Below are 57,671 nucleotides of genomic sequence, written 5' to 3' on the forward strand. Positions count from 1 at the left end.
GAAACTCCCCGTCATCAACGCAGTAAGCCATATTCAACGCGACGGCGACAAAATCATCGTTGAACGCACACTGGAAGAAGACGTTGAAATTATCGAGCTCACGCTGCCCGCGGTGCTTTGCGTGACCTCAGATATTAACGTTCCACGCATCCCGTCAATGGAAGCCATTCTCGGCGCCGGGAAAAAAGCCGTTACGTCGTGGCTGGCGAGCGATATCCACTGGACCCCAACCACGCCACTGGCGGAACTGGTCGCCATCTCGGTACCGCCGCAGACAGAACGCAAGCATATCATTCTCGATAACGATTCGCCGGAAGCCATTACCGCACTGGCCGACCATTTGAAAAAATCCCTGAACTAAACCCAACGGAGAAAAATTATCATGAATCATTTAGCTAACGTATGGGTATTTAGCGATAACGTAGAGCGTTATGCCGAATTAATGACCGGCGCGCGGCAGTGGGGAGAAAAAGTTTACGCCATCGTGCAAGGAAACACGGAGATCGACTACGTGAAAGCGCTTGGCGCTGATGAGATAGTCGTTCTTGAATCGCATACGGATTTGCAGCGCGTGGAAAACTATGCCGAAACGCTGGCCTCATTATTAGGCGACCAAAATGGGCTGCTGCTCATGGCGGCGACCAAGCGCTGTAAAGCGCTTGGCGCCCGGCTGAGCATCCAGCTTGACGCCATGATGGTGAACGACGCGACGTCTATTGACCTCCTCGACGGGACGCTACACGCAGAGCATCGCATGTACGGCGGACTTGCTTTCGGCAAAGAGAAATTAAACAGTCCGCAGGCGATTATTACGCTGGCACCCGGCGTGCTGGAACCCGCCGCCCCTCTCCCCGGTCATACTTGCCCGCAGACCACGCTGGCATATATTGCCCCACGCCACGAGGTATTGTGCCAGCAGCGGCGCGCGAAATCGCTAAGCAGCGTCGATTTGAGCAAAGCCAAACGGGTCATCGGCGTAGGACGAGGCCTGGCGGCGCAAAGCGATCTGGATATGGTGCATAAACTGGCGACCGTCCTCGGCGCAGAAGTGGGCTGTTCCCGCCCCATTGCGGAAGGTGAAAACTGGATGGAACGCGAGCGTTATATTGGCGTATCCGGCGTTCTGTTGAAATCCGATCTCTATCTGACGCTGGGCATTTCCGGCCAAATTCAACATATGGTGGGTGGAAACGGCGCAAAAATTATTGTCGCAATTAACAAAGATAAAAACGCGCCCATTTTCAATTATGCCGATTATGGTCTGGTGGGCGATATCTATAAGGTTGTTCCTGCCCTCATCGACCAGTTAAGCCGCTAATTCCTTTTTCAACGCACATCTCCCGTCGTCGATACGGCGGGAAAGGAGCATAAAGCATGTCGGATGATAAATTTGACGCTATTGTGGTGGGCGCAGGCGTAGCAGGAACGGTCGCCGCGTATGTGATGGCAAAAGCGGGACTGGATGTACTGGTTATTGAACGCGGAAACAGCGCGGGCAGCAAAAATATGACCGGTGGCCGGCTCTACGCTCACAGTATCGAAAGTATTATGCCGGGATTCGCAACGTCCGCCCCCATCGAACGCGTCGTTACCCGTGAAAAAATCTCCTTTTTAACCGAAGAAAGCGCCGTCACACTTGATTTTCACCGCGCGCCCCCTACTCCGCCCCTTACGTCATATACCGTACTGCGCAACAAACTGGACCCGTGGTTAATGGCGCAGGCGGAGCAGGCTGGCGCGCAGTTTATCCCAGGTGTACGGGTCGACGCTCTGGTACGTGAAGGCAATCGCGTCACTGGCGTTCAGGCCGGGGATGATATTCTTGATGCGAATATTGTGATTCTCGCGGACGGCGTGAATTCCATGCTGGGCCGTTCACTGGACATGGTGCCTGCCTCGTCTGCGCATCACTATGCCGTCGGCGTAAAAGAGTTGATTGGGCTCTCTCCGGCACTTATTGAAGAGCGCTTTAATCTGGCGTCCCATGAAGGCGCCGCCTGGTTATTCGCTGGCGCGCCCTCCAACGGGCTCATGGGCGGCGGGTTTCTTTATACCAACCGCGATTCGGTTTCTCTGGGGCTGGTATGTGGCCTGGGCGACATTGCTCACGCGACCAAAAGCGTACCGCAAATGCTGGAAGATTTTAAACAGCATCCGGCGATACGCCCTTTGATTCAGGGGGGAACGCTGCTTGAATACTCCGCTCATATGGTGCCCGAAGGCGGCATAGCAATGATGCCGGAGCTGGCAAATGACGGTGTGATGATTGTCGGCGACGCCGCCGGTCTTTGTCTGAATCTCGGCTATACCGTCCGCGGCATGGATTTAGCCATCGCGTCCGCGCAAGCGGCCGCTCAAACCGCCATTGACGCTAAAGCGCGGCAAGATTTTTCCGCCGCGAGTCTTGCCGGTTACAAACGCGCGCTGGAGAAAAACGGCGTGTTACGCGATATGCGGCATTTCCGCAAACTCCCCGGATTAATGGAAAACCCACGGCTTTTTACCGAGTACCCGCGTATGGCGGCAAACATTGTGGGCGATCTGTTCACCGTTGATGGCGGTCCAGTCCCACCGTTGCGTAAAACTATCCTGTCACATGCGAAAAAAATTGGACTGGTGAATCTATTAAAAGACGGCATAAAAGGGGCTACGGCATTATGAGTTCGGACAATAAGGTGAATGTTGACGTCAAATTGGGCGTAAATAAATTTTACGTAGATGAAGGACACCCACATATCATTTTGCGCTCCTCGCCTGACATGCAGGAGTTTAATAAATTAATAAAAGCCTGCCCTGCCGGACTCTATAAGCTGGACGATGCGGGAAATATTCATTTTGACTCCGCGGGCTGCCTGGAATGCGGGACCTGCAGGGTTCTCTGCGGCAATACTCTTCTCGAAAAATGGGAATACCCGGCGGGAGCGTTCGGCGTTGAGTTTCGCTACGGCTGACGCTCTGAAACACCGGATAACGACGCTACGGCGTCTTATTCGGCTTGCCCCCGGAGATTACGTCATTTGTATTAATAGAGAACAAGTCAATGAGTGTTACATTAACGTTTGACGCCGCGCGGCGGAAAACCTATCGCGAGTCCGGCTACTGGGGCGATGCTTCACTGGGCGACTACTGGCGGCAAACCGCACGCGCCGTACCCGATAAAATCGCCGTGGTCGATAATCATGGCGCGTCCTGGACCTACGCTGCGCTCGACTGCGCGGCAAGCCGCCTGGCAAACTGGTTACTGTCTCAGGGGATTCAACCGGGCGATCGCGTGGCCTTTCAGCTTCCGGGCTGGTGTGAGTTTACCCTCATTTATCTGGCCTGCCTGAAAACAGGCGCGGTATCTGTCCCGCTACTTCCCGCCTGGCGAGAAGCAGAGCTGGTTTGGGTGCTGAACAAATGTCAGGCTAAAATATTCTTCGCCCCCACCGTATTCAAACAGAATCGTCCGGTCGATCTTATCCTTCCTCTACAAAATCAACTGCGCCATCTGACGCATATTGTCGGCGTGGATAAACTGGCGCCTGCCACCACAGCGCTTGCGCTTAGTCAAATCATCGACCGCAGCGAACCGTTGCAGTCAGACATTAACATTCACGGTGATGAGCTGGCGGCAGTGCTGTTTACCTCCGGCACAGAAGGAATGCCGAAAGGGGTGATGTTGACCCACAATAATATTCTTGCCAGCGAACGGGCGTATTGCGCGCGGTTGAATTTAACCTGGCAAGATGTGTTCCTGATGCCTGCGCCACTGGGCCACGCCACCGGATTTTTACACGGCGTCACCGCGCCCTTTTTAATCGGGGCGCGTAGCGTATTGCTGGACATCTTTACCCCAGAAGCCTGCCTTACCTTATTAGCGCAGCAACGCTGTACCTGTATGTCAGGCGCGACGCCGTTTATTTACGATCTGCTTTGTGCCGTTGAGCAACAGCCTGCCGACCTCTCCTCACTGCGATTCTTCTTATGCGGCGGCACGACTATTCCCAAAAAGGTTGCCCGCGACTGCCAGCAGCGCGGTATCAAATTATTGAGTATTTACGGTTCTACAGAAAGTTCTCCACACTCGATGGTTAATCTGGGTGATTCGACTTCACGCATGATGAACACCGATGGTTATGCCGCCACCGGTGTAGAAATTAAAATCGTGGATGAAGATCGCAATACGCTTCCAGCAGGCCACGAAGGCGAAGAAGCCTCGCGCGGGCCGAACGTTTTTATGGGATACCTGGACGAGCCGGAACTTACCGCCCGCGCACTGGATAATGAGGGCTGGTATTACAGCGGCGACCTCTGCCGCATGGATGAAGACGGTTATATCAAAATTACCGGGCGCAAAAAGGATATTATTATACGTGGAGGTGAAAATATCAGCAGTCGCGAGGTGGAGGATATTTTATTGCAACACCCCCGCATACACGATGCTTGCGTCGTTGCTATGCCTGATGAACGCTTAGGCGAACGTTCATGCGCGTATGTAGTCTTAAAACCACCGCACCTTTCGCTGACGCTGGAAGAGGTGATCGCTTTTTTCAGTCGAAAACGGGTAGCGAAGTATAAATATCCGGAACGGATCGTCATCGTAGAAAAACTGCCCAGAACCGCCTCTGGCAAAGTGCAGAAGTTTCTGTTGCGGCAGGATATTATTGAGCGGCTGCGCCAGGAGCACACTGCGGTATAAATTGCCGGATGGCGACGTTAACGCCGCCATCCGGTATTACACTACTTCTTCAGTTCCGCCAGACTCAGCCAGGTCTGAACCACGGTGTCCGGGTTCAGCGACAGGCTGTCGATCCCCTCTTCCATCAGCCAGGCGGCAAAGTCTTCATGGTCGGACGGACCCTGACCACAAATTCCAACATATTTGCCCTGTTTTTTCGCCGCGCGGATCGCCATCGACAGCAGCGCTTTCACCGCGTCGTTACGCTCGTCAAACAGTTCAGACACCACGCCGGAATCGCGATCCAGCCCCAGCGCCAGCTGCGTCATGTCGTTAGAACCAATCGAGAAGCCATCAAAATACTCGAGGAACTGTTCAGCCAGCAAGGCATTGGACGGGATCTCGCACATCATGATGATCTTCAGCCCGTTCTCGCCGCGTTTAAGCCCCTGGCGCGCCAGCTCTTCGATGACCGCTTTCGCCTGGTCGACCGTCCGCACGAACGGGATCATGATTTCGACGTTGGTAAGGCCCATATCGTTGCGCACGCGTTTCACCGCTTCGCATTCCAGCGCAAAACAATCGCGGAAACTTTCTGCGACGTAACGACCCGCGCCGCGGAAGCCCAGCATCGGGTTTTCTTCATGCGGCTCATAACGTTCGCCGCCGACCAGGTTGGCGTATTCGTTGGACTTAAAGTCAGACAGGCGAACGATGACGCGTTTCGGGTAGAAGGCGGCGCCTAACGTCGCGATCCCTTCCGTCAGTCGACCAACGTAAAATTCACGCGGCGAGTCAAACCCTTTCATCATCTCACGAATGTCGTTTTGCAGCGCGGCATCCTGGTCGTCAAACTCCAGCAGCGCGCGCGGGTGAACGCCAATCATACGGTTAATGATGAATTCCAGTCGCGCCAGACCTACGCCTTCATTCGGCAGGCAGGCAAAGTCAAATGCCCTGTCCGGGTTGCCGACGTTCATCATGACCTTCAGCGGTAGCTCTGGCATGGTATCTACGCTGGAGCTTTTTACGCTGAAATCCAGCATGTCGGCATACACATAACCGGTATCACCTTCCGCACAGGAGACGGTTACTTTTTCGCCATCTTTCATGCGTTCGGTGGCGTCGCCGCAGCCGACTACCGCCGGAATGCCCAATTCGCGGGCGATAATCGCCGCGTGACAGGTGCGCCCGCCACGGTTAGTGACAATCGCCGCCGCTTTTTTCATGATCGGTTCCCAGTCCGGGTCGGTCATATCGGTGACAAGCACATCGCCAGGCTCAATACGGTTCATTTCGCCGATATCGTGAATAACTTTTACCGTACCTGCGCCGATACGATGACCAATGGCGCGACCTTCGGCAATGATTTTCCCCTGCGCATGTAGCGTATAACGCTCCATCACCTGGCCACGAGAGCGCACGGTTTCCGGACGTGCCTGCACAATAAAGAGCTTACCGGTATGACCGTCTTTCGCCCATTCGATATCCATCGGACGACCATAGTGCTGCTCAATCTGCACCGCTTGTTTCGCCAGTTCCTGCACTTCTTCGTTGGTGAGCGAGAAAATGTCGCGCTGTTCCTGCGGCACATCTTCAATCTTCACTTGCTTGCCGTGCTCCTGGGTGGCGGCGTAAACCATGCGGATTTTTTTCGACCCCATGGTGCGGCGTACGATGGCCGGACGGCCTGCCGCCAGGGTTGGCTTATGGACATAAAATTCATCCGGGTTAACCGCGCCCTGCACCACCATTTCACCCAGTCCCCATGCCGAGGTGATAAAGACCACCTGGTCAAAGCCGGATTCGGTATCGATAGAGAACATCACCCCTGACGAGGCGAGATCGGAGCGAACCATCCGCTGCACGCCAGCGGAAAGCGCTACGCCGCGATGATCATATCCCTGGTGAACGCGATAAGAGATGGCGCGATCGTTAAACAGAGAAGCAAATACGTGTTTCACTGCCACCAGCACCGCGTCGAAGCCCTGAACGTTAAGAAACGTTTCCTGTTGGCCCGCAAACGAAGCATCTGGCATATCTTCCGCCGTGGCGGAGGAACGCACGGCAAAAGAGGCATTTTCATCATCCGACGAAAGCTGCGCATAGGCATCGCGGATGGCGTTTCCCAGCTCCGGCTGGAAAGGAGTGTCGATAATCCACTGGCGGATCTGCGCGCCCGCTTTCGCCAGCTGGGAGACATCATCAATATCTGTCTTATCCAGCAGCTCATAAATGCGCTGGTTTACGCCGCTTTGATCCAAAAACTGGTTAAACGCATCGGCAGTGGTTGCAAAACCATTCGGAACGGATACGCCCATGCCGGAAAGGTTAGTAATCATTTCACCCAGGGAGGCATTTTTGCCCCCAACTCTGTCTACATCATTCATGCCGAGTTGGTTATACCAAAGCACCAGCGGTGACGAGCCATTGTTGGACATCGAACAATCCTTTTGTGATAAATGAACGAGTTTAAGAAACACATAGTTGCGTATTTATCCTGGCATACTTAAACCCGCGAAAAAAACGGTGAATCGTTCAAGCAAATTTATTTTTTCATTTTTTCAGATTGTTTACGCAGTTGCGCAAACCCGCGCATATCACGGCATTCCCTGAATAACCCCCGGTATAAACTGCGTTTCCAGGAAATGAAACACACTTTTCATTAATTATAAAAAGCGCCTGTCATTTTATAAAATAAGCGACAAGTTATACGTTTCCCGTTACTTTTAATTTATGCTTTCAGATAATTATGTTTACTCTTCAGGATGAACAGAATGGATAATGTTGTTGATCGCCATGTTTTCTATATTTCTGATGGTACCGCCATCACCGCCGAGGTCCTGGGTCACGCAGTTATGTCGCAGTTTCCGGTGACGATCAGCAGCATCACGCTGCCATTCGTGGAAAACGAAAGTCGCGCCCGCGCCGTCAAAGACCAAATTGACGCCATTTATCAGCAAACCGGCGTTCGCCCGCTGGTGTTTTACTCGATTGTTTTACCTGAAATTCGCGCCATCATCTTACAGAGCGAAGGTTTCTGCCAGGATATCGTCCAGGCGCTGGTGGCGCCGCTTCAGCAGGAGATGAAACTGGATCCGACGCCGATCGCTCATCGTACTCATGGGCTTAATCCGGGTAACCTGAACAAGTATGACGCGCGTATTGCCGCTATCGATTATACCCTGGCGCATGATGATGGCATTTCATTGCGCAACCTCGATCAGGCCCAGGTCATTTTACTTGGCGTTTCGCGCTGTGGAAAAACGCCCACCAGCCTCTATCTGGCAATGCAATTCGGTATTCGTGCGGCTAACTACCCTTTCATCGCCGATGATATGGATAATTTGACGCTGCCCACATCGTTAAAACCGCTACAACATAAACTGTTCGGCCTGACAATTGACCCTGAACGCTTGGCGGCTATTCGCGAAGAACGCCGTGAAAACAGTCGCTATGCCTCGTTGCGTCAGTGCCGCATGGAAGTGGCAGAGGTCGAAGCGCTGTATCGTAAAAATCAGATCCCCTGCCTGAACAGCACCAATTATTCCGTTGAAGAGATAGCCACCAAGATTCTCGATATTATGGGGCTTAACCGCAGGATGTACTAGCAAACTAGTTTAATGGGTTGGTTTTTGTTATCATGCCGTTCTGCCTGCGAGGTGTGACACGCCTCGCACTTGAAATCAGCAGGGATTGGTTTATCGTGATGCCCATCACTTCCCGATAGTCCTGCCGTTGAAGCAACAAATTTCTGAGACTTGTAATGAACAGAACCGACGAACTCCGTACTGCGCGTATCGACAGCCTGGTAACACCGACCGAACTCGCGCAGCGGTATCCTGTATCGTCCTCCGTCGCCAGTCACGTTACCGACTCCCGACGCCGGATAGAAAAGATTTTAAATGGTGAAGATCCACGGCTACTGGTCGTCATTGGCCCCTGTTCGATTCACGATCTGAATGCTGCCATGGAATACGCGACGCAGCTCCAGGCACAACGCCAAAAGCATCAGGCGCGTCTGGAAATCGTCATGCGCACCTATTTTGAAAAACCGCGCACCGTCGTGGGATGGAAAGGCCTGATTTCCGATCCCGACTTGAATGGCAGTTACCGCGTCAATTATGGGCTTGAACTGGCGCGTCGCTTGCTATTGCAGGTGAACGAACTGGGAGTACCGACCGCCACAGAATTTCTTGATATGGTCACCGGCCAGTTTATTGCCGATCTGATCAGTTGGGGAGCGATTGGCGCGCGTACCACCGAAAGCCAAATCCATCGGGAAATGGCTTCCGCACTCTCTTGTCCGGTCGGCTTTAAAAATGGTACGGATGGCAATACTCGCATTGCCGTTGACGCTATTCGCGCCTCCCGCGCCAGCCATATGTTTCTCTCGCCGGATAAAGACGGACAGATGACCATCTACCAGACGAGTGGCAACCCGTATGGGCACATCATCATGCGCGGCGGTAAAAAACCGAACTACCACGCTGAAGATATTGCCGCCGCCTGCGACACGTTGCATGAATTTGATCTGCCGGAGCATCTGGTCGTCGACTTCAGCCACGGCAACTGTCAAAAACAGCATCGCCGCCAGTTGGACGTATGTGATGATATTTGCCAGCAGATTCGTAATGGCTCCACGGCAATTGCCGGGATTATGGCAGAGAGTTTTTTACGGGAAGGCACGCAAAAAATTATCAGCGGTCAACCGTTAATCTATGGTCAATCCATTACCGATCCCTGCCTGAACTGGGAAGATACGGAAGTTCTGTTGGAAAAACTTGCCGCGGCGGTAGACAGCCGCTTTTAATAGCTCGCCCATCCTGCCGGGATGGGCGTTTCTTCGATGCGTTACCCACCCTTTTCTCTACGCGCGCGTATATCACTCCACAGAATTAGCACTTGCTGTTATCGCATTAATTATTGATAATAATAATCATTGTGAGTTTGATTATTAATAAATAACATGTCGCGTATGGATAACACCGAGCTGCCTCACCCTAAGGAAATAGACAATGAAACGCTTCTCCCTGCCGCTGAACGGCGCGTCAACAGTCAGGCGCTATTAGGTCCGGACGGCAAAGTCATTATCGATCACAACGGTCAGGAGTATCTGTTGCGTAAAACTCAGGCTGGTAAGCTACTGTTAACCAAATAACGCTCCGCCAGCAGACGATGCTGCTGGCATCAGGCTAACTTGAACAACTGACCTCCAGCCGCTTTCCCCACTCCGGCGGTCGGCTGGCATAGTCATCATCTCGATCGGTAAAAGGTTGACGTAAAACTTCATGCAACCGATGCAGTTCCGCCATGTCTCCTTGTTCAGCCGCATCTATCGCGCGTTGCGCCAGCCAGTTGCGCAACACAATCGCAGGATTCACGCGTTGCATCTGCTGTTGGCGCAGCGCGTCATCCACCGCCTCTGTGCGCAATCGCGCCCGGTAGTGGTCGAACCAGGCATCGAACGCCGCGCGATCGATAAACGTATCCCGCAACGGCGAGGAAGCGCTCTGTTGCTCCGTATGGCTTAACATCCGAAATGTACGGGTATAATCACTCCCTTCGCGCGCCATCAGACTAAACAATTCATTCAGTAAAGCGTTATCGTCTTTTTGCTCGGTAAAGAAACCCAGCTTCTGGCGCATTCGCTGCCCATAGTGCGTTAACAACGCGTCCTGGTAACGATCCAGCGCTCTGTTTAACGCGTCGATCTCAATAAAAGGGGTTAACGTCTGCGCCAGACGTTGTAAATTCCACAGCGCCACCGACGGTTGATTATCGAAGCGGTAACGTCCCTGATGATCGGAATGGTTACCAATGAAGCCGGGATCGTAGTCGTCGAGAAAACCAAAGGGGCCATAGTCGATGGTCAGCCCCAGAATCGACATGTTATCCGTATTCATAACGCCGTGCGCAAAACCGACAGTTTGCCACTCGGCGATGAGTCTTCCGGTACGCGCCGCCACCTCTTCAAACCACAAAGCATATTTTTCCGCTACATCCTGCCATTGCGGCCAGTAATGACGAATAGCGAAATCAGCCAGTTGCTGAACTTTTTCCGGCTCACGGCGGTAGTAGAAATGTTCGAAATGACCAAAACGCATATGACTTTGCGCCAGACGCATTAACATCGCGCCCGTTTCCTGCGTCTCTCGCTGAACCGGCGTATCGCTGGCTACGATAGATAACGCGCGCGTAGTGGGAATACCCAGATAATGCATGGCTTCGCTGGCAAGGCTTTCTCGTATGGTTGAACGCAGGACGGCGCGTCCATCCCCCATTCGCGAATAGGGTGTTAATCCGGCGCCTTTCAGATGCCAGTCGAGGGTCGAGCCATCCGCCAGGAGCTGTTCGCCCAGCAAAATACCGCGTCCGTCGCCGAGTTGTCCCGCCCAGACGCCGAACTGATGCCCGCTATATACCTGCGCGACAGGCGACATACCGGGTAATAAGGTTTCGCCGCCCCAAACGCCAGCGCCATTGGTAGCGTCAAATAACGACGCGGGAATGGCTAACTGCTGCGCCAGTTTGTCGTTATACCAAATCAGTCGCGCATTTTTTAACGGTGTGGGTAAAAGCGCGGTATACGTTGCTGGCAGTTCATCGCGCCAACGGGCAGTAAAAGACAGGGTCATAGGGCCTCCTGTCTTCAGTGTAGACGGTTAATCACCGGTTAAACACCGGCAAACAGAAAGGTTATCGCTGAACGAGTTTAATGAGCTGGCTTACCGGCACCGGAGGCCATAGTCCGCCCTGGAATGCGCTAAATCCCAATGGCGCTGCGCGCGAAAACATCGCCTCATTATCAATACCGGCAATCATCAGCGACTCGCAGCTGGAGGAGATCTGGGCAACAATAGCGTGCATGAATGGTTCGAATGAGATCATTTCAGCTCGCTGCTGAATAAAATTTTTATCCAACATGACTCGTTTGAAAAGCCCATCGAAAATAGCTTTAGTCGACGCCTCGCCTGCCCCAAAATTTGCCAGCATTAATGGGAAATGCATTGCCAGATTAGCTAACGTTTCATTGTTTTTGCCCTGGTTTAACCCAGGATAGTTCTCATTTATAGCTAATTCAAGAAACGGAAAGCGCGCTGCCCGGGAAAAAAGTTCGCTATCTAATAATAATAAGTCACTAATTGCGGGCGGTAAATTAAGCCATGCAATAAGTTTATGCTGAATAAAAAAGTGCTGACAGGTTTCTAACAACGCCAGTTTTTCAACAAACAGACAGTATTGTTCCTCCACCGAAAGGCGAGGCGCTACCAACTCAGTCGGCATCCGCACGGCGCCGTCTTCAGCGGCAAATGTTGCAATAATCTCCAAACCAACAAGCCGAGCGTTTTCATCCATGACGGGAAGGAAAAAGAGTTCGGAATGGTAAAGCTCATCAAGTGAAGCAATCATTACGCCAGTCCCATGGTTAGGGCGCTATTCGCCATCCAGTCACTACGGACGGAAACAGACGTAACTTCAGATACTAATTGAAGCGTCATCATTTTTCTTGTTTACCGGTAAACCGGTTCCTTTTTTTAACTTACTCTGATTATAAACCAATATCCAATGTTGTACTTTTCACAGGGCGTGAACACGCCCGTTTTTAATAAAAGTACGTTTGTAAATGCTACGGTTATATCATTATATATGATGACAACAGATGTCATAAGTTCAACCGGCGATATGTTAAAAATAGACTATAAAATTTATATCGTCTGCGAGGTTAAATTCGCCGTGCCTGCCAGAAGTTTTTTCGCCAGTACACATTATCCAGCGATGAACGCATCACGCCACGACTGGTAGAGGCATGAATAAACTCATTATTTGTATCGTAAATACCAACATGTAAACCACTTTCGCCCGAACCGGTTTTAAAGAAAACCAAATCCCCGGGCAGCAATTCATCTTTATCGATTCTGGTGCCGATTTTTGATTGTTCACGCGTATCACGAGGCAACTGCAAATCAAACTTGTCGCGCATAGTGACCACCACAAAGCCGGAACAGTCCACGCCTCTGCGACTCATGCCGCCGTAACGGTATGGCGTACCGCGCCAGGACTGCAACTGATCGTTCAGACCCGCAATGACGGTAATGGAGTCTGATAATCTGGCATTTGGCGCCGGTGCCCGATGAGTACTGCATCCTGCCAGGAACAATGCTGTGATAACAAGAAGCCAAAAACGCATGCCGCAACAATCCTCTGTTTTTATTTTGGTATTAATTTAGCGTCGAAATTACCTGCTTTTCAAGAAACGATTTTACTTAAGTGGCCGAAATGAGCATTGGATGCCCCTCGACGTCGAGTCGTCGAAAGCGCAGACCGTAGGCTTGCGCCAGATAAGAGGGGGTGAGCACCTCTTCCCGGCGGCCGCAAGCAATGAGTTTACCGCGCTTTAATAACCACGCTTTATGCGCATGGCGCAGCGTGTGGTTCAGATCGTGGCTACTCATCACAATCGCAATTCCTGCCTGACACAAATGATGTAATACCCGATCCAGAGCGTTTTGTTGCGCAACATCGAGACTGTTCATCGGCTCATCAAGCAGCAATAATTGACCGACCGGATTAGCGTCGGGATGAATTTGTAGTACAACGGCAGCAAGGCGAACACGCTGCCACTCGCCACCGGAAAGCTGATTCACGCTTCGCCCCAGTTTGTCGCCCAATCCAAGCATATCGGCCACCTCGTTAAGCTGCCCGGTTCGCGTTTTATCAGGTTGATGCAATGTCAGGTAATGCCAGACCGGCATGGCGAACGGCGGATTTTGCTGTTGCGCAAGATAAGCGCGGTGTTGGGCAAGCGTTGCCGTCGCCCATGCCTCCAGCGGCGCTCCGCCAAACCTGATGCTCCCCTCGCCGGAGGTTAACCCCGCCATACGCGCCAGTAGCGTGCTTTTCCCGGCACCGTTCGGCCCGACAAGATGAAGGATCTCTCCTGCGCTTACTTCGCCGGAAAGCGGCCCCAGGCGGGTGCTCTCGGCGACATCCTTTAATTGCATCAATTGAGACATTATTTTGCCAACGCGATTTTTATGCTTTCCATCACAATAGGATCTTCAGGCGTCATATCCGGCGAAAAACGCTGTACCACCTGACCATCCCGGCCTACCAAAAATTTTTCAAAATTCCACAGAATATCATCCGGATAGAGTGGCGTACGCCCTTTGCTTACCATCCGTTCGTAAAAGCCGCTCTTCTCCGGCGCGACTGCCGTTGGCGCAGCGGCTATCAGTTTTTGATACAGCGGATGGCGCGCGTCGCCATTCACATCAATTTTACTGAACATCGGGAACGTGACGCCCCAGGTGCTGGCACAATAGGTTTTAATCTCCTCTTCGCTGCCTGGCTCCTGCCCCATAAACTGGTTGCAGGGAAAACCCAACACGACAAACCCCTGATCTGCCCACGCCTTCTGGATATTTTCCAACTGTTCATATTGCGGCGTCAGGCCACATCTGGAGGCGACGTTTACAATGAGCAGCACTTTTCCGGCGTATTTTTCAAGTGTAGTGACCTCTCCATCAATCGTCGTAACGTGAGTATTAAGAAGCGAGTTTTGCATGGTGTCTCCCTGATGTCGGTAGAATAGCGGGTTTCATCGTTAGCCTTTAATCATAGACTGCGAATGATGAAAGCAGTTGTTTACCGATGCGCTAACGCGCGGATTTGAGCAGCAGCCAGATAAACACTGGCGCCCCCAATGTGGCGGTGACCACCCCGATAGGCAGTTCAGCCGACGCCAGCGCCAGCCGGGCGACCACATCAGCCAATAGCAGGGCGATAGCCCCGGCCAGCGCGCAGCCGGGAAGTAAAACCCGGTGATCGGTTAAACCACATAAGCGCAGGATGTGCGGAATAACCAGACCGATAAAACCAATCGCCCCCGCCATCGCCACGCTGACGCCCACCATCCAGCCAGTGGCGACGACCAACAAATTGCGCCAGAACCACAGCGGCAGGCCAAGCTGCCGCGCCGAGGTTTCCCCTAGCGCCAGCATATTCAGCGGTTGCGACTGGCAACATATCCAGATCAGTACCGGGATGAGCGCAATCATTAGCCAGCTCTGCTGCCAGTCAACGCCGCCAAATCCTCCCATCATCCAGTACATTAATTGCCGCAGATCGAAAGAGGTGGAAAAATAGATAGCCCACGTCATCAGCGCGCTACAGATAATGCCCAGCGCGACGCCCGCCAACAACAAGCGGCTGGTAGAAAGATGGCGACGCGCAAAACGCAGCAGGATTAACGTAATAATGAGCGCGCCGGCTATAGCGCACAGTCCCAGCGCCCATCCTGGCAGTTGCCCCTGCCCCAGTAAGACGGCGGCAATAAGCCCAACACCGGCCCCATTCGAAACGCCGAGCAGACCCGGTTCAGCAAGTGGGTTTTCAAACAGCGCCTGCATCACGGCGCCAGATAGCGCCAGCGCAGCGCCAACCAGCAATACCGCAAGCGTGCGGGGAAGGCGAATTTGCCAGACAAACAGTTCCCCCCGGGCGCTTAACCAGTCACCGGGGGCAATCCACTGTTCGCCTGCGCATAAGCTCAGAAGTGTAGCCAGTAGCACCAGCAGTGACAGGCTCAGAAGCCAGCGAACGTTTCGTCGCTGTTGTTGGCGGGCAAAAGTCAGCATGTTATCCATTCAGCTGAAAAGAGGTAGCGTGATTTTACGGTGGGTATCCTTTACTTGAAAGAAAAAAGGCCGCAATGCGGCCTTTTTAGTTATACGGGTCATCTTTCAGGCTGACAAATACGCTGTCATCCCGCTGATCTACTTTCGGGATGGCAGCGTATCTGCCGCAATACACCCTGATGGATGTTATGCCTGGATCTGATTACTCTTCTTTGGGCGAAGCGTTTTCGACCCGGCTCTTTAACTTCTGCCCGGGTCTGAAGGTCACCACGCGCCGTGCTGTAATAGGAATATCTTCACCCGTTTTCGGGTTACGCCCCGGACGTTGATTTTTATCACGCAGATCGAAGTTACCAAAACCAGAGAGTTTCACCTGCTCACCGTTTTCCAGAGCACGACGGATCTCTTCGAAAAACAGTTCAACCAGTTCTTTGGCATCCCGCTTGCTAAGCCCAAGCTTATCAAACAGATATTCTGACATTTCAGCTTTTGTAAGCGCCATAGGTTCAATCCCTCAATGATGCCTGGAATCGCTCTTTTAATGCCTCTACACATTTGGCGACGGTAGCGGCAATCTCCTCTTCTTCGAGTGTACGGTTGGTATCCTGAAGGATCAGGCTGATAGCGAGGCTCTTATAACCCTCCGCAACACCCTTACCGCGGTACACGTCAAATAAGTTTACGCCAACTACCTGATTTACGCCAACTTTCTTACATTCGGATAAAATATCCGCTGCGGGAACGTTTTCTGCAACAACAACCGCAATATCGCGACGGTTGGCCGGGAAGCGTGAAATCTCCCGCGCCTGCGGCACGATACGGTCTGCGAGCTTATTCCATTCCAGTTCAAACACCAGCGTACGACCATTCAGATCCAGTTTACGTTCCAGTTCAGGGTGAACAACCCCAATAAAACCAATACGTTCATCTTTCAGATAAATCGCCGCAGACTGTCCCGGATGCAGAGCCGGATTCATCTCCGCCTTAAACTGGATATCACCCAGTTTGCCGGTTAAATCCAATACTGCTTCCAGATCGCCTTTCAAATCATAGAAATCAACGGTCTCTTTTGCCAGGTTCCAGTGCTCATCATAGCGGTTGCCGCAAATCACGCCAGCCAGCATCAGATCCTGTCGAATACCCAGATTGGCTTGTGTATCCGGAACGAAACGTAAACCGGTTTCAAAAATACGCACGCGATTCTGCTGACGGTTTTGGTTATAGACCACCGTCGCCAACAATCCGCTCCACAGCGACAGACGCATCGCCGACATCTCAACGGAGATAGGGTTTGGCAGCAGCAGCGCTTCTGCGCCTGGATGGATGAGCTGTTGTACTTTAGGATCGACAAAGCTATAGGTAATCACTTCCTGATAGCCTTTGTCGTTCAGCATGGTTTTAACCCGCTTCAACGACAGATCGGCTTCACGGTGCGTCCCCATGATTAAACCGGCCTGAATTGGCTCGTCCGGAATATTGTTATAGCCGTAAACGCGGGCCACCTCTTCCACCAGATCTTCTTCAATCTCCATATCGAAACGCCAGGTCGGCGCTACGGCTTTCCACTCGTCCTGCCCTTCGGTCACTTCACAGCCCAGACGACGCAGAATATCACTGACCTGCTCATCCGCAATATGATGCCCGATCAGGCGATCCAGTTTACTGCGACGCAGCGTAATGGTGGCGCGTTTCGGCAACGTTGCTTCGTTGCTCACATCAATTATCGGACCCGCATCACCGCCACAGATATCAAGAAGCAGACGAGTAGCGCGCTCTATCGCTTTATATTGCAGCGCTGGGTCCACCCCGCGCTCGTAGCGGTGAGACGCATCGGTATGCAGACCGTGGCGGCGAGCGCGACCGGTGATAGACAGCGGATTAAAGTACGCACACTCCAGCAGCACATTTTGCGTTTCGCCGTTCACGCCGGAATGTTCGCCGCCAAAAATACCGGCTATCCCCATCGCCTTATGGTGATCGGCGATCACCAGCGTGTCCGCATTTAACGTCGCTTCGCTACCGTCCAGCAGGACGACGGTTTCACCCTCTTTTGCCATCCGCACGACAATACCGCCATCAATGCGATCTTTATCGAAAGCATGCATTGGCTGACCCAGTTCGAGCAGCACATAGTTCGTGACGTCAACCACCGCATCGATGGAGCGAATACCGCAGCGACGCAGTTTCTCTTTCATCCACAGCGGCGTCGGCGCGTTAACATTGATGCCTTTTACCACCCGGCCAAGATAGCGAGGACACGCATCAGCGGCCTCTACCGTAATCGGCAGCGTATCGCTGATGGTTGCCGTAACCGGCACCATTTCAGGCTCCTGGAGCGGCGCTTTGTTCAGTACCGCCACATCACGCGCAACGCCGATGATACCTAAGCAATCCGCACGGTTTGGCGTGACGCTAATTTCGATGGTATTGTCGTCAAGCTTCAGGTATTCACGGATATCGGTACCCAGCGGCGCATCCGCCGGCAGTTCGATAATGCCGCTGTGATCGTCGGAAATCCCCAGTTCGGAGAAGGAGCACAGCATCCCTTCAGACGGTTCGCCGCGCAGTTTTGCCGCTTTAATTTTGAAATCGCCCGGCAGAATAGCGCCAATGGTGGCCACCGCTACTTTCAACCCCTGACGACAGTTTGGCGCGCCGCAGACGATATCCAACAGGCGTTCTCCGCCGACGTTGACTTTCGTTACACGCAATTTGTCAGCGTTCGGATGCTGGGCGCACTCAACCACTTCCCCAACCACAACGCCATTGAAGCTTCCCGCGACCGGCTCAACGCCGTCTACTTCCAGGCCAGCCATCGTAATCTGGTTAGCCAACGCATCGCTATCAATTGCCGGGTTAACCCACTCGCGTAACCACAGTTCGCTGAATTTCATTGTTTTATCCTGCCTTTATTTAAACTGTTTGAGGAAACGCAGATCGTTTTCGAAGAATGAACGCAGGTCGGTGACGCCATAACGCAACATGGTCAGACGTTCCATCCCCATACCAAAAGCGAAGCCAGAATAGATTTCCGGATCGATACCGACATTGCGCAGCACATTCGGATGCACCATCCCGCAGCCCAGCACTTCCAGCCATTTGCCGTTTTTCCCCATCACATCCACTTCTGCAGAAGGTTCGGTAAACGGAAAATAAGAAGGACGGAAGCGAATCTGCAGATCCTCCTCAAAGAAATTACGCAGGAAGTCGTGCAGCGTACCTTTGAGGTTGGTGAAGCTGATGTTGGTATCAACAATCAGACCTTCCATCTGATGGAACATCGGAGTATGCGTCTGGTCGTAGTCATTACGGTATACACGGCCCGGCGCAATAATACGGATCGGCGGTTGCTGCGCTTTCATCGTCCGGATCTGGACGCCAGACGTCTGGGTCCGCAGCAGACGGGTCGCGTCAAACCAGAAGGTATCATGATCGGCGCGGGCCGGATGATGACCCGGAATGTTTAACGCATCGAAGTTATGGTAGTCATCTTCGATTTCCGGGCCAGTCGCCACGGTAAAACCAAGCTCACCGAAGAAACTTTCAATACGGTCAATGGTACGCGTGACCGGATGCAGACCGCCGTTCTCAATACGGCGCCCCGGCAGGGAGATATCGATGGTTTCAGCGGCCAGACGGGCGTTAAGCGCTGCGCTTTCCAGCTCGGCTTTACGCGCGTTAAGCGCCTGTTGTACCTGCTCTTTCGCGGCGTTAATGACTGCCCCGGCTGCCGGACGCTCTTCCGGCGGCAGATCGCGTAGGGTCGTCATCTGAAGGGTTAAATGCCCTTTCTTGCCCAAATATTCGACGCGTACATTGTCTAACGCGGCAACATCTGACGCCTGGTTAATGGCGGCCGCTGCATTGGCAACCAGCTCTGCGAGATGTGACATGGTTTTCCTCATTGTGTCGGTGAAGACACCGGTTCATTGGACGTAATCTCTCGATTTCAGATACAAAAAAAGCCTCCATCAGGAGGCTTTTTTGCGCTGTTTTTCGTTTCGTTTTTCACGCGCTAGCCTCCTGGGATCAGGTGCTAAAGTAAAAAAAGAAACGGAAAATAGCAGCGTTCATGCTTGCGTTACCTTATGTGGTAAAACCGAATATCCTTTATTGAAAAGGGTTACAGGTCAATTGTCAACTCACTGAACAGTAAATAAAAGAGAGGGAGCCAGGCTCCCTCTTTTCACTGGCTTATGCCAGAGCTGCTTTCGCTTTTTCAACCAGCGCGGTGAACGCGACTTTGTCGAATACGGCGATATCAGCCAGGATCTTACGGTCGATTTCAACAGAGGCTTTTTTCAGGCCGTTGATGAATTTGCTGTAAGAAATACCGTTCTGACGTGCTGCTGCGTTGATACGCGCAATCCACAGTTGACGGAACTGACGCTTACGTTGACGACGGTCACGGTAAGCATACTGACCAGCTTTGATAACTGCCTGGAAGGCAACGCGGTATACGCGAGAACGCGCACCGTAGTAGCCTTTGGCTTGTTTCAAAATTTTCTTGTGACGTGCGCGTGCAATTACACCACGTTTTACGCGAGCCATATGTGCTCTCCTGTATCTATTCTAATTAAAAAGTTAAAAACGTTAACGGCTTATGCGTACGGCAGGCACGCGATAACCAGGCCCAGATCGCCTTTAGAAACCATGGCTTTCGGACGCAGGTGACGTTTACGTTTAGTCGCTTTTTTGGTCAGAATGTGACGCAGGTTAGCGTGCTTGTGCTTAAAACCACCTTTACCGGTTTTTTTGAAGCGCTTAGCAGCACCGCGTACGGTCTTAATTTTTGGCATTTTAATAACTTCCACTTCGCATTGTTAATAAACGAAACATAGGCGAACAAAACCTGTGAAGCCCGAAGGCTTCACAGAATTGTTACTTGAAGGCCTTACTGTTTCTTCTTAGGAGCAAGCACCATGATCATCTGACGGCCTTCGATCTTCGTTGGGAAGGATTCGACCACTGCCAGTTCTTGCAAATCGTCTTTCACGCGATTAAGCACTTCCATACCGATTTGCTGGTGGGCCATTTCACGACCGCGGAAACGCAGCGTGATTTTGGCCTTATCGCCCTCTTCGAGAAAGCGAATCAGGCTGCGGAGTTTTACCTGATAGTCGCCTTCATCTGTCCCAGGACGGAATTTAATTTCCTTCACCTGGATAACTTTTTGCTTTTTCTTCTGTTCCTTAGAAGACTTACTCTTTTCATAGAGGAATTTGCCGTAATCCATTATACGACAAACCGGCGGCTCGGCGTTAGGGCTGATTTCGACTAAGTCTACTCCGGCTTCTTCAGCTTTTTCCAGAGCTTCTCTCAGACTCACAATACCAAGCTGCTCGCCTTCCAGACCTGTTAAGCGAACTTCTTGCGCGCGAATTTCGCTATTAATACGATTCGGACGCGCCGTTTGAACTCGTTTTCCGCCTTTAATACTTTATTCCTCCAGTTGTTGAAGACTGCGGCTGCGAATCTCTTGTTGCAGCTTCTCAATCACGTCATTTACGTCCAGACTGCCCAGGTCTTTACCGCGGCGGGTGCGAACGGCAACTTTGCCTGCTTCCACCTCTTTATCACCACAGACCAACATATAAGGGACACGACGTAAAGTGTGCTCGCGGATTTTAAAGCCAATCTTCTCATTTCTCAAGTCTGCTTTTACACGAATGCCCGCATTTTGTAGTTTCTGCGTCAATTCGTTAACGTATTCAGACTGCGAATCGGTAATATTCATCACGACTACCTGAACAGGCGCGAGCCATGTCGGGAAGAAACCAGCGAACTCTTCGGTCAGGATACCGATGAAGCGTTCCATCGACCCAAGAATCGCACGGTGAATCATTACCGGCACCTTGCGCTCGTTGTCTTCGCCTACATAGGAGGCGCTCAGACGAGACGGTAAGGAGAAGTCCAGCTGTACTGTACCGCACTGCCATGCACGATCGAGGCAGTCATATAAGGTAAATTCAATTTTCGGACCGTAGAATGCGCCTTCACCCAGTTGATACTCAAACGGGATATTATTTTCTTCCAGCGCAACCGCCAGATCCGCCTCAGCACGATCCCACATCTCATCGCTGCCGATACGCTTGTCAGGACGAGTGGAAAGCTTGACGACGATCTTCTCGAAGCCAAAGGTGCTGTACATATCGTAGACCATACGAATACAAGCGTTAACTTCATCGCGAATCTGCTCTTCGGTGCAGAAGATATGCGCATCATCCTGCGTAAAGCCGCGTACGCGCATCAGACCATGCAGCGCGCCTGATGGCTCGTTACGGTGGCAGCTACCGAATTCCGCCATACGCAGCGGCAAATCACGATAGGATTTCAGACCCTGGTTAAAGATCTGAACGTGGCCCGGGCAGTTCATCGGCTTGATGCAATATTCGCGGTTTTCTGAGGATGTGGTGAACATCGCATCTTTATAGTTGTCCCAGTGCCCGGTTTTTTCCCACAGCACACGGTCCATCATGAACGGGCCTTTAACTTCTTGATACTGGTACTCTTTGAGTTTAGAACGAACAAAGACTTCCAGCTCGCGGAAGATAGTCCAGCCGTCGTTATGCCAGAACACCATGCCCGGCGCTTCTTCCTGCATATGATACAGGTCGAGCTGCTTACCAATTTTACGGTGGTCGCGTTTTGCGGCCTCTTCCAGGCGCTGCAGATAAGCGTTCAGGGCTTTTTTATCTGCCCATGCCGTACCGTAAATACGCTGCAGCATCTTATTATTGCTGTCACCGCGCCAGTATGCGCCAGCAGTTTTCATCAGTTTAAAGTGATGGCAGAAACGCATATTCGGCACGTGCGGACCACGACACATGTCGACATATTCTTCATGATGGTACAAGCCTGGCTTATCATCATGGGCGATATTTTCATCAAGAATAGCGACTTTGTAAGTCTCGCCGCGCTTCACGAAGGTTTCGCGCGCGTCATGCCAGCTCACCTTTTTCTTGATAACGTCGTAATTTTTCTCGGCGAGCTCATGCATCCGCTTTTCGAGCGCTTCGACATCTTCCTGAGTTAGCGTGCGGTCAAGATCAACGTCATAGTAAAAACCGTTGTCGACAACCGGGCCGATCGCCATTTTCGTGTGCGGCCAAAGTTGCTTGATTGCGTGACCTAACAGATGCGCGCAAGAGTGACGAATGATCTCCAGACCCTCTTCATCTTTTGCGGTGATGATGGCAAGCGTCGCATCATTTTCAATCAGATCGGAAGCATCAACCAGCTCGCCATTCACACGGCCCGCAATGGTGGCTTTCGCCAGGCCAGGACCAATGTCCAGAGCAACATCCATCGGGCTTACAGGGTGGTCATAATGGCGTTGGCTGCCATCAGGAAGAGTAATAACAGGCATGTAATATCCTTATTTGCAGTGGTGACCCATACGCAAGATCACATACAAAGAGAAAATGAATTTATTGACAGTGAGTTGTGTATCCATCTAGCCAACCATTGCTAAATTGGCGCACAACCTTCGACACAGACGAAAATCGCTATTTTCGTCCGGCATGACGATGGTAACACTAAAAAAAGGGAGATTGCATCTTTCTGTTCTACAGAACCTGAATCCCAACACACTACCCAGCACGCGTATCGTTAATGATGTACATGGTCACTCTGAGTCTCGACTTACTGCCACCGTATGAGTCATTCACATCAGATAGCTTTCGACGACCGCTATCTATATTCTCCAGATGGGGACCTGGCAGCATGCGATAACGCACAATACGAAACCCACTTTCCAAAGCACATACCAGCAAAGAGCCATTACATGCTGCTATGAAGCTTCTATAACTAGCAACGTCTCCCTTATGATGCCGTACTTGTAATTCGTCTGTGTTGCTTGAAGTATGTCGCGGCACGATGTGAGATGAGTTACTCGTCGAGTGATAGCCCTTTCTCTGTATAGTCTTTTACAGGGCTCGGGAACCTCATGATGAACCTTCGAATACCACTGTATATAAACGCAGTAACAATCATGCGTAATTATCAAAAGCATTTACATTGCTTGATGTTTGTGCCGCAAACGCTTGATAGCTTCATGCTATCGGAGGCGCAGTAGATAGGAGTGTTAATGAGTGTTAATATGTCAATAACACGGTTTTGATATCGGGAAGATAGTGATGAGTAATGATTATAGACTACCAGATTCAGAATATCTTGCCAGAAGATTTTCCGTACCACACCTTGTTTGCCTGATGGCAATATTATTAATATTTTTAATACTAAGCATTTTTTCTAAAGGCTCTATATGCTTATAATTTCATACATTGTATTATGCTTATTATTTATAGTTTATCTCTATACTCTTTCCGTAAGAATTGAGGGAAAAATAATAAATGTAATGGTCCCATACCTGATAATAACAGTGCCTACACTGTACGTGTTTGAAGGTATATTTGTATACCTCTCAGAGGTGCGGAAGTATACAGTGGAATATTTGTTTTTCTATACTTGCTATATAACATACATAGCATCATTTGTTATTTCTTATCTTTACACACAAAGAAAACCCATATACAACAAATCAAACACAAAAAATAAACCAAGGTATGTGTTTACTTCATTGTTATTCACCTTCCTTGCTTTTATCATTTACCTTCCAGTGTTGATGGAGTTCAGAGAGTACATACTTAGCCCAAGAAGAATATACGAATTAACCAGAACAGGGTATGGTATATACTTCTATCCTTCATTAATGTTTTCTCTTGTCGCTTCTATTTGCGCGTTCTTTACATACAAAAAATCAAAGTTATTTTGTATTTCCATAGTTTTATTTAACTGTATACTTATTTTCTTGCATGGTAACAAAGGACCAATATTTAGTATATTTATAGCATTCATCCTTTATCTTTCATATATTGAAAATAAAAAAATTAAATTTATGTTCCTGGTGAAATCGTTTGCTGTTATAGCAGTCATTGTAACGGCATTCTTTGCATATACGTTTACTGATGGGAATCCGATAGAAAATATGGCGAATTACTCGGATTATACCCGTAATGCTGTTCTTGTTGCTTCCTCAAACTTTGACTTTATGTACGGAAAATTACTAATGGAGAGCGAGGTTTACTCGAGAATTCCGAGGGCTATTTGGCCTGATAAGCCTGAAGATTTTGGCGCATTGTATCTGGCAAAAGTATTTTTCCCTGATGCATTCTACAGGAATCAGGGCGCTCCTGCTTTCGGGTATGGTGAACTATACGCAGATTTCGGGCTTTTTACACCAGTTTGGTTAGTTATATCTGGAGTATTTAAAGGCGTCCTGGCTAAGTATTTCTCCAATAAAACTCAGGAAACAAAGTCAGCGCATTATTTCATAATGTTCCTATTTTGCATTGGAATAAGTGTGATTCCTGTTAGCATGGGATGGTTGTTCCCTGAGCATTTGATGATTGCCTTTATAGTATACATTGCATCTTCCTTTGTTTTTTCAGCGCATATAAGATTCGTTTTACTAAGAAGCGATAAATAATTTATACGGCGGCAATGCCGCCGTTTTATTTAGTTTTGGAGCGTAAATCTTGTTGGGTTTGCTGAACAGCATTACCAACGTAAATTACTTTTGATGCATTCATGATAGTGCTTGAGTTTCCTAATAATGATTTATGAATAGCCCCTCAATTATATATTTCTCGCCGCCGGTTATTATTAGTCCTGCCGCTACTCTGCCCTAATCCACATCTACTCATATGCGGATCATCCCGAGATTATCACCGTAATATAATCTACCATTGATATCAATAAACGCTGTGTTATGAATGACAGTTCCCTGCTTAAGTTAGATTAGGTACACACATCTTACGGCACGAAAGGGATCAATGTGAAACGGTATGAAACATATATATGCGTTATTACTAGTAATAACGCGGAACTGGTGAAACAGGTTTAAACGAACGTGAATGGATGTGAATGAAGGATAGTACTTATACGCAAGATCACATACAAAGAGAAAATGAATTTATTGACAGTGAGTTGTGTATCCATCTAGCCAACCATTGCTAAATTGGCGCACAACCTTCGACACAGACGAAAATCGCTATTTTCGTCCGGCATGACGATGGTAACACTAAAAAAAGGGAGATTGCATCACTCTGTAGCAAATCAAGACCCTTGACAGGGTTTCTCCATTATCTTTCTACGCGCCGTATAGCGCTTCTCATCGACAACCTAACTTCTGCGCCAGACTCCCCTTTGTCGTTTTCACCTCGCTGGCTACCGCTTCAGGCAAGGCAGACCACAGCGTCAGCACTGGCTTCGTTTTATGTTCGATAGCCTCCACGGTAACCTGATAGTCGCAAAAATTCGCCGAACGGGGCGTATTCTGATCCATAATAAACGCAGCGTAATTTCCTTCACTTTTTGACGGCGCCGTTCCGGTGAATAAAACCTTCCAGTACCCGCTGGGAATTTCTACCGTCGCATCTTCTGGCAATGTGGCGATATGCCGCTCAAAAAGGGGGCCGGTCACTACGTGCACTACAGATACATCAGCCTGTTTGGCAAGTTCGCGCACCCGGTTTTCCAGTGCAGCCCATGCTCCCTGGTTCAGGGCGGATTTCTGCGGCGTAATATTCGATAAATAATTTAACGACGGCCAGTCCGAAACGCCGCCCAATCCTGCCAACGGCGCCTGGTGTCCCCTGTCGACTTTTAATAGCGTATGGGCATTTTTATAGGCCGAAGGGGCCAACGTATCCGAGGGCGGTAAATCGGGGTCCTGCGCCCAGTTCCGCGGGCGACCGCTTGCCTGGCTGGTCTTTGTCACGCTATAGGCAACCCAGTTGGCAAATTTCGTGGCGCTATTATTATTGAGCGTATAGACATGGCGATAGATTGTTTGTTGACTTCCTCCTTGAGGACAGCCAACGCTACAGTTATCAGGTTGCTGAACGAGTACGTTACGATGGGGTAACTCGGGTGCCGATATTATATCCTGGGGAGGATACGATGTAGTACATGCGCTTAATAATACTACGGGCAGTAATTTTAGCAGATTAATGGTTTTATTCACTTTTTCTTCCTTAATAATAACTACCCTAATAATTCAGATGGCAATAATTTGTTATATTACCCTACCAGCCGTTAGATGCGCTCATCATTAAAGACAACACTATCACGGTAAAAATTAATAACAGATAAACATCGAAGACATCATAGAAAATGAGCTCAAAAGAATACAACGTGATATTCATATTGATACCAAAAAACATCGTATTATATGCATAATCGTGAAGCCAATAATTTCTCGCACTCAGATAGCGAATGAAAAATGGATATTCAATAATATCTGGCGCGTGTTTTTTAACACCATTTTTCAACATTAAGGCAACGTATCCTCTCAATGACTCGCTGCTGGCAGGAGTTTAGTTATATTTAAAGATTCAATAAGCACTGCGCATCATGCGGCTGTGCTTATTACTTTGTAAAAATAAGAGTATTCACTTTCATATTCAGGGGTAAAAAGTGAACAAATACAGCTATTGCGCAACGATGATTGCCGCCATACTCAGTACGACCACAATGGCCAATGCCAGTAGCCTTGCTATTTCAGTGGCGAATGATGATGCAGGTATATTTCAACCATCCTTAAATGCCCTTTATGGGCACCCGGCTGCAGACCGGGGTGATTATACTGCCGGGCTCTTTTTAGGCTACAGCCACGATCTCACTGACGCCAGTCAACTCTCTTTTCATATCGCGCAAGATATTTATTCTCCATCAGGCGCCAATAAGAGAAAGCCTGAAGCCGTCAAAGGCGACCGCGCGTTCAGCGCCTTTCTTCATACCGGACTGGAGTGGAATTCATTAGCCACCAATTGGTTACGTTATCGTTTAGGTACCGATATCGGCGTTATTGGTCCTGACGCAGGCGGTCAGGAGGTTCAGAATCGGGCGCATCGAATAATAGGCGCAGAAAAATACCCTGCCTGGCAGGATCAAATTGAAAACCGTTATGGTTACACGGCAAAAGGAATGGTCTCCCTTACGCCAGCTATTGATATTCTGGGTGTCAATGTGGGCTTCTATCCAGAAGTCTCTGCTGTCGGCGGCAATCTCTTCCAGTATTTGGGGTACGGCGCAACCGTTGCGCTGGGAAATGATAAGACCTTCAACTCTGATAATGGGTTTGGGTTATTGTCCCGCCGAGGGTTAATACACACTCAAAAAGAGGGATTGATCTATAAAGTATTTGCTGGCGTTGAGCGCAGGGAAGTTGATAAAAACTACACGTTACAGGGGAAAACGCTGCAAACAAAAATGGAAACGGTGGATATTAATAAAACCGTGGATGAATATCGCGTCGGTGCCACCATCGGCTATTCTCCCGTCGCATTTTCTCTTTCTTTAAACAAAGTCACGTCGGAATTTCGCACCGGAGACGACGATTCTTATATCAACGGAGACATCACCTTCTTCTTCTGAGGCGTCACCACGGAATAACCGGGTTACGTAACGTAACCCGGTACAATATTACATCTTATAGCCCAGCGTTACCGTAGTGCGACGATCGGTATGTTCAGGCGCTGATTCAGGCGGCTGCGAGTTCCACGTTAAATTATACCCCACCTTTAGACCAAAATGTTCGTTAATGGCGACATTGAGGGCTGTTTCCGAATTTAGTGTGGTGTCTTCTGCGCCAAATACTGACACCCCCTGTGTAAACTTAGCATTGTCAGTTAACTGCCAGGCATAGCTGCCGGAAGCATAACCCAACGGCTGCGTTTCAGTGGTATCGTCCGTATGTTCGTCATAGCGAACCCCTGGACCAAATTCAAAACGGAAGCTGTGCACTGGACCATTAAGGAACTGCCGCCCGTAACCGGCGGTCAGTACGTCGCGCTGACGATAACCGTTGAAACGGTCTGTCAGCCAACTGGCCTGGTCAAAGGTATAATCATAATCCGTCATATTAAAACGGTTACGCGCGCCTACCGCATATTTTTCTGAAGAGCGTTCATCATTAGAGGAGGTATTGCTGGCATTGCCCCATAATGACCAGGCGGTACGTTGTCCATACCAGGTCATCGCCGTGTCAGCCGTTAAGGAAGAACTTTTAGTATTGCCTGACTGAGCAAGGTAGCCCGCATTCAGATTACCTTCAAAAGGTTTTTTCGCGGTGGAGGGATCATCCATGACAGTAAAAACGGAATCATCGGCGGCGGCATACAGAGACGCGAACACGCCACCCGCCAGCATAACTACAGCGGGTACTGCCTTCAAAAGCTTCATTTATATAGAGTCCGTACAACTAAAAAAGAGACCACGACGGTCCCGGAAACTTTCATAGGGATCAATGACAAACGCCCCTGGAAAGGTAGCGAATTATAAGAAGCCCCGAATAACATAGCAATCAATTACTATTTCATTTTTTGAATAAGAACCCTCCCGAAGCATTCATTTATTTATATAACTTTACATCGTACTTCTTTAAATAAAGATCCGGAAAATCATATTGTTAATTCCTTCACTTTCCGGGGATTAAGTGCCAGACTGAAATCAGCCTAACAGGAGGTAACGATGGTACGTATCTATACGTTGACGCTTGCGCCCTCTCTCGATAGCGCAACAATCACGCCGCAAATTTATCCCGAAGGTAAACTGCGGTGCTCCGCGCCGGTATTCGAACCCGGCGGCGGGGGTATTAATGTCGCTCGCGCCATTGCGCATCTTGGCGGCACCGCGACCGCAATTTTCCCGGCTGGCGGCGCTACCGGCGAACATCTGGTCGCACTACTGGCTGACGAAAATGTCCCCGTGTCTACCGTCGATGCGAAAGACTGGACGCGTCAGAACCTGCACGTCCACGTCGAGTCCAGCGGCGAACAGTATCGTTTTGTTATGCCCGGCGCCACGCTGGACGATGACGAATTTCGCCAGCTTGAAGAACAGGTACTGGAAATTGAATCCGGGGCAATTCTGGTTATCAGCGGCAGCCTTCCGCCCGGCGTTAAGGTCGAGAAACTCACGCAACTGATTTCCGCCGCACAGAAGCAAGGCATTCGCTGCATTATTGATAGCTCTGGCGACGCGCTCACCGCCGCGCTGGCGCTTGGCGATATCGAACTGGTGAAACCTAACCTGAAAGAATTGAGCGCGTTGGTTAATCGCGATCTGACGCAGCCTGATGATGTGCGTAAAGCGGCCCAGGAATTAGTGCAAAGCGGCAAGGCTCGCCGGGTAGTGGTCTCTCTGGGGCCGCAAGGGGCGCTGGGCATAGACAGTGAGAATTGCATCCAGGTTGTTCCTCCCCCGGTGAAAAGTCAAAGTACTGTCGGCGCAGGCGACAGTATGGTGGGCGCGATGACGTTAAAACTGGCGCAAGACGCGTCGCTGGAAGAGATGGTGCGCTTTGGTGTGGCGGCAGGCAGCGCCGCTACGCTCAATCAAGGTACGCGTCTGTGTTCCCGTGACGATACCCAAAAAATATACGCCTATCTTTCCGCGCAATAATCGTATCCCCCTCGGCGAGGGGGATACCGGAAAATCGGTAACGGGCGGCGCATCCGCCGCTGTTAAAAACACAATTGCTCCCAACGAGGTGAACGATGGCCAGTGGCGATATTACCCGTTATGTTATTACCGTAACCTTCCATGAAGATTCCCTGACCGAGATTAACGAACTCAATAATCATCTGACGCGCAGCGGTTTTTTGCTGACATTAACGGACGATGAAGGGAATGTGCATGAGCTCGGCACCAATACGTTTGGCTTTGTTAGCGCTCAGAGCGCTGATGAAATCAAAGCGCTTGTCGCCGGACTTGCGAAAAGCGCATTAGATAAGGATGTCGACATTACCGTGGCGACCTGGAAGGCGTGGAGTAAAAACGCACAATAAGTGCCATTCCCGCCGCGGCGCGTCCGCGATGTGCGTTAGTTCGTATTTTTTAACCGCATTTTTGCGCTAACCTTATGATCTGGCAGACAACGTGGGGAGAGACATTATGTGGCAAGCTATCAGTCGTCTTTTAAGCGAGCAAGTCGGTGAAGGCGAAATCGAACTGCGTAATGAACTGCCTGGCGGAGAAGTTCATGCCGCATGGCATTTACGTTATTCAGGCCATGATTTTTTCGTAAAGTGCGATGAACGAGAAATGCTTCGCGGTTTTACCGCTGAAGCCGATCAGCTGGAGCTGCTCTCCCGCAGTAAAACCGTTGTTGTGCCTAAGGTATGGGCGGTAGGTTCGGATCGGGATTACAGCTTTTTAGTCATGGACTACCTCTCGCCCCGCCCGCTGGATGCCCATAATGCGTTTATTCTTGGGCAACAGCTGGCGCGCCTGCACCAATGGAGCGACCAACCTCAATTCGGCCTCGATTTTGACAACGCGCTCTCTACCACGCCGCAGCCGAATACTTGGCAACGCCGTTGGTCGACTTTTTTCGCCGAACAGCGCATTGGCTGGCAACTTGAACTCGCCGCGGAAAAAGGCATTACTTTTGGTAATATTGACGCCATTGTTGAACATGTTCAGCAACGTCTGGCGTCGCATCAACCGCAGCCTTCTCTTTTGCATGGCGATCTATGGTCGGCGAACTGCGCGCTTGGCCCTGACGGCCCCTATATCTTCGATCCAGCCTGCTATTGGGGCGACAGAGAATGCGATCTGGCGATGCTGCCGCTGCATACCGATCAGCCACCGCAGATTTATGACGGCTATCAGTCCGTTTCGCCGCTACCGCTGGATTTTCTCGACAGGCAGCCGATTTACCAGCTCTACACCCTGCTTAATCGGGCAAGGCTGTTTGGCGGTCAGCACCTGGCCACTGCGCAAAAAGCGATGGATCGGCTGCTTGCGGTATAGGTACAGCCCATGCCGGATACGGGCTATCCGGCATTTTTCAGTTTACATGAAGCCTAACAAGGAAAAGAAAAAGTAGCCGAGCACGATAATAATGACCGGCAAAATATAGAGCGGGAAAAACTGTAAAAAGATGGTATGGTGCGGCACCACGATACGTGACTCTATCTGCTCACGCGTTAGCCCTTCCGCGCCTTTTGCTTTTTCCAGGATCAACTGATCTTCCACGCCTTCACGCAAAAAACGTGACTGGCGGCTCATTCTGGCGCCGGAATCCTGCATCGCCAGCCCGACAAAAATCAGAATAAAAATGAGCCAGAAACCGATATTCAGGCTTCCCTGAAAATTTGGCGTCGGCGAGTTGTACCAAAAAACATTCAGAAACGGCGTATTCACGCGCATCATGTCTATCATTACGTGGGTAAAATCCAGCATTACCGCATTTATCCCCTCCTGCTTTTCACTGTGCGCATACATAAATTTAAGGACTGAGATGAGCGTGGAAAGCAGTGCCGGAATAAAAATAACCCACCCTACAACTCTTTTTAGGATTGCAATGCGTCCAGCTTGTTGATACGTCATGAGTTCCCCTTGATAAAGACGCGTCGTTTTGGCCTAAGTCTACCTGTTGATTCCCGTTTTCGCCTGATCTTTAAGGGCGATATACTAAGAACATGGTCATAATGAACGCTTAATTCGTTATTTTTTAATCTCAACAGGAGAGGTTGTGATGTCAACCCCACGTCAAATTCTTGCTGCAATTTTCGATATGGATGGACTACTGATCGATTCCGAACCGCTCTGGGATCGCGCTGAACTGGACGTGATGGCAAGTTTAGGCGTAGATATTACTCGGCGCCATGAGTTACCAGACACGCTTGGGCTACGCATTGATATGGTTGTCGATCTCTGGTTTGCGCAGCAACCGTGGAGCGGCCCCGATCGCCAGGAAGTGACAAACCGTGTTATTGCCCGCGCGATTACGCTTATCGAAGAGACGCGCCCTCTTTTACCGGGTGTGCGCGAGGCCGTGGCGCTGTGTAAAGCGCAGGGGCTATTAGTGGGGCTTGCCTCGGCATCGCCGCTACATATGCTGGAAAAAGTGCTCACCATGTTCGAACTGCGCGACAGTTTTGACGCGCTGGCTTCTGCAGAAAAATTGCCCTACAGCAAACCGCACCCGCAGGTCTATCTGGATTGTGCGGCCAAACTAGGCGTTGATCCATTAACCTGCGTGGCGCTGGAGGATTCGGTGAATGGTTTAATCGCGGCAAAGGCGGCGCGAATGCGCGCCATTGTGGTGCCAGCAGAAGAAAACCAGCATGATCCGCGCTTTGCGCTGGCGAATGTCAAACTTAACTCACTGACAGAGCTGACGGCGGCGCATCTACTCGGTTAAGATGTTTCCGAAACAAAGTCAACGGGCAATTAGCCGCTGAGCCAGATGGCAAGCGGCTTTGACAGAGACAAAGAGTTACAACGTCACCACTTCCGCCTACTGTATAAAAACCCTATACTGTATGAATTGACAGTTTAATGGGTTTTATCATGACGGCGGAAGGACATCTTCTTTTTTCTATAGCCAGCGCGGTTTTCGCCAAGAATGCCGAGTTAACGCCCGTCCTTGCGCACGGCGACTGGTGGCATATTATTCCTTCGGCTATTTTGACCTGTCTGCTGCCGGATATCGACCACCCCAAATCTTTTCTTGGTCAGCGCCTGAAATGGGTATCGAAACCGATCGCCCGCGCGTTTGGTCACCGGGGGTTTACCCATAGTCTGCTGGCGGTCTTTGCCCTACTGGCGACCTTTTATCTCAAGGTTCCGGATACGTGGATCATCCCGGCGGATGCGCTGCAAGGCATGGTACTCGGCTATTTAAGCCATATCGTCGCGGATATGCTCACCCCCGCAGGCGTTCCCTTACTGTGGCCGTGCCGCTGGCGTTTCCGCCTGCCTATTCTGGCGCCGCGCAAAGGCAATCAACTGGAGCGATTTTTATGCATGGCGTTGTTTGCCTGGGCGGTGTGGATGCCACAGTCCATGCCGGAAAACAACGTCATACGCTGGTCTTCGCAGATGATTACTATCCTGCAAATGCAGTTCAATCGTTTTATAAATCACCAGATTGATTAGTAAATCAACGCCAAAATCATTTTTGGTATAAACCATTCCATTTGAATATAAGAGCCAGCTCACAGTTCTGCTAATCTTGCGCGAACAGAATCGCTAAAACACAGCGCTTCATAATAAAAAAATCAGGAGAACGGGGATGAATTTTCCATTAATTGCGAACATTGCGGTGTTCGTCATTCTGCTGTTTGTAGTGGCGCAGGCCCGTCATAAACAGTGGAGTCTGGCTAAAAAAGTGCTTGTCGGCCTTGTGATGGGCGTGGTCTTTGGTCTGGCCCTGCACACCATTTATGGCGCTGACAGTCAGGTGTTAAAAGACTCCATTCAGTGGTTCAATATTGTCGGCAACGGCTATGTGCAATTGCTACAAATGATTGTGATGCCGCTGGTATTCGCCTCTATTTTAAGCGCCGTGGCACGACTGCATAACGCCTCTCAATTGGGGAAAATCAGTTTTCTGACTATCGGCACGCTGCTGTTTACTACCCTTATCGCAGCGCTGGTGGGCGTGCTGGTCACCAATCTGTTCGGACTGACGGCGGAAGGTCTGGTTCAGGGCGGCGCGGAAACCGCGCGTCTGAATGCCATTGAGACGAGCTATGTCGGCAAAGTGGCCGATCTCAGCGTGCCGCAACTGGTGCTGTCTTTTGTACCGAAAAATCCGTTTGCGGATCTGACTGGCGCAAATCCTACGTCTATTATCAGCGTGGTGATTTTCGCCGCACTCCTGGGCGTGGCCGCGCTTAAACTGCTGAAAGATGATGCGCCAAAAGGCGAGCGTGTGCTTGTTGCTATCGATACCCTGCAAAGCTGGGTGATGAAGCTGGTGCGTCTGGTGATGCAACTTACGCCTTACGGTGTACTGGCGCTGATGACGAAAGTGGTTGCCGGCTCCAATCTGCAGGACATTATTAAGCTTGGAAGCTTCGTGGTAGCGTCATATCTTGGTCTGGCGATAATGTTTGTGGTTCACGGCATACTATTGGGCGTGAACGGGATTAGCCCGCTGAAATATTTCCGCAAGGTGTGGCCGGTGTTGACATTTGCCTTTACCAGCCGCTCCAGCGCCGCCTCCATTCCACTCAATGTCGAAGCGCAAACCCGCCGCCTGGGCGTGCCGGAGTCCATCGCCAGCTTTGCTGCCTCTTTTGGCGCGACCATCGGCCAAAACGGTTGTGCCGGTCTTTATCCTGCGATGTTGGCGGTAATGGTTGCGCCGACAGTCGGCATCAACCCCTTAGACCCCGTATGGATAGCCACGCTGGTGGGTATCGTTACCGTAAGTTCGGCGGGTGTTGCCGGCGTTGGCGGCGGCGCGACCTTCGCCGCGCTGATTGTGCTGCCTGCCATGGGCTTACCGGTCACGCTGGTCGCGCTGTTAATCTCCGTCGAACCGTTGATTGATATGGGCCGTACCGCGCTGAACGTGAGTGGCTCAATGACCGCGGGTACGCTGACCAGCCAGTGGCTGAAGCAGACCGATAAAACCATTCTCGATAGCGAAGAAGACGCTGAACTGGCGCATCGATAATACATTATCGGGCGTTCACATCGTCTGAGACATGACGATCAGCAACTCAAAATGTCTGTCACTAAAAACGCCGGTCTCCAGTACCGGCGTTTTGTTTTTTCTTAGTCAGCGATTTCGTTTTCCTGGCGAACCTGATTCGCCCAACGTTGCGCCGATTCTGGCACGCTAAAGGCGGGCGACCGTTGAAATGACTCCCCCGTCAGAACAAAGGCAACATATTTACCGCGCAGTATCCAGACGTCGCGAAACGTATCCATTTTTATCGCATGTTCCGGCGGCGCGGGTTCAACACGCGGAATATAGCTAATAATCTGGCGATTTTGCTGGCGAAGAGGTTTCATCATTAATGCTTCACTAAAAGAGGCTAAGAGCCTATCCCATTAGGGCTATTTTACTTGCCATTTTGGTCCTGGGCAGTGCTCAAAATCCTCACGTACTACGTGTACGCTCCGGTTTTTGCGCGCTGTCCGTGTCCAAACTGGCTCTGCGCCAATAACGCCTACTGGGATAGGCTCTAAGGCTAAAAATCAGAAAAACACTATTTTAGCCGATCTTCGCCCCCGACGTCCTGTTCCGCGCGTGCGATTTCCCTGTTATACCCTGTCTGCCGTTCCGCTCTCCCCCAGCATAATTGCTGAAATGTTCTATAGTTAGAGTGATTTTGACTACTACCACGCCCATTTCAGTGATGAAAGCAGGAGACGAGTTCAATGTCGCATAATGAGAAATCCCCCCATCAGTCCCCCGTGCATGATACCCGTGAATCACAGCCCGGCCTGGACTCCCTGGCGCCGTCAGACGGTTCACATCGCCCCACGCCAGAACCGACGCCGCCGGGCGCGCAACCAACGGCCCCCGGCAGCTTAAAAGCGCCCGAGACCGCGAATGATAAGCTCACTGCCCTCGACGCCTTTCGTAAAGGCAGCGAAAATTATGCGCTGACCACCAATCAGGGCGTGCGCATCGCCGACGATCAAAATTCTCTTCGCGCCGGCAGTCGCGGCCCTACGCTGTTGGAAGATTTTATTCTGCGCGAAAAAATTACCCACTTTGACCATGAGCGTATCCCGGAGAGGATCGTTCACGCCCGCGGATCAGCAGCGCACGGCTATTTTCAGCCATATAAAGACCTGAGCGACATCACGAAAGCCGCGTTTCTGTGCGATCCACAGAAAATTACCCCGGTCTTTGTTCGCTTTTCGACAGTACAGGGCGGCGCGGGGTCTGCTGATACCGTACGTGATATCCGCGGTTTTGCGACCAAATTTTATACCGAAGAGGGAATTTTCGATCTCGTCGGTAATAACACGCCGATCTTTTTTATCCAGGATGCGCATAAGTTTCCGGATTTTGTGCACGCCGTTAAGCCCGAACCACATTGGGCCATTCCGCAAGGACAGAGCGCGCACGACACCTTCTGGGACTATGTTTCCTTACAGCCTGAGACGCTGCACAACGTCATGTGGGCAATGTCGGATCGCGGTATTCCACGGAGTTATCGGACGATGGAAGGGTTCGGCATTCACACCTTCCGTCTGATCAATGCACAAGGGAAAGCGACCTTTGTCCGTTTCCACTGGAAACCGTTGGCGGGTAAAGCCTCGCTGGTGTGGGATGAGTCACAAAAACTGACCGGTCGCGATCCGGATTTTCACCGCCGGGATCTGTGGGAGGCCATCGAAGCGGGCGATTTCCCGGAATACGAGCTGGGCCTACAACTCATTGCCGAAGAGGATGAATTTAAATTCGATTTTGATCTGCTCGATCCGACCAAACTGATTCCGGAAGAGTTGGTGCCAGTACAACGCGTCGGCAAAATGGTGTTAAACCGTAATCCGGATAACTTTTTCGCTGAAAACGAACAGGCGGCATTTCATCCAGGACATATTGTTCCCGGCATTGATTTTACCAACGATCCGCTGTTACAGGGGCGTCTGTTCTCTTATACCGACACGCAAATCAGTCGTCTGGGCGGGCCAAACTTCCACGAAATTCCGATTAACCGCCCTACCTGCCCCTACCATAACTTCCAGCGTGACGGTATGCACCGGATGGATATCGACACCAATCCGGCGAACTATGAACCGAACTCCATTAATGACAACTGGCCGCGCGAAACGCCGCCAGCGCCAAAACGCGGCGGCTTCGAATCATACCAGGAACGCGTGGATGGCAATAAAATCCGCGAACGCAGCCCCTCTTTCGGTGAATATTACGCGCATCCTCGCCTGTTCTGGCTCAGTCAGACGCCGATAGAGCAGCAGCATATTATTGACGCGTTCAGCTTTGAGCTGGGTAAAGTCGCCCGCGCGTATATTCGGGAGCGGGTGGTCGATCAGTTAGCGCATATTGATGTCACGCTGGCTCAGGGCGTCGCGCATAATCTCGGTTTTGCACTCACCCATGAGCAAACGCAAATTGCCCCGCCTCCTGATGTCAACGGTCTGAAAAAAGATCCGGCGCTCAGCCTGTATGCGGTGCCGGACGGCGATGTTAAAGGCCGAGTGGTCGCTATTCTGCTGAACGACAAGGTTAACGCCGCCGATCTGTTGACCATTTTGCAGGCTTTAAAAGCCAAAGGCGTCCACGCAAAACTGCTCTATTCACGGATGGGTGAAGTAACGGCTGATGACGGTTCAACATTAACTATTGCGGCAACCTTTGCCGGCGCGCCGTCGCTAACGGTCGATGCGGTAATAGTACCGTGCGGCAATATTGCCGATATCGAAAGTTACGGCGATGCCCGTTACTACCTTCTGGAAGCCTACAAACATCTGAAGCCCATCGCACTGGCAGGCGACGCCCGACGGTTTAAGGCGCTTTTAAACATTGATAGCCAGGGGGAAGAAGGACTTGTTGAGGCAGATAACGTTGACCACCACTTTATGGACACTCTGCTGACGCTGATGGCGGCACACCGTGTCTGGTCGCGTGCGGGGAAAATTAACGCGATTCCTGCATAAACGGCAAAAAATGCGGCGCATTCTTGCGCCGCAAACTCAGGAGCTAAATATCAAGAAAACTGCCAGGACGATATCCACGTTCCGCAATCGCTGCCTTGAGTGACGCAGACGTCAACACCTCCAGTTCAGTTAAGCGGGGGTAGCAATAGGCGCTCTGGCGAATAATGTTATCCACAAACGCCGGATGACACATCACCTCCAGAGAGGCTTCTCCTCGATGCGCCGAGGCATCCAGAATGCGTAAAAAGCACGCTTCGGTGATCTCCTCGCCGTAAAATTCACTACTAAATCCTTGAGTGCTGCGCAAATCCGACGGCAGATCGTCGGCGTTCAACACCGTCTGGCGGTCAATACGTAACGCAATCCCGCGCTGCGCCGCAAAGTGGGCGACGATGGGGAAAATTTGCGGGAACATATGCACATGATGGTGACTGTCGAGATGCGTTGGCTCGCGGCCAAATACGTCGATGAAACGCTGATACTGACACGCCAGTTCATGCGCAATTTCATCCAGCGGAAGCGTATCCTCCTCCGCCATTTGCCAGATCCATTTCCCCAACAGGCCGTCTCGCGTCAGGCCCGGCATCTCTGACACCGGTTTGCCTAACGTCAAAACAAAATGCATTCCCACCCCAAGCGCAGGCAGCTCGCGGCTAAGCTGCGCCGCATGGTCAATAGCCTCGCCATTGACCAGCGCCGTCGTGGAGGTCACAACGCCGTTGCGATATGCTTCAACAATGCCGTAATTTTGCCCTTTACTCAGGCCAAAATCATCGGCATTCACAATCAACACGCGTTCCATAGCCTACCTCTGTCAGTGGTGCTTACCTTTAAGCGCTTCGATGCAAGCGGCAAAATTAGGCAGCCATTTTTCATGCGCCAGAATGAGCTCACGCGCCAGGACTTCTGCGTCGCGGTCGGAATGCACCAGCGGACTCAGGTTAAGCGCCAGCAGCACATCATTAAAGTTTCCGCTCAGCGCCGCATTGCTGGCCGCGACCTCAAATCCTTTAATAGTGTGGATAAGCCCCAGCACTTTTTCGTCAAAACGGGTGATACGCGGGTGCGGCGTCGCGCCATTGCGTCCCAGAATGCAGGTCATTTCCACCGCCCAGTCCGCCGGGATATTCTCGACATGCCCATGATGTGGAATATTAACGTAATGCTCAGTCTGCTTGTCATTATAAATAGCGTTAATGACTTCACAAGCGGCATCGGAATAATAAGCGCCGCCGCGTTGCTCAAGCTCTTTCGGCTTCACGTTTAGCTCAGGATTTTTGTACAAGTCGAAGAGTTGTTTCTCCACTTTTTGTACGACCTGAGCGCGCGCGCCGCCTTTGTAATATTCGCCCATTTCAATCGCCAACATCTCTTTTTGCTTGAAGTAATACAACAAATAAGAGCACGGCAGCATGTTCAGCGAGCGAATCAATCCTTCACTAAACGGCAGATCAAAGATATTTTTTACGGTTGACGCTTTCAACTGACCGGGCGCCACGCCATCCAGTAATTCTGCGAACCGTGAGGTGCCATTCACCAGCACATCTTTAATAAAGACCATATGGTTTAGACCAAACAGGTCAATGGAAAGATCGTCAGTCTCATTCAGCGCCAGCACGTCATGAATAAACATTTTCATGCCGACAGGAATATTACATACGCCAATGAACTTTTTAAAGTTGGTATGACGATAAACCGCTTCCGTCACCATCCCTGCCGGATTAGTAAAGTTAATGACCCACGCATTCGGACATAATTCTTCAACATCCTTAATGATGTCAAAAATAACCGGAATGGTACGCAACCCTTTAAATAAACCGCCAGCGCCGTTGGTTTCTTGCCCCAGATAGCCGTGACTAAGCGGGATACGCTCGTCCAGTTCACGGGCTTTGAGTTGACCAACGCGTAGCTGGGTAGTAACAAAATTAGCGTCTTTCAGCGCTTCCCGGCGATCCAGCGTTTTATACAATTTTAGCGGAACGCCTGCTTTATCAATCATTCGCTGGCAGAGATCATAAATAATGCCCAGCTTCTCTTTCCCGTCTTCAACGTCAACCAGCCATAATTCAGTGACAGGTAATTCATGGTAGCGTTTAATAAAGCCTTCAAGTAATTCAGGGGTGTAGCTGCTCCCGCCACCAATAGTGACGACTTTTAATTTCTGGCTCATAATATCTCCCTTCAGTGTATGGCACTGATATGTATTACGCTATGCCCGCTCGTAAGAAATAGCGTGACGTTCCCCGCGCTATTGGGGCAAGCGTAAAATGTAATTAATCGAGCAATGCAAACCGTTACTCATTAATTTCCGTCAATCGCTTCCGATAACTATTCGGCGTAAATGAGGTCATCTTCTTAAACGTTTTAATAAACAGACTTGGACTGCTATACCCGGCTTCATAAGCAATATCCGTAACCGAATAGTTGGTCATTTCCAACTGTTTCTTGGCAAAATTAATGCGAATCTCATTAATGATTTGCATCGGCGTTTTGCTGTAATAACGTCGGGTGGCGCGCGTCAGATACTCCTGGGATTTTGCCGACAGGCGCACCATATTTTCCAGCGCATGTTCGCCAAACTGCGTTTTATCATGCATTATCTCCACGGTTGCTTTCAGCCATTGTGGAATATCATCATAAACCTGCTCTTCGCGGTAATGACGTAAGCGGTTTATAATATAAAATGTCACCACTTCGATAAATTCGTCGAGCCCATTGCCGCGAAAATTCAACGACGCAATCACCGTTTCAATATAGGTAAGGAAGGTGCTATTCGCCCTGTATACCTGCGATGCCACAAAACAAAACGGCAGTAACGGAAGATAATGCTGTTCAAAAAAACGTTTACTAATTCCTACGTTCAGAATACGCGTTGCGCCAAACTCATAGAAACTTTGGTGATTCGACCCCACCGGGATAAAAACAAAATCTCCACGTTCCAGCAGCACACGCTTCCCGTTGATCTCCTGGTAATAACGTCCGGTTAATACCAGGGTAAATTCATAGTAGTCGTGCTGATGCAGCCCGGTGACGCTTTCCGTCTTGTTATAGATAAACACATGGAAATTTTTGCCATTGAAGAGCTGCTGCTCATAAACCGTTTTGATTTCCGTTGCGTTAACCTGTAGCTGCATCATCCGCCCCCTGTTATTTCAGTTTTTCATGGAGCTCAATCAACTCAGCGATCAGTTCACGAGCCAGCATTGATGTCATCAAATGATCCTGAGCGTGAACCAGGACCAGACTGACTTTCATTTTGCCTTCGCCCTGATCGCCTTCGATGAGTTTTGTCTGCACAAGATGCGCTTCATTGAGCGCTATGCGCGACTGGTCCATCATCGCTTTCGCCGCCTCAAAATCGCCTTCTTTCGCTTTTCTGAGCGCGCCATATGCCAGGCTGCGCGCCTGACCAGAATTGATGATAAGCCCCATAACGACTTCTTCGAGTTCCTCAGCCGCTGTCTGGTTATCTACAACATTTTCAAGATCAAACATAGTCTTTCCTCTGATTCAGCCCGGCATGGCATCCCATGCCGGCGCGGAGTTTAGAATTTCAGTGCGTTAGCGATATCTTCTTCGCTTTCTTCCTGCTCGATGGCGTTCTGCGCTTTGTTAGCCACCACCACGAAGGGGAGATAAATCAGGGTAGCGACTGCCAGGTTAAATAGCGCAACCAGCAACGCGGCGACACTGCCGTTGGTGTTAAAGAACGCCCCCAGCCCGGTTGGCATGGTCCACGGCGCAATATTGGTAATCGGCGGAATAATACCCAAATAGTAAGCCACCAGCGTAATCGCCGCCAGAATCGGCTGTACCAGAATGAAGGGGATAAACATCACCGGGTTCATAATAATCGGCAGGCCAAACAGGATGGGGTCGTTAATCTGGAAGATACCTGACGGCAGCGCCAGTTTTGCCACCTGGCGATAGTCCGCGCGACGGGATGCCAGGAAGATAGCGATGATCAGACCCAGCGTTGCGCCGCTGCCACCGAGGAAGATATAAGAATCCAGCATCGGTTTCGCCCAGATATGGAACGTTTTACCAGCTTCCAGCGCCGCATCGACGGAGCCATACTGCTGGTAAATAGAGATGTTTTCCAGCGCCCAGGGCGTCATGATGCCGCTGTCCAGCGCGGTCAGCGCCAGCGAACCATGAATACCAAAGAACCACAGCAGCGGTACAAAAATGACATATGCCCACCCTACCACGCTACCCAGCGATGCCAGCGGCGTAGAGATAGTGTCCATAATAATCTGATGGAAGTTAGAACCGTAATTAGACAGCGCCCAGGCAATAATCCCCATAATAGAGAGAATAATAAAGCCGGGAATTAATGCTGAGAATGAACGAGACACCGAAGCCGGTACGCTGTCCGGTAGTTTAATCACCCAGTTGCGCCGGACAATAAATGTAAACATCTCCGCGACCACCAGGCCAATAATAATACCGGAGATAATATTCGCGCCGCCCAGCCAGTTAGCGCCTACGGCATAGGCCTCGCCGACACTATACGGCGTTACGGTCATAAATGCCGCCACGGAAAGCAATCCGGCGGCCAGCGCATCAACCTTGCGCTCTTCCGCCAGCGCCATGCCGATAAAAAATGGCGCCATGAGCGACATAATGCCCAATGTGCCGTTATAGACGTTCCCGCCGATGCCTTTCAATCCATTAAGTGTTTCAATGGTTGAGGCATCAAGCCGAATGCCCATGGAATAAAAAAACGACCCCTCCCCAAAGCTCAGGAAAACGTTATTAATTAATACAAACATCGCCCCCGCAAGGGTTAATGGCATTAAACGAATAAAGCCGTTCTTGATTGCATTAACGTGTGGCTGCTTTCCTATTTTTACAGCAAAAGGAAGGAGTACCTTTTCAAGTGAAGCAATAACGTTACTCATAGAAAAATACTCTTAAATACCGCAATAAAATATTGCGGTTAGTGTATGAAATAACTCTTTGACGGGAAAAATTAAAAAATAATTAATTCGCGGCGGCTTTTTTAATTGCCGCTACCGCAGCTTTAAGCACGCCTAAGCCATCTACCTTGCCGTACAACATTGAATCAATGACTTCTACCGGTTTACCGGGTAATAAACGCTGAATTTCGGGGAGCATATAAGCAATTTGCGGGCCTAATAACACGACGTCCGCTGCCGGGCCTTTTTCACCGGCCAGGGTTTCAGGGAATGCTTCAATAATCACCGGCACTTCATATTTTTCAGCCTGAGCGCGCATTTTTGATACCAGTAACGATGTTGACATGCCCGCAGAACAAAACAGATAAATGTGTTTCTTTTCCATAAAAACCTTCCTCATGTGCGATTATCTGTCAACCAGATACGCCGCAAGCCTCAACCTGCATCCATACTCTGGGCGACTTGCGTAACCGGATTTACTTTTTTAGGTGGCTGAAATGAGTATACGGGATCGGACCGCCGGATGGTATTTCCTTGACCCACTAAATTGTCTCTCATTGACCTGGCGTTATGACCCCCCTCACATTTCGGGCAAATAATTCGCGATAATAAATAAGGTTATGGCAGGCACAAAAAAACCGGCTCGCAGGCCGGTTTCCTTGAATGTTCAGGCAATGTACAGTTGTTACTGCTTCGGTGCCTGTGGGTCAGTGTCGTACTCCGCACAGGTCTGGTAGCCGGAGTTAATCACGTGCCCGGTATCATCCAGCGCAACAAAGTAGGTTTCCGCTTTACCATCACGTTGACCCAGGATGTAGGTCTGACAGGTACCGCGCGCATGAATCATACTCACTTCAGATGACGGTTTGCCCGCAATCTGCGCAACTTGCGCCCTGCTCATTCCTTTTTTAACATCTTTAACGACAGGCTCAACAAATTGGTCTTTTGTACGATCATACGCCGTACAGCCTGCCAGCATAGTCATTACCGCCGCTGCGCTTAAAATTCCTGCTACGTTCTTGTTCATTTTCCGTCCTCTTGTTTATCAGCGTGTTATGTAAGCCTGGAATACATCAGAATATTTTTCAAGCCGCGACCCGCCACAAAAAGTCTTTCGGAAAATTCTCTAACGCAGCGACATGTTGTTTTAAACACCGCTTAGCCCGCCAAACCTTGTTGTTTCAGCGGCGAAGGGTTAGCTTTAACAGGGTAAAGATTCATTTTTTTAATGTCGAAGGGGGTTAAATGACTCTGCAGCAAGAGATAATCCAGGCGCTTGGCGCGAAACCGCATATCAACCCTGAAGAAGAAATTCGCCGCAGCGTGGATTTTCTTAAAGCGTACCTGAAAACCTATCCCTTTTTGAAATCGCTGGTGTTAGGCATCAGCGGCGGGCAGGATTCGACGCTGGCCGGGAAACTCAGCCAGATGGCTATCGCCGAATTGCGAGAAGAGACCGGTGATAATGCGCTGCAGTTTATCGCCGTTCGTCTGCCTTATGGCGTACAGGCCGATGAACAGGATTGCCAGGACGCCATTGCTTTTATTCAGCCGGACAGAGTACTCACCGTCAATATTAAAGGCGCCGTCCTCGCCAGCGAACAGGCGCTGCGCGAAGCGGGAATTGAGCTGAGCGATTTTGTTCGCGGCAATGAAAAAGCGCGTGAGCGAATGAAAGCGCAATATAGCATCGCCGGTATGACTCACGGCGTCGTGGTGGGCACCGACCATGCGGCGGAAGCGATAACCGGGTTCTTCACCAAATATGGCGACGGCGGTACCGATATTAACCCGCTTCATCGCCTTAACAAACGCCAGGGCAAACAGCTTCTCGCAGCGCTGGGCTGTCCTGAGCATCTGTATAAAAAAGTCCCCACCGCCGATTTGGAAGACGACCGCCCTTCACTGCCTGATGAAGCCGCGCTGGGCGTAACGTATGACAATATTGACGATTACCTGGAAGGCAAAACGCTGGACCCCGCCATCGCTAAAACTATCGAAGGCTGGTATGTAAAAACTGAACATAAGCGCCGTTTACCGATTACGGTATTCGACGACTTTTGGAAAAAGTAAGCGTACTTCTACTGTTGTGCCGGATATCGCTCGTCTATCCGGCCTCCTCTCTTCCCAGCCTCTTTTTTAATCACCCATCCGCTGTTATACTGGATGAATAACCAGTTAACGGAGATCACTGTGGTACGGCGTCAATCAGCCCCCCGCCTTGAGTTTGAAGCGGCGGCCATTTACGAATATCCAGAACATTTACGTCCTTTCCTCAGCGAATTGCCAGCCTTACCGGGCGTCTATGTATTTCATAGCGAAAGCGATACGCTGCCGCTTTATATCGGTAAAAGCGTGAATATTCGCAGCCGGGTGCTTTCACATCTGCGAACGCCTGACGAGGCCACTATGCTGCGACAGGCGCGGCGGATAAGCTGGATCTGCACCGCTGGGGAAATGGGCGCGTTGCTGCTGGAGGCACGGCTGATCAAAGAACAACAGCCGCTGTTTAACAAGCGGTTACGTCGTAATCGCCAGCTTTGCTCGCTACAGTTGAGCGAACAAAAGATTGAGGTCGTTTCCGCCCGCAGCGTCGATTTTTCCCATGAGCCAAACCTGTTTGGCCTCTTCGCCAACCGTCGGGCGGCGCTGCAAAGCTTACAGAACCTCGCCGATGAACAAAAATTGTGTTATGGCCTGCTGGGGCTTGAACCGGTAAGCCGTGGGCGCTCCTGTTTTCGTTTCGCTCTGAAGCGCTGCGCTGGCGCGTGCTGTGGGCAAGAAACCCCGCAGGCGCATTTTCTTCGTCTGCAGGCCTCGCTGGAACGGTTACGTGTGGTTTGCTGGCCCTGGAAAGGCGCTATCGCGTTAAAAGAAAGCCGCCCACAAATGACCCAGTTCCACATTATCAACAACTGGTTATGGCTGGGGGCGGTCCCCTCGCTGGATGAGGCCGCCACGCTGGTGCGCACCCCTGCGGGCTTTGATCAGGATGGCTATAAAATTCTCTGTAAGCCACTAATGTCAGGTCAATATGAGATCATTGAACTGCACACCGACTGTCGCCAGTCATAAAGAAAACCGCCGATCCTGTCCACCTCAACGATTGTGTTATCGACAAGACCGGCGGTCTTAAATTATGCGGAAAGTTATTCTGCCGCAGCAGGCATTTTACCTTCTTGCGCCGGGCGTTCTGTCAGACGCTTCTCAAAATTAGCGTTATATTGCTTTTTCTGCTCCGGCGTCAGAACGTTATAAATTTTATTCTGGGTTTCCATATGCGCCAGCATATTGGCCTTGCGCTGCGCTTCCATTTTCGTAATTTGCGCTTCGGCTTTGGCTTTATCGAAGGTATCGCTGGCGATAATATCATGCATGGCGCGACGCTCTTCCAGCGGCGGACGTTTCATTTGCTCGCGCTGCGCTTTCATAATGTCGCGAATTTGTTGCTTCTGTGCGTCCGTCAGGTTCAGGTTTTTAAACATCATATCGTGATGTGGGCCAAATTTACCTTTATGCTGCATCATTGGCTTCGCATCCGCTGGCGCGGCGGTGGTAGTCTCAGCGGCATGAGCGAGATTCGCAGCACCCATCGCCAGGGTAGAGGCAACAAATAGAGCAGTCAGTTTACGCATATTTCCATCCTTCCTTTCAGTTATTTTTACGGCATATTTAAAACAGCGCCGTGTTGTCGTGATTAACTTTAACCGTCTTAGCGTCAATTAGTCATAACAACGGTAAAACAATGAAAGTATAAAAAACACTTTTTCGCCAATTGTGAAGAAAAAAAGAATAAATTGCGCAGAGTTGAAAGAGAAATATACAACAGCATGATATAGCATAAATTATGCAGAACTATAACGCAGCAACGCTTATTAATAAAGCAATTCTCCAGGAATAATCCGTAATAGCATGAAAATGTGTCCCAAATCATCCCTGTAATCCTAACGTGAGCTTACAGGGACGTTTATCAGGGCAGTCTTTCCAGCATTAATCCAGCCCGCAATCCGCAGGCGACAGAGGGATTAGGAAAGAGAACATATTCAACGTCATGCGTCACCGTCACGCGCTTATCCCCCTCCTCGGCCAGCAACGTTCCCTTCGCAAAGGCAGTAAAATTCAGCGTTTGCGCATCCATATAAAGCGCGAACTTGTCGCTGTGACGCGTGATTTGCGACACCACCCGATAGCGTAGCGGCGGCGAAAACGAGGTTGACGTTTCGACACCGCTCAGCAACGCCGACAACGCCTGCGAGGTTACGTTGAACTGCGTCAGATCGTTTTGCCTAAACGGCAACGCCTTTCCCAACTCCAGCGCACAGGAAAGCGCGCCGAAATGTTCAGAGCTAAAGTGCGTAAACGTACCGCCGGGCGCCTGATGAAATACCAACGCCTCTAGTCCTGCCGCGCCCAGCCACGCCAGAAAATCTGTCTCCCACGGGCGGTCGCGCTGCGGCAATACGCCAAAACGCAAATGATGCGAGCCACGAATGGCGGTATGCAGATCCAGATGCCAGCGTACCCGCGCATGGCCAGATGAAAAGAAGGTCTCCAGACTGAGCTCCAGCTCACGCGCCCGCCGCGTTTCATCGCTTTCGGCAAAGGACTGCCAACGCCCGCCAAACATACGGTTCATATCGCTGTGACAATAGCGTATTCCCGCCGCCAGCGCCTGCGGATTGCCGAGTACCACCAGCACTCGCCACGTTAACGTCAAGCTGCCTGAAAACAGCGCCGACAGCAGCTTATCCAGCATCTCTACCGGCGCGGTTTCATTGCCGTGTATCCCCGCAGAAAGAATTAACGCGCGGTCGACCGGCGCATCGGGCGTGAGTTCAAGCAGACCATGACCTAACCAGCGCCAGCGAAAACCCGCGCTCTTCCCCTGCGTCACCCGTGGTGTCGTGCCACTTAGCGTCAACGCCAGAAAGTTATCCATCAGCCGCCCCCGTTTGCTGGAAAGGATAAACCGACCCCAAATCCAGCAGACGCGTTAACACATCCAGCGCCTCCCGGCCTTCTCGCAATAATAACGGATCGGCCAGATCGGCAGCGGTCAGGCGATCGCGATAATAACGATCCGCCCACGCGTTAAGGGCCGTAAACAGAGCGTCATTCATCATTACCGCTGGATTCACCGCCCGTCGTTCTTCTTCTGTTAACACCACGCGTAATCGCAGACAGGCCGGCCCGCCACCGTTAGCCATACTTTCTCGCAAATCAAACACCTGCATCGCGCTGATGGGGTTATCCTCCGCCACCAGCTTATTCAGATAGCGCCAGACGCCGACATGATCCTGACATTCCCGCGGCAACACTAGCAGCATTGAGCCGTCGTCACGGCTTAACAACTGACTATTAAACAGGTAGGTCGCCACAGCATCTGATACAGAAACCTCTCCGGCGGGCACCTCTATCGCCATAAAACCGTCAACGCGCGTACGCAACTGATTAATGAGCACTTTCTGCCGGGCAAACGCCGCTTCGTGACAAAACAATACCTGTCGATTCGAAACGGCGATGACATCATTATGGAATACGCCTTGATCGATGACCTCCGGGTTCTGCTGAGCGAAGATAACCTGTTGCGGATTCACCTGATTAAGACGCGCCACGGCCTCGCTGGCTTCGCGGCTCTGGCGCGCCGGATAACGAGCGGGTCGTATTTCATTCTCCTCTTCGCGCCCATAGACAAAAAGCTGCACGCCTGCCGAACCATACTCGCCGCCCAGACGGTTATGATTCGCCGCGCCTTCATCTCCCAATAATGCGACCTGCGGTAACGCGCTATGCACTGAAAACTGACTTTCATCGCGAAATATGGCGCGTAGCAGCGCTTCGGTAACAGGCGCCTCAAGAGCGCGATGAAATTTATTGTTTAAATTCGCCACCGTCAGGTGAACTTTCCCGTCCAGCGCGTCTGCCGATGGGCAAACCGTCGCCGCATTCGCAACCCACATTGGCGACGCGGAACTCACGCTAGAAAGCCAGCGTGGCGCCTGACGCGCAACCTTATCCAGAATCTGCTCATCGCTACCCGTGAAGCCGAGCTGACGCAACGCCGGAATAAAAGGCCGCTCATGCGGCGGGATCACCGCCTGGGGAAAGCCGGCATCCGCCAAAGCCTTCATCTTTAGCAGCCCCTGCTTTACCGCCAGACGAGGATTCGACATCTGAAAACGGTGGCGGGTCGATGCCTCATTGCCGAAGGATAGCCCGGCATAATGGTGCGTAAGCCCCACCAGCCCATCAAAATTAACTTCATGCGCCGTCATACCGCCTCCCTGCGAGAAAAGTCGAGGCCGGGGCTTAATGTCGCAGGCAACGTCAGTTCGGGAGATTCCAGACTGACCATCGGCCAGGCGCAATAATCGGCGGCATACCAGGCGCTGGGTCGATGGTTGCCAGACGCGCCGACACCACCAAACGGCGCAGTACTCGCTGCCCCGGTGAGCGGTTTATTCCAGTTAACGATCCCTGCCCGCGCCTCCAGCAAGAGCTGTTCGAACTGCGCGCGATCCGTCGACACCAGCCCACACGACAGACCAAAACGGGTATTATTCGCCAGACGAATCGCCTCATCGAAATGCGCATAACGCCAGACGTTCAGCAGCGGACCAAACACCTCTTCATCCGGCACATCCGCGACGCCCGTCAGCTCAATGATGCCAGGCGTCAGCAGAGAGGTTCCCTCTTTGACCTTCCGCGGCGCCAGTAGCGTGCGACCGCCTAATGCCTCTCGTTGACGCCAGGCCTCCATCACATGCTGTGCCGCCTGCGCTGAAATCAGTCCGCCGATAAACGGCTGCGGATCGTCGTCCCATCTGCCGGGCTGCAGACGTCCGGCGACGTCAACCAGCCGCGCCAGAAATGCATCTCCCTGCGCACCCTGTTTTACCAGAAGGCGTCGCGCGCAGGTACAGCGCTGTCCGGCGGTAATAAACGCCGATTGCAGCGTCAGATGTACCGCCGCATCTATATTTGCCACATCCTCAATAATGAGCGGATTGTTTCCGCCCATTTCAAGGGCCAGTATTTTTTCCGGCTGGCCGGATAGCTGGCGATGAAGCTGATATCCGGTACTGGCGCTGCCGGTAAACAGCAGTCCGTCGAGATCGTCGAGCGAACTCAGCGCTTGTCCGGTCTCCCGGCCGCCCTGCACCAGATTAAGAACGCCTGCCGGTAGCCCCGCCCGTTCCCAGAGTTTTATTACCGTTTCCCCGGTCCATGGCGTTAGCTCGCTAGGTTTGAAAATCAGCGTATTGCCTGCCAGCAACGCGGGCACAATATGGCCATTCGGTAAATGGCCGGGAAAGTTATAAGGGCCGAATACCGCCAGCACACCGTGAGGACGATGGCGCAACGTCGCGGCGCCATCGACAAGTTCGCTTTTTTGTTCGCCGGTTCTGGCGTGGTAAGCCTTAATCGAGATGGCAATCTTATTGATCATCGCCGTCACTTCCGTTGCCGCCTCCCAGCGCGGTTTACCGGTTTCACGCGCGATGACCTCCGTGAGCTCGGCTTTATGCGCCTCCAGCAGGGCGGCAAATTTCTCTACGATAGCCTGTCGTGCGGCAAAAGGCTGTCTGGCCCAACGAGGAAACGCCGCGCGCGCCGCCTGACAGGCCTCGGCGACCTGTGCCGCATTAGCGTCATTCCCCTGCCAAATTATCTCCGCGCTCACCGGGTTCGTTTTGCGGCGGCGTTCGCCCTGACCGGTTATCCAGTCGCCGTTTATCCATAGCGTCATACGGTTTTCTCCTCAGCGCAAAGGCGTACCAGCCGAACGTGGTCGCCCGCGCGACATTTCAGCGCATCCAACTGCGCGGCGGTAAGTACAAGTCGTGAAGTCTGCGGATCGGCACGCACCAGCGCGGCCCGAAAGTGGTGATAGTTTTCATTGGCGACCAGACATGCCGGATAGTCGCCAGGCGCGGGTTGCCCTTCCGCGACTTCCACCAGTCGGCTTTTACGAATGGCCCGCACGCGGTCAATATCACACTCCAGCGTCGGCCCGCCGTCGAAGATGTCGATATAGTGGCGATAGCGAAAGCCTTCCTTTTCCAGCACCGCGCGGGCTGGCGCCGTTTGCGGGTGGACTTCGCCAATCACGGCCTGTGCCTCTTCAGATAAGAAGTGGGTATAAATAGGATGTTTGGGCATCAGCTCGGCGATAAACGCTTTTTGCCCGGTACCGCATAAAAAATCCGCCCGGCTGAAATCCATAGAAAAAAAGCGTTTGCCGAGACTTTGCCAGAAGGGAGAATAACCGTGCTCGTCAATGACGCCACGCATTTCCGCCACCACTTTCTCATTGAATTTATCGCGAAACGCGGCCATAAACATAAAGCGCGATTTTGACAACAAGTAGCCGTTACCCTCTTTACGCCATTCGGGATCGAGAAACAGCGTGCAAAGCTCACTGCTGCCAGTGTGATCATTACTCAGGAATAATGTTGGCAACGCGTTATATACATTCAGCTCTTTGGAAGCATGAACCAGCGTACCGACACGATAGTTATACCAGGGGTCGTTAAGGCCGACCGCGACCTCAATGGCGCAGATCCCGCCGACCTCACCCGTTTCACTGTCCTCAAGAACAAATACATACCCTTGTTCGCCTTTTGGCAGCTCGCCGGACCAGGTTTTTAGCGCGCGTTCAATGCGGGCCGCCAGCGTCGCTTCATTTGCCGGTAGCGAGGTTAAGCCGCCGCCCGTTTTGCCTGCAAGCTGCATCAGCGCGGCGATATCCGCATGTTCGACAGGACGAATCACCCGCATGATGCGCCTCCCGCCTGAAGGCGTTCGCACGCCAGGGCAAAACGATCAAGCCCGGTAGCTATCTCCTCGTCGCTCACATTTAACGCTGGCGCAAAACGCACCACGTCGCCACCGGCGATGAGCACCATCACGCCTGCTTTTGCCGCTTCCTGGGCGATGAGTTTGGCTTTTCCGGCAAACTCCGTCTGTAGCACACAGCCAAGCAGTAGTCCCAGCCCGCGAATTTCACTGAACATGCCAAAACGTACATTAATGGTATTTAGACGTTCAATAAACGCATCGTGGCGCTGTCTGACGCCGTTTTGCATCTCCGGCGTATTGATGATATCCAGTACTTTTCCGGCAACTGCCGTCGCCAGCGGATTACCGCCGTAGGTGGTGCCATGCGTGCCTGGCGTCATGACGCTGGCATAGTCTTGCGTAGTCAGCATCGCGCCGATCGGGAAGCCGCCGCCCAACGCTTTAGCGGTCGTCAGGATATCGGGCGTAACGCCATAATGCATATATGCATACAGTTCGCCGGTACGTCCGACGCCCGTCTGCACCTCATCAAAAATCAGTAACGCCTGATGCCGGTCGCACAATTCACGCAGCCCCTGCAAAAAAGCTTTCGTGGCGGGGATCACGCCGCCCTCGCCCTGCACAGGCTCTACGATCACGGCGCAGGTATTGTCATCAATGAGCGCGCTGGCGGAGTTCAGATCGTTATAGGCTGCATGACGAATATCCGGCGGCAGCGGCGCAAAGTCCTGTGAATAGGTGGGTTGACCGCCAGCGCTGACGGTAAAGAGCGTGCGACCATGGAACGCGTTTTTAAAGGCCACAATGCCGCTTTTATGATTGCCGACACGATCGTGGGCATATTTGCGCGCCAGTTTTAATGCTGCTTCATTTGCTTCAGCGCCTGAATTACAAAAGAAAACGCGTTCGGCGAAGGTAGCGTCGATCAGTTTTTTCGCCAGTCGCAGCGCCGGTTCATTGGTGTAACCGTTTCCGGTATGCCAGAAGCGATTCGCCTGTTCATTTAACGCCTCGCGCAGCGCCGGATGCGCATGTCCCAATGCGTTGACCGCGATCCCGCCAGCAAAATCAATGTACTCCTTCCCCTGCTGATCCCACAGGCGTGAGCCTTCTCCGCGTACAGGAATAAAAGGCGCGGGAACATACACCGGCACCATCCATTCATCAAAGTTTTCGCGCGTAACTGACAGAGACATAGCGCCCCCTTTTGGTAAAAATAAAGTTATTTATATGTTAATTAATATGAGTGTTTGCGCTGTAAATGTAGATTGCAGCATTCGCGCCAGCCAGCGTTAACATTGCATAAACAGAAGTGATAAACGGTAAATCAATGGGTTATAGCGTAGCGATATTCACTTTTACTGCATGAAAAGTGAATATTCCCGCATAATCGGTGGCTAAAAAGAGGAAAAAGCGAAATATTATTCAGTTGCCAAATATAATTCTGGAATTGTGATCTTATACGAAATTTACTGGAAATTACCGCCCCGTTCTGGCGCATCTGCACGCAAACTGTGCCATTTGCGCGCTATAGAAAACACCATACGCTTCTATTGGCCGAATCTGACGATGAGTGGCAGTCACTCGGTAAAATTTCTGTTACCATCCCAACACGATTCACCTTGCAAAGTGGCAGTGACTATGAAATTTGTCTCTTTTAATATCAACGGCCTGCGCGCCCGTCCCCATCAGCTTGAAGCGATTGTCGAAAAACACCAGCCCGATGTGATCGGCCTACAGGAGACAAAAGTCCACGACGAAATGTTCCCGCTCGAAGAGGTCGCGAAGCTGGGCTATAACGTTTTCTATCATGGACAAAAAGGCCATTACGGCGTCGCGCTGCTAACAAAAGCCACGCCCATTTCCGTCAGACGCGGTTTCCCGGATGATGGCGAAGAGGCGCAACGCCGCATTATCATGGCGGAAATCCCCTCGCCGCTGGGTAATATTACCGTCATTAACGGCTATTTCCCGCAGGGGGAAAGCCGGGATCATCCGTTGAAGTTCCCCGCGAAAGCGCAGTTCTATCAGAACTTGCAAAACTATCTTGAAACGGAACTCAAGTGCGATAATCCGGTATTAATTATGGGCGACATGAATATCAGCCCGACCGATCTGGATATTGGCATCGGCGAAGAGAACCGCAAACGCTGGCTGCGTACCGGTAAATGCTCCTTCCTGCCGGAGGAGCGTGAATGGATGTCGCGGTTACTGAAGTGGGGATTAGTGGACACGTTCCGTCAGGCGAATCCGCAAACGATGGATAAATTTTCGTGGTTTGATTACCGCTCGAAAGGTTTCGTGGATAATCGCGGGCTGCGTATCGACCTCTTGCTGGCAAGCGCTCCGCTGGCGGAACGTTGCGCAGAAACCGGTATAGACTACGACATTCGCAGTATGGAAAAACCCTCCGACCATGCGCCGGTCTGGGCGACGTTTCGTGTTTGATTCCGCTTTCTGATTAACCGTAAGGCCGGGATAGCGCGACGCTTCCCGGCAGGAATAACGACCTTAACGACAATGATAAAAAAACTCGATGTTGTTGCCGCCATCATTGAATGCGACGGCAAAATTCTGCTGGCCCAGCGCCCAGCTCATGCGGATCAAGCCGGTTTATGGGAGTTTGCCGGCGGTAAAGTCGAACCCGGCGAAACCCAGCCGCAGGCGCTTATCCGCGAGCTACGCGAAGAGTTAGGGATTGACGCCACGCCCGGCGTCTATATCGCCAGCCATCAACGCGACGTGTCTGGCCGACGAATTCATTTGCACGCCTGGCATGTGCCTGCGTTTAACGGTCTGATACGTGCGCTGGAACATCAGGCATTAGCCTGGTGTACGCCGGAAGAGGCGCTGGAGTACCCCCTCGCCCCGGCGGATATTCCGCTATTGCAGGCGTTTATGGCTTTACGCGACGCCAGACTAACGGATTCGTGCTGATGGTTTTTTCGTCACGCTGGCACTGGAGCAAGACGCCTTCCACTTTTATTACCGCGCCTTCGGAGTAATTCTGATCCTGGTAAACGCAGCACTGAATGCAGGGCTGGGACGACTGACCGCGCGTGCTGAAAACTTCCGGCGGGACATTCACCTGAATATCAGGACGACTGTTCTGGTTTGCCAGCCCGACCATTGGCATTATCGCCATCACGGCGACCACGAGGCTTCGGCGCATAGGATTTCCTTATTTTTCTAAGTATATTCTCAGTATAACGGTAAGCCGCCGTGAAAACTTTAATCCTCTTTTGTCATCGCTTTTAGTTATGACCCTCGCCCCGTTATGAATTTACTTAGCAGCGTCATTTTTTTCTTGCTTACCGTCACATTGCTGATGGTATAGTCGAAAACTGCAAATACATATTCTGATAAAACGCAAATACAACCACATTAATATATAAGAGGTTTTTATATCTATGGATCAGACATGTTCTCTGGAATCGTTCCTCAACCATGTACAAAAGCGCGACCCGCATCAAACCGAGTTCGCGCAAGCCGTCCGTGAAGTCATGACCACCCTGTGGCCGTTTCTTGAACAAAACCCCCGTTACCGCCACATGTCTTTACTGGAACGTTTGGTTGAACCAGAGCGCGTAATCCAGTTTCGCGTAGTGTGGCTGGACGACAAAAACCAGGTGCAGGTAAATCGCGCCTGGCGCGTGCAGTTCAACTCTGCTATCGGCCCCTATAAAGGCGGTATGCGCTTCCATCCTTCGGTAAACCTTTCCATCCTTAAGTTCCTCGGCTTTGAGCAAACCTTTAAAAATGCCCTCACCACGTTGCCGATGGGCGGCGGTAAAGGCGGCAGCGATTTCGATCCGAAAGGGAAAAGCGAAGGCGAAGTGATGCGTTTCTGCCAGGCGCTGATGACTGAACTGTATCGCCATTTAGGGCCGGATACCGACGTGCCTGCCGGGGATATCGGCGTGGGCGGACGCGAAGTGGGCTTTATGGCGGGAATGATGCGCAAGCTTTCCAATAACAGCGCCTGCGTCTTCACCGGCAAAGGGCTTTCCTTCGGCGGCAGCCTGATTCGTCCGGAGGCGACGGGCTATGGCCTGGTCTACTTCACCGAAGCGATGCTTAAACGTCATGGTCTCGGTTTTGAAGGGATGCGCGTCGCCGTGTCCGGCTCCGGCAACGTAGCGCAATACGCCATTGAGAAAGCGATGGCCTTTGGCGCGCGCGTGGTTACCGCGTCGGATTCGAGCGGGACGGTGGTCGATGAAAGTGGCTTCACGCCAGAGAAGCTGGCGCGTCTGTGTGAAATTAAAGCCAGCCGTGACGGTCGCGTCGCTGACTACGCCCGTGAGTTTGGCTTAACCTATCTGGAAGGCCAGCAGCCCTGGAGCGTACCGGTGGATATCGCCCTGCCATGCGCGACGCAGAACGAACTGGACGTTGACGCCGCGCGCGTACTGATTGCCAATGGCGTAAAAGCCGTGGCGGAAGGGGCAAATATGCCAACCACGATTGAAGCGACCGATCTCTTCCTTGAAGCGGGCGTACTGTTTGCGCCGGGTAAAGCCGCCAACGCGGGCGGCGTGGCGACATCGGGGCTGGAAATGGCGCAGAACGCCGCGCGGTTGAGCTGGAAAGCCGAGAAAGTGGACGCCCGTCTGCATCACATTATGCTGGATATCCACCACGCCTGTGTCGAGTACGGCGGCGACAATAAGCATACCAACTACGTTCAGGGCGCCAACATCGCCGGTTTCGTGAAAGTCGCCGACGCCATGCTGGCGCAGGGCGTCATTTAATCCCGTCGTCAGGCCAGATAGCTTTACGCTTATTCGGTCTGACGGCCTGTCTCCTCAGCAGGCGGGCTTTTTTTGCCCGCTCGCTTACGCGGCGCGCTCTTTTTCTTGTCTCCACCGCCTGGCGCGACTATCCCTCTGAAGCGCTTCACCGGCGTGCGCTTAGCCTGCTCGATCAGCTGATATAACGTGCCGACCAGCGGTTGCATGAAATCCTGGTAACGGCACTGCTTTTCGCTGATTTGCGTCAAAACAGATTCCCAGTGCGCGGTCATATCTGGACGGGCCGCCATTTCCGGCAGCGAATGTATTAACGCTTTGCCAGCATCGGTAGAATGAATGTAGCGCCCTTTTTTGGTCAGAAAGCTACGTTTGAACAGCAGCTCGATAATCCCGGCGCGCGTGGCTTCCGTCCCCAGCCCATCGGTCGCGCGCAGGATCTTTTTCAGATCTTTATCCTGCACGAAGCGGGCAATTCCGGTCATCGCGGAAAGCAATGTCGCATCAGTGAAATGACGCGGCGGCTGGGTTTGGCGCTCGACCACTTCCCCCTTTTCACACAGCAACTCATCACCTTTGGCGACAACCGGCAGCGGCGTACCGTCGTTTTCCTCGTCGCGCTCTTTACTGCCCAGTAACGTCCGCCAACCGGCCTCCGCCAGAAAACGCGCTTTGGCGACAAATTTCCCTTTGGCGATTTCCAGTTCAATAACGCATTTACGAAACACCGCGTCCGGGCAGAACTGCATCAGATACTGACGCGCAATCAGGGTGTACACTTTCGCTTCGTTTTCCGTCAGATGGACAGAAGAACTGCGCGCCGTCGGGATAATCGCGTGGTGCGCATCCACTTTTTTGTCATCCCAGCAGCGATTGCGCGTATCAGGATTAACCACAGGCTGCGGCAGTAAATCCGGGGCGTGGACGCTAATCGCGTTCATGACCGCCTGCCGTCCGGCAAAGTGTTCTTCCGGCAGATAACGGCAGTCGGAACGCGGATAGGTAATCAGTTTGTGGGTTTCATATAGCTTCTGACAAATATCAAGCACGTTTTGCGCGCTCAGGCCAAAGCGTTTGGCGGCTTCAATCTGTAGCGTCGAGAGCGAAAACGGCAGCGGCGCGGATTCTGATTCCCGTTTATCATTATAACTGGTTACCAGCGCGGGCTGACCGTTGATTCGGTTCACCACATGCTCCGCCAGCGGACGATGAAGCAAGCGCCCCTCTTCATCCTGATAAGGTTCGCACGCCTCGCTCGGCTGCCAGATAGCGGTAAAACGCTCGTCGGCAGGCGTAACGATGTGCGCCTTTACTTCAAAGAAGTCTTTGGCGACGAAGTTCTCAATCTCTTCGTCTCTCCGCACCACCAGCCCCAGTACCGGCGTCTGTACGCGTCCCACGGATAACACGCCCTGATAGCCGGCATTACGGCCCAGGATCGTGTAAGCGC

Annotated in this window: 56 protein-coding genes, 2 pseudogenes and 1 other annotated feature (2 of these 59 cut by a window edge); of the genes and pseudogenes, 22 read left to right on the top strand and 36 right to left on the bottom strand. The window is 51.4% G+C overall.

Translation table 11 applies throughout. The features are described from left to right. The 5 genes from N7E69_RS21445 to fadK form a co-directional block, all read left to right on the top strand. Positions 1-361 carry the final stretch of an electron transfer flavoprotein gene (locus tag N7E69_RS21445; RefSeq protein ID WP_001751923.1) on the top strand. 404 nt of this gene lie to the left of the window's left edge, so the window shows 361 of its 765 coding nt (coding positions 405-765); its start codon lies off the left edge, out of view; it ends in the stop codon at positions 359-361. 21 nt (positions 362-382) lie between these two features. Beyond that, a complete protein-coding gene (locus tag N7E69_RS21450) occupies positions 383-1,318 on the top strand; it encodes an electron transfer flavoprotein subunit alpha (protein ID WP_001015885.1) in 936 nt (311 codons plus the stop codon). A 56-nt stretch (positions 1,319-1,374) separates the two neighbouring features. After that, positions 1,375-2,661 (top strand): FAD-dependent oxidoreductase, encoded by a 1,287-nt coding sequence (locus tag N7E69_RS21455; protein ID WP_001278555.1) that lies wholly within the window; start codon positions 1,375-1,377, stop codon positions 2,659-2,661. Next, on the top strand, positions 2,658-2,951 hold the full coding sequence (locus N7E69_RS21460; protein WP_000093361.1) for a ferredoxin family protein: 294 nt from the start codon (positions 2,658-2,660) through the stop codon (positions 2,949-2,951). Before N7E69_RS21455 ends, N7E69_RS21460 begins: the two co-directional genes overlap by 4 nt. Before the next feature lie 89 nt (positions 2,952-3,040). Next, complete coding sequence (fadK, locus tag N7E69_RS21465; RefSeq protein ID WP_000117492.1) at positions 3,041-4,681, top strand: medium-chain fatty-acid--CoA ligase; 1,641 nt, start codon at positions 3,041-3,043, stop codon at positions 4,679-4,681. A gap of 41 nt (positions 4,682-4,722) precedes the next feature. Here fadK and ppsA read toward each other — a convergent pair whose 3' ends face one another. Further along, positions 4,723-7,101 (bottom strand): phosphoenolpyruvate synthase, encoded by a 2,379-nt coding sequence (ppsA, locus tag N7E69_RS21470; protein WP_000069345.1) that lies wholly within the window; start codon positions 7,099-7,101, stop codon positions 4,723-4,725. Between the two features lie 336 nt (positions 7,102-7,437). On the opposite strand from ppsA, the gene ppsR reads away from it, so the two are divergent. From ppsR to hemP, 3 genes are all read left to right on the top strand, one after another. Further along, positions 7,438-8,271, top strand: a complete 834-nt coding sequence (gene ppsR, locus N7E69_RS21475; protein WP_000370992.1) for a posphoenolpyruvate synthetase regulatory kinase/phosphorylase PpsR — start codon at positions 7,438-7,440, stop codon at positions 8,269-8,271. Positions 8,272-8,426: 155 nt separating this feature from the next. Beyond that, positions 8,427-9,473: a 3-deoxy-7-phosphoheptulonate synthase AroH gene (gene aroH, locus N7E69_RS21480; protein WP_001082194.1), complete on the top strand. Its 1,047-nt coding sequence runs from the start codon at positions 8,427-8,429 to the stop codon at positions 9,471-9,473. 156 nt (positions 9,474-9,629) lie between these two features. Beyond that, entirely contained in the window at positions 9,630-9,821 is a 192-nt protein-coding gene (gene hemP / locus N7E69_RS21485) for a hemin uptake protein HemP (RefSeq protein ID WP_000089115.1), read from the top strand. 34 nt (positions 9,822-9,855) lie between these two features. Here the strand turns inward: hemP and selO are convergent, their stop codons facing one another. The 14 genes from selO to thrS all read right to left on the bottom strand — a co-directional run bounded on the left by selO (position 9,856) and on the right by thrS (position 22,669). After that, positions 9,856-11,298, bottom strand: coding sequence for a protein adenylyltransferase SelO (gene selO, locus N7E69_RS21490; RefSeq protein ID WP_000175677.1), 1,443 nt, complete (start codon positions 11,296-11,298; stop codon positions 9,856-9,858). A gap of 61 nt (positions 11,299-11,359) precedes the next feature. Continuing rightward, complete coding sequence (gene ydiV / locus N7E69_RS21495; protein ID WP_000562003.1) at positions 11,360-12,073, bottom strand: anti-FlhDC factor YdiV; 714 nt, start codon at positions 12,071-12,073, stop codon at positions 11,360-11,362. A gap of 313 nt (positions 12,074-12,386) precedes the next feature. Beyond that, on the bottom strand, positions 12,387-12,851 hold the full coding sequence (locus N7E69_RS21500) for a C40 family peptidase (RefSeq protein WP_001213256.1): 465 nt from the start codon (positions 12,849-12,851) through the stop codon (positions 12,387-12,389). A 76-nt stretch (positions 12,852-12,927) separates the two neighbouring features. Next, on the bottom strand, positions 12,928-13,677 hold the full coding sequence (gene btuD / locus N7E69_RS21505; RefSeq protein WP_000080607.1) for a vitamin B12 ABC transporter ATP-binding protein BtuD: 750 nt from the start codon (positions 13,675-13,677) through the stop codon (positions 12,928-12,930). Continuing rightward, the gene (locus N7E69_RS21510) at positions 13,677-14,228 is read right to left on the bottom strand and encodes a glutathione peroxidase (protein WP_001181565.1); all 552 of its coding nucleotides are present in this window, start codon (positions 14,226-14,228) and stop codon (positions 13,677-13,679) included. Before N7E69_RS21510 ends, btuD begins: the two co-directional genes overlap by 1 nt. Before the next feature lie 91 nt (positions 14,229-14,319). Beyond that, positions 14,320-15,300 (bottom strand): vitamin B12 ABC transporter permease BtuC, encoded by a 981-nt coding sequence (gene btuC, locus N7E69_RS21515; protein WP_000954984.1) that lies wholly within the window; start codon positions 15,298-15,300, stop codon positions 14,320-14,322. 202 nt (positions 15,301-15,502) lie between these two features. Then, positions 15,503-15,802 (bottom strand): integration host factor subunit alpha, encoded by a 300-nt coding sequence (gene ihfA, locus N7E69_RS21520; RefSeq protein ID WP_001229266.1) that lies wholly within the window; start codon positions 15,800-15,802, stop codon positions 15,503-15,505. A 4-nt stretch (positions 15,803-15,806) separates the two neighbouring features. Then, positions 15,807-18,194 carry a phenylalanine--tRNA ligase subunit beta gene (gene pheT, locus N7E69_RS21525; RefSeq protein WP_000672410.1) on the bottom strand — a complete coding sequence of 796 codons (2,388 nt, stop codon included), beginning with the start codon at positions 18,192-18,194 and terminating at the stop codon, positions 15,807-15,809. A gap of 15 nt (positions 18,195-18,209) precedes the next feature. Further along, positions 18,210-19,193 carry a phenylalanine--tRNA ligase subunit alpha gene (gene pheS / locus N7E69_RS21530; RefSeq protein ID WP_000018570.1) on the bottom strand — a complete coding sequence of 328 codons (984 nt, stop codon included), beginning with the start codon at positions 19,191-19,193 and terminating at the stop codon, positions 18,210-18,212. Positions 19,194-19,255: 62 nt separating this feature from the next. Then, positions 19,256-19,379: a sequence feature (Phe leader region), on the bottom strand. Continuing rightward, positions 19,330-19,374, bottom strand: coding sequence for a pheST operon leader peptide PheM (pheM, locus tag N7E69_RS21535; RefSeq protein WP_001386830.1), 45 nt, complete (start codon positions 19,372-19,374; stop codon positions 19,330-19,332). Its footprint overlaps the feature before it by 45 nt. Positions 19,380-19,494: 115 nt before the next feature. Further along, on the bottom strand, positions 19,495-19,851 hold the full coding sequence (gene rplT / locus N7E69_RS21540; RefSeq protein ID WP_000124850.1) for a 50S ribosomal protein L20: 357 nt from the start codon (positions 19,849-19,851) through the stop codon (positions 19,495-19,497). Between the two features lie 50 nt (positions 19,852-19,901). After that, positions 19,902-20,099: a 50S ribosomal protein L35 gene (gene rpmI / locus N7E69_RS21545; protein WP_001124225.1), complete on the bottom strand. Its 198-nt coding sequence runs from the start codon at positions 20,097-20,099 to the stop codon at positions 19,902-19,904. Positions 20,100-20,194: 95 nt separating this feature from the next. Beyond that, positions 20,195-20,737: a translation initiation factor IF-3 gene (gene infC / locus N7E69_RS21550; RefSeq protein WP_001574431.1), complete on the bottom strand. Its 543-nt coding sequence runs from the start codon at positions 20,735-20,737 to the stop codon at positions 20,195-20,197. A 3-nt stretch (positions 20,738-20,740) separates the two neighbouring features. Next, complete coding sequence (thrS, locus tag N7E69_RS21555) at positions 20,741-22,669, bottom strand: threonine--tRNA ligase (RefSeq protein ID WP_001144217.1); 1,929 nt, start codon at positions 22,667-22,669, stop codon at positions 20,741-20,743. 897 nt (positions 22,670-23,566) lie between these two features. Between thrS and rfc the strand changes: the two genes are divergently transcribed. Then, on the top strand, positions 23,567-24,790 hold the full coding sequence (rfc, locus tag N7E69_RS21560; protein WP_000905565.1) for an O-antigen polymerase Rfc: 1,224 nt from the start codon (positions 23,567-23,569) through the stop codon (positions 24,788-24,790). Between the two features lie 306 nt (positions 24,791-25,096). On the opposite strand, the pseudogene N7E69_RS21565 reads toward rfc, so the two are convergent. The 3 genes and pseudogenes from N7E69_RS21565 to N7E69_RS21575 form a co-directional block, all read right to left on the bottom strand. Beyond that, a pseudogene (locus tag N7E69_RS21565) lies at positions 25,097-25,302 on the bottom strand (hypothetical protein). Between the two features lie 172 nt (positions 25,303-25,474). Beyond that, positions 25,475-26,329, bottom strand: a complete 855-nt coding sequence (locus tag N7E69_RS21570; RefSeq protein WP_001044085.1) for a DNA/RNA non-specific endonuclease — start codon at positions 26,327-26,329, stop codon at positions 25,475-25,477. A gap of 20 nt (positions 26,330-26,349) precedes the next feature. Next, positions 26,350-26,639, bottom strand: a pseudogene (locus N7E69_RS21575) (hypothetical protein). Between the two features lie 142 nt (positions 26,640-26,781). Here N7E69_RS21575 and N7E69_RS21580 point away from each other — a divergent pair. Next, entirely contained in the window at positions 26,782-27,741 is a 960-nt protein-coding gene (locus tag N7E69_RS21580; RefSeq protein ID WP_108610902.1) for a lipid A deacylase LpxR family protein, read from the top strand. A 48-nt stretch (positions 27,742-27,789) separates the two neighbouring features. Here N7E69_RS21580 and N7E69_RS21585 read toward each other — a convergent pair whose 3' ends face one another. Next, positions 27,790-28,548, bottom strand: coding sequence for a YdiY family protein (locus N7E69_RS21585; protein WP_000770980.1), 759 nt, complete (start codon positions 28,546-28,548; stop codon positions 27,790-27,792). A gap of 288 nt (positions 28,549-28,836) precedes the next feature. Here N7E69_RS21585 and pfkB point away from each other — a divergent pair, with 288 nt between their 5' ends. From pfkB to N7E69_RS21600, 3 genes are all read left to right on the top strand, one after another. Continuing rightward, positions 28,837-29,769 carry a 6-phosphofructokinase II gene (gene pfkB, locus N7E69_RS21590; protein WP_000251707.1) on the top strand — a complete coding sequence of 311 codons (933 nt, stop codon included), beginning with the start codon at positions 28,837-28,839 and terminating at the stop codon, positions 29,767-29,769. 95 nt (positions 29,770-29,864) lie between these two features. Then, on the top strand, positions 29,865-30,155 hold the full coding sequence (gene ghoS, locus N7E69_RS21595; RefSeq protein WP_079945245.1) for a type V toxin-antitoxin system endoribonuclease antitoxin GhoS: 291 nt from the start codon (positions 29,865-29,867) through the stop codon (positions 30,153-30,155). Positions 30,156-30,261: 106 nt separating this feature from the next. Then, on the top strand, positions 30,262-31,122 hold the full coding sequence (locus N7E69_RS21600) for a fructosamine kinase family protein (protein WP_000267688.1): 861 nt from the start codon (positions 30,262-30,264) through the stop codon (positions 31,120-31,122). Between the two features lie 42 nt (positions 31,123-31,164). On the opposite strand, the gene N7E69_RS21605 is transcribed toward N7E69_RS21600, so the two are convergent. Next, complete coding sequence (locus N7E69_RS21605) at positions 31,165-31,701, bottom strand: YniB family protein (protein ID WP_000222158.1); 537 nt, start codon at positions 31,699-31,701, stop codon at positions 31,165-31,167. 148 nt (positions 31,702-31,849) lie between these two features. Between N7E69_RS21605 and hxpB the strand changes: the two genes are divergently transcribed. The 3 genes from hxpB to tcyP all read left to right on the top strand — a co-directional run bounded on the left by hxpB (position 31,850) and on the right by tcyP (position 34,783). Further along, entirely contained in the window at positions 31,850-32,518 is a 669-nt protein-coding gene (gene hxpB, locus N7E69_RS21610) for a hexitol phosphatase HxpB (protein WP_000106854.1), read from the top strand. A gap of 137 nt (positions 32,519-32,655) precedes the next feature. Continuing rightward, positions 32,656-33,255 carry a metal-dependent hydrolase gene (locus tag N7E69_RS21615; protein ID WP_000505804.1) on the top strand — a complete coding sequence of 200 codons (600 nt, stop codon included), beginning with the start codon at positions 32,656-32,658 and terminating at the stop codon, positions 33,253-33,255. Positions 33,256-33,391: 136 nt separating this feature from the next. Then, positions 33,392-34,783 (top strand): cystine/sulfocysteine:cation symporter, encoded by a 1,392-nt coding sequence (tcyP, locus tag N7E69_RS21620; RefSeq protein ID WP_001010671.1) that lies wholly within the window; start codon positions 33,392-33,394, stop codon positions 34,781-34,783. A gap of 101 nt (positions 34,784-34,884) precedes the next feature. Here the strand turns inward: tcyP and cedA are convergent, their stop codons facing one another. Continuing rightward, positions 34,885-35,127: a cell division activator CedA gene (gene cedA / locus N7E69_RS21625; RefSeq protein ID WP_000977510.1), complete on the bottom strand. Its 243-nt coding sequence runs from the start codon at positions 35,125-35,127 to the stop codon at positions 34,885-34,887. Between the two features lie 366 nt (positions 35,128-35,493). Here cedA and katE point away from each other — a divergent pair, with 366 nt between their 5' ends. Next, positions 35,494-37,746: a catalase HPII gene (gene katE / locus N7E69_RS21630; protein WP_000019098.1), complete on the top strand. Its 2,253-nt coding sequence runs from the start codon at positions 35,494-35,496 to the stop codon at positions 37,744-37,746. Between the two features lie 43 nt (positions 37,747-37,789). On the opposite strand, the gene chbG is transcribed toward katE, so the two are convergent. The 7 genes from chbG to osmE all read right to left on the bottom strand — a co-directional run bounded on the left by chbG (position 37,790) and on the right by osmE (position 43,695). Next, complete coding sequence (gene chbG / locus N7E69_RS21635; protein WP_000442727.1) at positions 37,790-38,548, bottom strand: chitin disaccharide deacetylase; 759 nt, start codon at positions 38,546-38,548, stop codon at positions 37,790-37,792. A gap of 12 nt (positions 38,549-38,560) precedes the next feature. Next, complete coding sequence (locus N7E69_RS21640) at positions 38,561-39,916, bottom strand: 6-phospho-beta-glucosidase (RefSeq protein WP_000078779.1); 1,356 nt, start codon at positions 39,914-39,916, stop codon at positions 38,561-38,563. Positions 39,917-40,040: 124 nt separating this feature from the next. Continuing rightward, the gene (chbR, locus tag N7E69_RS21645; RefSeq protein WP_000983393.1) at positions 40,041-40,883 is read right to left on the bottom strand and encodes a transcriptional regulator ChbR; all 843 of its coding nucleotides are present in this window, start codon (positions 40,881-40,883) and stop codon (positions 40,041-40,043) included. 10 nt (positions 40,884-40,893) lie between these two features. Further along, the gene (gene chbA, locus N7E69_RS21650) at positions 40,894-41,241 is read right to left on the bottom strand and encodes a PTS N,N'-diacetylchitobiose transporter subunit IIA (RefSeq protein ID WP_000459883.1); all 348 of its coding nucleotides are present in this window, start codon (positions 41,239-41,241) and stop codon (positions 40,894-40,896) included. A 50-nt stretch (positions 41,242-41,291) separates the two neighbouring features. Next, positions 41,292-42,650: a PTS N,N'-diacetylchitobiose transporter subunit IIC gene (gene chbC, locus N7E69_RS21655; RefSeq protein ID WP_000073062.1), complete on the bottom strand. Its 1,359-nt coding sequence runs from the start codon at positions 42,648-42,650 to the stop codon at positions 41,292-41,294. Between the two features lie 82 nt (positions 42,651-42,732). Next, positions 42,733-43,053 carry a PTS N,N'-diacetylchitobiose transporter subunit IIB gene (gene chbB / locus N7E69_RS21660; RefSeq protein ID WP_000412161.1) on the bottom strand — a complete coding sequence of 107 codons (321 nt, stop codon included), beginning with the start codon at positions 43,051-43,053 and terminating at the stop codon, positions 42,733-42,735. Between the two features lie 300 nt (positions 43,054-43,353). Continuing rightward, on the bottom strand, positions 43,354-43,695 hold the full coding sequence (gene osmE, locus N7E69_RS21665) for an osmotically-inducible lipoprotein OsmE (protein ID WP_001039301.1): 342 nt from the start codon (positions 43,693-43,695) through the stop codon (positions 43,354-43,356). A 218-nt stretch (positions 43,696-43,913) separates the two neighbouring features. Between osmE and nadE the strand changes: the two genes are divergently transcribed. After that, positions 43,914-44,741, top strand: a complete 828-nt coding sequence (nadE, locus tag N7E69_RS21670; protein WP_000174980.1) for an ammonia-dependent NAD(+) synthetase — start codon at positions 43,914-43,916, stop codon at positions 44,739-44,741. 120 nt (positions 44,742-44,861) lie between these two features. After that, complete coding sequence (gene cho / locus N7E69_RS21675; RefSeq protein WP_001675566.1) at positions 44,862-45,743, top strand: excinuclease Cho; 882 nt, start codon at positions 44,862-44,864, stop codon at positions 45,741-45,743. Between the two features lie 74 nt (positions 45,744-45,817). Here the strand turns inward: cho and spy are convergent, their stop codons facing one another. From spy to N7E69_RS21705, 6 genes are all read right to left on the bottom strand, one after another. Further along, positions 45,818-46,303 (bottom strand): ATP-independent periplasmic protein-refolding chaperone Spy, encoded by a 486-nt coding sequence (gene spy, locus N7E69_RS21680; RefSeq protein WP_001229001.1) that lies wholly within the window; start codon positions 46,301-46,303, stop codon positions 45,818-45,820. Positions 46,304-46,638: 335 nt separating this feature from the next. Further along, positions 46,639-47,607, bottom strand: a complete 969-nt coding sequence (gene astE, locus N7E69_RS21685; protein ID WP_000368464.1) for a succinylglutamate desuccinylase — start codon at positions 47,605-47,607, stop codon at positions 46,639-46,641. After that, complete coding sequence (gene astB, locus N7E69_RS21690) at positions 47,600-48,943, bottom strand: N-succinylarginine dihydrolase (RefSeq protein ID WP_000123932.1); 1,344 nt, start codon at positions 48,941-48,943, stop codon at positions 47,600-47,602. The genes astE and astB overlap by 8 nt, the downstream gene beginning before the upstream one ends. Then, on the bottom strand, positions 48,940-50,418 hold the full coding sequence (gene astD, locus N7E69_RS21695) for a succinylglutamate-semialdehyde dehydrogenase (protein ID WP_000177259.1): 1,479 nt from the start codon (positions 50,416-50,418) through the stop codon (positions 48,940-48,942). Before astD ends, astB begins: the two co-directional genes overlap by 4 nt. Further along, on the bottom strand, positions 50,415-51,449 hold the full coding sequence (gene astA / locus N7E69_RS21700) for an arginine N-succinyltransferase (RefSeq protein ID WP_001263889.1): 1,035 nt from the start codon (positions 51,447-51,449) through the stop codon (positions 50,415-50,417). The genes astD and astA overlap by 4 nt, the downstream gene beginning before the upstream one ends. Continuing rightward, positions 51,440-52,666 carry an aspartate aminotransferase family protein gene (locus N7E69_RS21705; protein ID WP_000059504.1) on the bottom strand — a complete coding sequence of 409 codons (1,227 nt, stop codon included), beginning with the start codon at positions 52,664-52,666 and terminating at the stop codon, positions 51,440-51,442. The genes astA and N7E69_RS21705 overlap by 10 nt, the downstream gene beginning before the upstream one ends. A gap of 445 nt (positions 52,667-53,111) precedes the next feature. Between N7E69_RS21705 and xthA the strand changes: the two genes are divergently transcribed. Both xthA and N7E69_RS21715 read left to right on the top strand, forming a co-directional pair. Beyond that, positions 53,112-53,918 (top strand): exodeoxyribonuclease III, encoded by an 807-nt coding sequence (gene xthA / locus N7E69_RS21710; protein ID WP_000673954.1) that lies wholly within the window; start codon positions 53,112-53,114, stop codon positions 53,916-53,918. Positions 53,919-53,990: 72 nt separating this feature from the next. Further along, positions 53,991-54,407, top strand: coding sequence for a pyrimidine (deoxy)nucleoside triphosphate diphosphatase (locus N7E69_RS21715; RefSeq protein WP_000592133.1), 417 nt, complete (start codon positions 53,991-53,993; stop codon positions 54,405-54,407). On the opposite strand, the gene N7E69_RS21720 is transcribed toward N7E69_RS21715, so the two are convergent. Continuing rightward, positions 54,367-54,642, bottom strand: coding sequence for a YnjH family protein (locus N7E69_RS21720; RefSeq protein ID WP_001254682.1), 276 nt, complete (start codon positions 54,640-54,642; stop codon positions 54,367-54,369). The genes N7E69_RS21715 and N7E69_RS21720 overlap by 41 nt on opposite strands. A gap of 238 nt (positions 54,643-54,880) precedes the next feature. Between N7E69_RS21720 and gdhA the strand changes: the two genes are divergently transcribed. After that, the gene (gene gdhA / locus N7E69_RS21725) at positions 54,881-56,224 is read left to right on the top strand and encodes an NADP-specific glutamate dehydrogenase (RefSeq protein ID WP_000372865.1); all 1,344 of its coding nucleotides are present in this window, start codon (positions 54,881-54,883) and stop codon (positions 56,222-56,224) included. 29 nt (positions 56,225-56,253) lie between these two features. On the opposite strand, the gene topB is transcribed toward gdhA, so the two are convergent. Next, positions 56,254-57,671, bottom strand: partial view of a DNA topoisomerase III gene (gene topB, locus N7E69_RS21730; protein ID WP_001235866.1) — the 3' portion only. The gene runs 532 nt beyond the window's last position; the window shows 1,418 of its 1,950 coding nt (coding positions 533-1,950); its start codon lies off the right edge, out of view — the gene reads right to left on this strand; its stop codon occupies positions 56,254-56,256.

Source organism: Salmonella sp. 3C, from assembly GCF_025426275.1.
Classification (GTDB): domain Bacteria; phylum Pseudomonadota; class Gammaproteobacteria; order Enterobacterales; family Enterobacteriaceae; genus Salmonella; species Salmonella enterica.

Coding starts and splice junctions, on each gene's coding strand:
- N7E69_RS21720 (WP_001254682.1), bottom strand. CDS start 54,642: ATGCGCCGAAGCCTCGTGGTCGCCGTGATGGCGATAATGCCAATGGTC.
- N7E69_RS21600 (WP_000267688.1), top strand. CDS start 30,262: ATGTGGCAAGCTATCAGTCGTCTTTTAAGCGAGCAAGTCGGTGAAGGC.
- spy (WP_001229001.1), bottom strand. CDS start 46,303: ATGCGTAAACTGACTGCTCTATTTGTTGCCTCTACCCTGGCGATGGGT.
- hxpB (WP_000106854.1), top strand. CDS start 31,850: ATGTCAACCCCACGTCAAATTCTTGCTGCAATTTTCGATATGGATGGA.
- ppsR (WP_000370992.1), top strand. CDS start 7,438: ATGGATAATGTTGTTGATCGCCATGTTTTCTATATTTCTGATGGTACC.
- chbC (WP_000073062.1), bottom strand. CDS start 42,650: ATGAGTAACGTTATTGCTTCACTTGAAAAGGTACTCCTTCCTTTTGCT.
- N7E69_RS21510 (WP_001181565.1), bottom strand. CDS start 14,228: ATGCAAAACTCGCTTCTTAATACTCACGTTACGACGATTGATGGAGAG.
- pheT (WP_000672410.1), bottom strand. CDS start 18,194: ATGAAATTCAGCGAACTGTGGTTACGCGAGTGGGTTAACCCGGCAATT.
- astB (WP_000123932.1), bottom strand. CDS start 48,943: ATGACGGCGCATGAAGTTAATTTTGATGGGCTGGTGGGGCTTACGCAC.
- pheS (WP_000018570.1), bottom strand. CDS start 19,193: ATGTCACATCTCGCAGAGCTGGTTGCCAATGCAGCGGCCGCCATTAAC.
- N7E69_RS21455 (WP_001278555.1), top strand. CDS start 1,375: ATGTCGGATGATAAATTTGACGCTATTGTGGTGGGCGCAGGCGTAGCA.
- astE (WP_000368464.1), bottom strand. CDS start 47,607: ATGGATAACTTTCTGGCGTTGACGCTAAGTGGCACGACACCACGGGTG.
- N7E69_RS21640 (WP_000078779.1), bottom strand. CDS start 39,916: ATGAGCCAGAAATTAAAAGTCGTCACTATTGGTGGCGGGAGCAGCTAC.
- rfc (WP_000905565.1), top strand. CDS start 23,567: ATGCTTATAATTTCATACATTGTATTATGCTTATTATTTATAGTTTAT.
- gdhA (WP_000372865.1), top strand. CDS start 54,881: ATGGATCAGACATGTTCTCTGGAATCGTTCCTCAACCATGTACAAAAG.
- chbA (WP_000459883.1), bottom strand. CDS start 41,241: ATGTTTGATCTTGAAAATGTTGTAGATAACCAGACAGCGGCTGAGGAA.
- thrS (WP_001144217.1), bottom strand. CDS start 22,669: ATGCCTGTTATTACTCTTCCTGATGGCAGCCAACGCCATTATGACCAC.
- tcyP (WP_001010671.1), top strand. CDS start 33,392: ATGAATTTTCCATTAATTGCGAACATTGCGGTGTTCGTCATTCTGCTG.
- btuD (WP_000080607.1), bottom strand. CDS start 13,677: ATGTCTCAATTGATGCAATTAAAGGATGTCGCCGAGAGCACCCGCCTG.
- ghoS (WP_079945245.1), top strand. CDS start 29,865: ATGGCCAGTGGCGATATTACCCGTTATGTTATTACCGTAACCTTCCAT.
- ppsA (WP_000069345.1), bottom strand. CDS start 7,101: ATGTCCAACAATGGCTCGTCACCGCTGGTGCTTTGGTATAACCAACTC.
- astA (WP_001263889.1), bottom strand. CDS start 51,449: ATGCGGGTGATTCGTCCTGTCGAACATGCGGATATCGCCGCGCTGATG.
- chbR (WP_000983393.1), bottom strand. CDS start 40,883: ATGATGCAGCTACAGGTTAACGCAACGGAAATCAAAACGGTTTATGAG.
- N7E69_RS21450 (WP_001015885.1), top strand. CDS start 383: ATGAATCATTTAGCTAACGTATGGGTATTTAGCGATAACGTAGAGCGT.
- ihfA (WP_001229266.1), bottom strand. CDS start 15,802: ATGGCGCTTACAAAAGCTGAAATGTCAGAATATCTGTTTGATAAGCTT.
- aroH (WP_001082194.1), top strand. CDS start 8,427: ATGAACAGAACCGACGAACTCCGTACTGCGCGTATCGACAGCCTGGTA.
- N7E69_RS21605 (WP_000222158.1), bottom strand. CDS start 31,701: ATGACGTATCAACAAGCTGGACGCATTGCAATCCTAAAAAGAGTTGTA.
- N7E69_RS21615 (WP_000505804.1), top strand. CDS start 32,656: ATGGGTTTTATCATGACGGCGGAAGGACATCTTCTTTTTTCTATAGCC.
- rpmI (WP_001124225.1), bottom strand. CDS start 20,099: ATGCCAAAAATTAAGACCGTACGCGGTGCTGCTAAGCGCTTCAAAAAA.
- N7E69_RS21585 (WP_000770980.1), bottom strand. CDS start 28,548: ATGAAGCTTTTGAAGGCAGTACCCGCTGTAGTTATGCTGGCGGGTGGC.
- N7E69_RS21715 (WP_000592133.1), top strand. CDS start 53,991: ATGATAAAAAAACTCGATGTTGTTGCCGCCATCATTGAATGCGACGGC.
- osmE (WP_001039301.1), bottom strand. CDS start 43,695: ATGAACAAGAACGTAGCAGGAATTTTAAGCGCAGCGGCGGTAATGACT.
- katE (WP_000019098.1), top strand. CDS start 35,494: ATGTCGCATAATGAGAAATCCCCCCATCAGTCCCCCGTGCATGATACC.
- N7E69_RS21500 (WP_001213256.1), bottom strand. CDS start 12,851: ATGCGTTTTTGGCTTCTTGTTATCACAGCATTGTTCCTGGCAGGATGC.
- xthA (WP_000673954.1), top strand. CDS start 53,112: ATGAAATTTGTCTCTTTTAATATCAACGGCCTGCGCGCCCGTCCCCAT.
- fadK (WP_000117492.1), top strand. CDS start 3,041: ATGAGTGTTACATTAACGTTTGACGCCGCGCGGCGGAAAACCTATCGC.
- ydiV (WP_000562003.1), bottom strand. CDS start 12,073: ATGATTGCTTCACTTGATGAGCTTTACCATTCCGAACTCTTTTTCCTT.
- cedA (WP_000977510.1), bottom strand. CDS start 35,127: ATGATGAAACCTCTTCGCCAGCAAAATCGCCAGATTATTAGCTATATT.
- pfkB (WP_000251707.1), top strand. CDS start 28,837: ATGGTACGTATCTATACGTTGACGCTTGCGCCCTCTCTCGATAGCGCA.
- N7E69_RS21705 (WP_000059504.1), bottom strand. CDS start 52,666: ATGTCTCTGTCAGTTACGCGCGAAAACTTTGATGAATGGATGGTGCCG.
- selO (WP_000175677.1), bottom strand. CDS start 11,298: ATGACCCTGTCTTTTACTGCCCGTTGGCGCGATGAACTGCCAGCAACG.
- N7E69_RS21460 (WP_000093361.1), top strand. CDS start 2,658: ATGAGTTCGGACAATAAGGTGAATGTTGACGTCAAATTGGGCGTAAAT.
- nadE (WP_000174980.1), top strand. CDS start 43,914: ATGACTCTGCAGCAAGAGATAATCCAGGCGCTTGGCGCGAAACCGCAT.
- hemP (WP_000089115.1), top strand. CDS start 9,630: ATGTCGCGTATGGATAACACCGAGCTGCCTCACCCTAAGGAAATAGAC.
- btuC (WP_000954984.1), bottom strand. CDS start 15,300: ATGCTGACTTTTGCCCGCCAACAACAGCGACGAAACGTTCGCTGGCTT.
- chbB (WP_000412161.1), bottom strand. CDS start 43,053: ATGGAAAAGAAACACATTTATCTGTTTTGTTCTGCGGGCATGTCAACA.
- rplT (WP_000124850.1), bottom strand. CDS start 19,851: ATGGCTCGCGTAAAACGTGGTGTAATTGCACGCGCACGTCACAAGAAA.
- astD (WP_000177259.1), bottom strand. CDS start 50,418: ATGACGCTATGGATAAACGGCGACTGGATAACCGGTCAGGGCGAACGC.
- chbG (WP_000442727.1), bottom strand. CDS start 38,548: ATGGAACGCGTGTTGATTGTGAATGCCGATGATTTTGGCCTGAGTAAA.